The following is a 55,173-nucleotide window of genomic DNA, read 5'->3' on the forward strand; positions in this document are numbered from 1 at the left end:
TGATGCCGGAGGCGTTCGCCGCCGTCCGTGAGGCCGCCAAGCGCACGCTCGGCCAGCGCCCGTACGACGTGCAGATCATGGGCGGCGCCGCCCTGCACCTCGGCAACATCGCCGAGATGAAGACCGGTGAGGGCAAGACCCTGACGGCGACCTTCGCGGTGTACCTCAACGCGATCGCCGGCGAGGGCGTGCACGTCATCACCGTCAACGACTTCCTCGCCTCCTACCAGTCCGAGCTGATGGGCCGCGTCTACCGCGCCCTGGGCATGACGACCGGCACGATCGTGTCGGGGCAGACGCCCGAGGTGCGCCGCGAGCAGTACGAGGCCGACATCACCTACGGCACGAACAACGAGTTCGGCTTCGACTACCTGCGCGACAACATGGCCTGGCGCAAGGAAGACCTCGTGCAGCGCGGACACTTCTTCGCGATCGTCGACGAGGTCGACTCGATCCTCATCGACGAGGCCCGCACGCCGCTGATCATCTCGGGCCCGTCGTCGGGCGAGGCCAACCGGTGGTTCATGGAGTTCGCCAAGATCGCGCGCACCCTCGAGGCGGGCGTCGACTACGAGGTCGATGAGAAGAAGCGCACCATCGGCGTGCTCGAGCCCGGCATCGAGAAGGTCGAGGACTACCTCGGCATCGACAACCTCTACGAGTCGGCCAACACCCCGCTGATCTCGTTCCTGAACAACTCCATCAAGGCGCTCGCGCTGTTCAAGCGCGACACCGACTACGTCGTGATGAACGACGAGGTCATGATCGTCGACGAGCACACCGGCCGCATCCTGGTCGGCCGCCGCTACAACGAAGGCATCCACCAGGCCATCGAGGCGAAGGAGAACGTGCCGGTCAAGGCCGAGAACCAGACCCTCGCCACCGTCACGCTGCAGAACTACTTCCGCCTCTACGACAAGCTCGCCGGCATGACCGGTACCGCCGAGACCGAGGCGGCCGAGTTCATGTCGACCTACAAGCTGGGCGTCGTGCCGATCCCGACGAACAAGCCGATGATCCGCAAAGACCAGCCCGACCTGGTCTACAAGAACGAGCAGGCGAAGTTCGCCCAGGTCGTCGAAGACATCGCGGCCCGTCACGAGACCGGCCAGCCGGTGCTGGTGGGCACGGTCAGCGTCGAGAAGAGCGAGTACCTCTCTCGGCTCCTGGCGAAGAAGGGCGTCCGCCACGAGGTGCTCAACGCCAAGAACCACGCGCGCGAGGCCGAGATCGTCGCCCGCGCGGGGCGCCTGGGCGCCGTCACCGTCGCGACGAACATGGCAGGTCGTGGCACCGACATCATGCTCGGCGGCAACGCCGAGTTCCTCGCGGTGCAGGACATGAAGGCCAAGGGGCTCGACCCGGAGGAGACCCCGGAGGAGTACGAGGCCGAGTGGGACACCGTGTACACCTCGAAGCGCGACACCGTCGCCGAGGAGGCCACGAAGGTCGTCGAGGCGGGCGGCCTCTATGTGCTCGGCACCGAGCGCCACGAGTCGCGTCGCATCGACAATCAGCTGCGCGGTCGGTCTGGCCGTCAGGGCGACCCCGGTGAGAGCCGCTTCTACCTGTCGCTGACCGACGACCTCATGCGCCTGTTCCAGTCGGGTGCCGCGGAGGCCATCCTCGCGCGCACCAACTTCCCCGACGACGTCGCCATCGAGTCGGGCATGGTCACGCGCGCCATCAAGAGCGCGCAGTCGCAGGTCGAGGCGCGCAATGCCGAGATCCGCAAGAACGTGCTCAAGTACGACGATGTGCTCAACCGTCAGCGCGAGGCGATCTACTCGGATCGACGTCACATCCTGCAGGGCGACGACATCGCCGACCGCGTGCAGCACTTCATCGAGGATGCCGTCTCGACCGTCATCGACGACCACACCGGCAGCGGGCACACCGAGAGCTGGGACTTCGACGCGCTGTGGACCGAGCTGAAGACGCTCTACCCGGTCAGCGTCACGATCGACGAGGTGGTCGCCGAGGCCGGCGGAAACAAGGGTCGCATCACCCCGGAGGGGCTCAAGCGCGAACTGCTCTCCGACGCGAAGATCGCCTACGGCAGCCGCGAGCAGACCCTCGGCACGCCCGCGACACGCGAGCTCGAGCGCCGCGTCGTGCTGCAGGTGCTCGACCGCCGCTGGCGCGACCACCTCTACGAGATGGACTATCTCAAAGACGGCATCGGCCTGCGCGCGATGGCCCAGCGCGATCCGCTGATCGAGTATCAGCGCGAGGGCTACCAGATGTTCCAGTCGATGATGGGGCAGATCAAGGAGGAGTCGGTCGGCTACCTCTACAACCTCGACGTCGAGGTGCGCCGCGCCGAAGGCGGTGAGGAGGTCACCGAGGTGCAGGCCAAGGGCCTGACGGCGCCCGAGGTGGAGGCTCAGCGCCTGCAGTACACGGCGTCCAACGATGCCGGCGAGGTCGAAGTGCGCAACGACCGCGGTCAGGTGCAGAAGGCCGCCACCGGCAAGGCGCGGCAGGCCGCCGCTGCGGCGTCGGCTCCCGCATCCGGCCCCGCCCCCGAGGCGCCCCGCGGCGCCTTCGGACAGCGCACGGATGCTGCCGACGCCCCCGCACCGCAGAACCGCGCGCAGCGCCGTGCGGCCGACAAGAAGCGCGGCTGACCCGACCTCGTCGGACATTCCGTCGCGCCGACGCGCAGGATCCGGACATACATCTGGATCCATGTGAAATTTGTGTTTCGGTGTGCGAATCCGTCGCGCGGCGCACCTCGGATCTGACAGGATCGGTCTCACCTGTCGCCTGCGGGGCTCCCGATCCCCGCCGATTCGAGGAGCGTCCATGCCCAGAGGACCCCTGCCAGAAGACCCCGCCCTGCGTGCGCTGATCCAGCAGGCCCGGCGTGCACAGCTGACGCGCCGCGGCTTCGTCGGCGGCGCGACCCTGTCGATGGCGGCGTTCCTCGCCGCCTGCTCGGGCAAAGTCGGCGGGTCGGGCGGCGGCGCCGCGACGACCGCGCCGACGGCGGCGGCCGACCTCTCCGACAGCGTCAAGGCGCTCACGTGGGCCAACTGGTCGTTCTACCTCGATGAGGACGACGACGGCAACTACCCGAGCCTGGATGCGTTCATCGAGCGCACCGGCATCGACGTCACCTACGACGTCGCGGTCGACGACAACAACACCTACTTCGCGAAGGTGCGCGACCAGCTCGCCCTCGGCAAGGACATCGGGGCCGACGTCGTGTGCCTCACCGACTGGATGGCCTCGATCTGGATCCAGTCCGGCTACACGCAGGCCTTCGACAAGGCGAATCTGCCCAACGCCACCGCCAACCTCACCGCGAGCCTGCAGAATCCCGACTTCGACAAGGGCCGCGCGAACTCGCTGCCGTGGCAGTCGGGCTTCGCCGGCCTGGCCTGGAACAAAGAGAAGCTGCCGCAGGGCCTCAAGAGCGTCGAGGATCTCTGGGCGCCCGACCTCAAGGGACGCGTGGGCGTGCTCAGCGAGATGCGCGACACGATGGGCGTCATCATGCTCAGTCAGGGTGTCGACATCTCGGGCTCGTGGGGCGACACCGAGTTCGACAACGCGCTGGCCGTGTTCGAGGAGCAGGTCTCCAGCGGCCAGATCCGCAACATCAAGGGCAACTCGTACGCCGACGACCTCAAGAACGAAGACACGCTCGCCGCGATCGTGTGGTCGGGCGACATCACCGCGATCAACGCCGAGGTCGGCGACAAGTTCGGGTTCGCGCTGCCCGACTCGGGCGGAACCCTCTGGAGCGACAACTTCATGATCCCGGTGGGGTCGTCGCAGAAGGCCAACGCCGAGAAGCTCATCGACTACTACTACGAGCCCGAGGTGGCCGCCACCGTCGCCGCATGGGTGAACTACATCACCCCCGTCGAGGGCGCCAGAGAGGCGATGGAGCAGATCGACCCCAGCATGGTCGACAACCAGCTCATCTTCCCCGACGAAGACACCCTCTCGCAGGCCCACATCTTCCGCGCACTCAGCAACGCCGAGCAGCAGAAGTACAGCGCCGCCTTCGAGGGCGTGGGACTCGGCGCGTGAGCGCGACGACGTCGTTCGGCGAGGCCGGAGCAGACCTCGAGCTGCAGGGGATCCGCAAGGAGTTCCCCGGCTTCACCGCGATCGAAGAGCTCGACCTCGTCATTCCGGCGGGCTCGTTCTTCGCGCTGCTGGGGCCCTCCGGCTGTGGCAAGACCACGACGCTGCGCCTCGTGGCGGGGCTCGAGGACCCGACCGCCGGTCGCATCCTCATCGGCGGCGCCGACGTGACCGACGTGCGCCCGCACAAGCGCCCCGTCAACACGGTGTTCCAGAGCTACGCGCTCTTCCCGCACATGACGGTGCTCGAGAACGTCGAGTTCGGGCTGAAGCGCCGTGGTGTGAAGGATGCCGTCGCGCGCGCTCACGAGGCGCTCGCCCTCGTCGAACTCGACCACGTGGCATCCCGCAGACCCAGCCAGCTCTCCGGCGGCCAGCAGCAGCGCGTCGCGCTCGCGCGCGCCGTCGTCAACCGGCCCGCGCTGCTGCTGCTCGACGAGCCGCTGGGCGCGCTCGACCTGAAGCTGCGCCGCCAGATGCAGCTCGAGCTCAAATCGATCCAGGACGAAGTGGGGCTGACCTTCCTGCACGTGACGCACGACCAGGAGGAGGCCATGACCATGGCCGACACTGTGGCCGTCATGAACCAGGGTCGCATCGAGCAGCTGGGCACGCCGGAAGAGCTCTACGAACTGCCCCGCACCGGCTTCGTCGCCGGCTTCCTCGGGCAGTCGAACCTCGTGCCGGCCACCGTCGAGTCGGTCGCAGGCGGCATCGTCACCGCCCGCACCGCCGGAGGCGTGCTCGCCCTGCCGGCCGAACGCGCCGTCAGCACGGCGGGCCAGATCACGGTGGGCGTGCGGCCGGAGAAGCTCATGCTGCGCACCGAGGAGCCCGCCCGCGACGGCCTCGAGAACGTGCTCGGCCCCGGCCGTGTCGTCGACGTGTCGTTCACCGGTGTGAGCACGCAGTACGCGCTCGAGGTGCCGGGCATCGGCCGCCTGTCGGTGTTCGCGCAGAACATGGTGTTCGGCTCCGGGGCCCCGGTGGGGGCGGAGGTGTGGGTGTCGTGGCGCCGCGAGTACACGTTCGGACTCGACGCGCAGGCCATCGCATCCGCTGCCGAGGCCGAAGAGCTCGCCGAGGACGGCTCCTGACATGGCGATGACGGCCCTCGCGGCCCCCGCCGCCGCCACTGCGCACTCTCCGAGCCGGCGCGGCGGCTGGGTCGCGATCGCCCTGCTCGCACCGGGCCTCGCCTATCTGGCACTGTTCTTCCTGGTGCCGTTCGTCTCGCTGACGATCACGTCGTTCGGAGTCAACGACCCCAACGAGTACGGCGCTTTCAGCTACGGCTTCTACTGGCAGAACTACGTCGACGTCATCGTCGAGTACTGGCCGCACTTCCTGCGGTCGTTCTGGTACGCGCTGCTGGCGACGGTGTTCGCGCTGCTGATCGGCTACCCGATCGCGTACTACATCGGCGTGCGGGCGCGGAACCGCCCGATGCTGCGGAACCTGCTGCTGGTGCTCGTGATCGCGCCGTTCTTCATCTCGTTTCTGCTCCGCACGCTCGCGTGGAAGCAGATCCTCTCCGACGAGGGTCCGGTCGTCGGGTTCCTGCAGGTCGTGGGGCTGATGGGTCCGCAGGACCACATCACGGGAACCGCTGCCGCCGTGGTGTTCGGCCTCACCTACAACTTCATCCCGTTCATGACGCTGCCGCTGTTCACCTCGCTCGACCGGCTCGACACCCGGCTGCTCGAAGCGGGCGGAGACCTCTACGCGAGCCCCGCGCAGACCTTCTGGCGGGTGACGCTGCCGCTGTCGCTGCCCGGCATCGTGTCGGGCACGCTCCTGACCTTCATCCCCGCCGCCGGCGACTACGTCAACGCCAGTCAGTCGTTCCTCGGCGGCCCGTCGACCGCGATGATCGGCAACGTCATCCAGTCCAAGTTCCTCATCACCGTCAACTACCCGCAGGCGGCGGCCCTGTCGATCCTGCTGATGGCCGTGATCCTCATCATCGTCGGCTCCTACGTGCGCCGCGCGGGAACGGATGACCTGCTGTGACCGTCAACACCACGACGCTGCGCGCCGCCACACGCACCGCTCCTCGGGGCCGCGTCGGCACCTGGCTGCTGCCGCTGTACGTCGCCGCCGCCTTCGTGCTGCTGCTGATCCCGATCGTGTACACGTTCGTGTTCTCGTTCAACGACGCCGAGCGCTCCAACATCTCGTGGAACGGCTTCACGCTGGAGAACTGGCTGAACGTGTGCGCGCAGCCCGACGTCTGCGTCGCGTTCGGCAACAGCATCATCGTGGGGCTCGTCTCGACCGCCCTCGCGACGACGCTCGGCACCGCGATCGCGATCGCGCTCGTGCGGTACCGGTTCCGCGCCCGTTCGGCGATCAGCCTGCTGCTGTTCCTGCCGATGGCCACGCCCGAGGTCGTGATGGGTGCGGGGCTCGCCGCCCAGTTCCTCACGATGGGCGTCAACAAGGGCCTGGGCACGATCATCGTCGCCCACACGATGTTCTGCCTGAGCTTCGTGGTGGTCACGGTGCGCGCGCGTGTGCTCTCGCTCGACCCTGCGCTGGAAGAAGCCGGTCGCGACCTCTACGGGTCGCCCAGAGCGGTCTTCTGGCGGATCACCTTCCCGCTGCTGCTCCCAGGGATCATCGCCGCCGCGCTGCTGTCGTTCAGCCTCAGCTTCGACGACTTCATCATCACGTACTTCAACTCCGGCACGGTGCAGACCTTCCCGGTGTACATCTACGTGGCAGCCCAGCGCGGCATTCCGCCGCAGGCCAACGTCATCGCCTCGGCGGTCTTCCTCGTGGCGATCATCGCGACGCTGATCTTCCAGATCACGGCCGCGCGGCGGGCGAAGCGCCTGCGCTGAACGGGCCACGCGGTGGCGATCGGCCTGCCGGAGCCGGGGATATTCTGATCCGATGAGCCCCCTGCGATCCCTCGACCAGTCGAGCAAGCTGAAGAACGTCCTCTACGAGATCCGCGGGCAGGCCCTCGTCGCAGCCGACCAGCTGGAGGCCGACGGGCACACGATCCTCAAGCTCAACACCGGCAACCCCGCGATCTTCGGGTTCGAGGCGCCGTACCAGATCGTCCGGGACATGATCGAGTCGGTGCCGCACGCCCACGGCTACAGCGACAGCCGCGGCATCCTCTCCGCGCGCCGCGCCATCGTCTCTCGCTACGAGCAGATCGCCGACTTCCCGCACTTCGACCCCGACGACGTCTACCTCGGCAACGGCGTGTCGGAGCTCATCACCATGACGATGCAGGCCCTGCTCGACGAGGGCGACGAAGTGCTGATCCCGGCGCCCGACTATCCGCTGTGGACGGCGATGACGAGTCTGGCCGGCGGCACGCCGGTGCACTACCTGTGCGACAACGAGAACGGCTGGGAGCCGTCGCTCGACGACATCCGTGCGAAGATCACGCCGCGCACCAAGGCGATCGTCGTGATCAACCCCAACAACCCGACCGGGGCCGTCTACAGCCGTCAGGTGCTGGAGGGGATCGTCGAGATCGCGCGGGAGCACTCGCTCCTGCTGCTGTCGGACGAGATCTACGACCGCATCCTGTTCGACGACGCCGTGCACATCCCGCTGGCCACCCTCGCCCCCGACCTTCTCTGCCTCACCTTCAACGGGCTGTCCAAGACCTACCGCGTGGCCGGCTACCGGTCCGGCTGGATGGTGATCACCGGCCCCAAGAAGCACGCGGGCGGCTTCCTCGAGGGCATCCAGCTGCTCGCGTCGACGCGGCTGTGCCCGAACGTCCCTGCCCAGCACGCGGTGCAGGCGGCGCTGTCGGGAGTGCAGTCGATCGACGCCCTCATCGCCCCGAGCGGGCGCCTGCACGAGCAGCGGGATGCCGCATGGGAGAGCCTCGAGAGGATCCCCGGCGTCTCGTGCCTGCGCCCACAGGGCGCGCTGTACGCGTTTCCGAGGCTCGATCCCGACGTGCACGAGATCCGCGACGACGCCAAGCTCGTCTACGACTTCCTCGTCGCCGAGCACGTGCTGCTGGTGCAGGGCACGGGCTTCAACTGGCCGACGCCCGATCACCTGCGCATCGTGACCCTGCCGGAGGCGCGCGTGCTCACCGAGGCGATCGAGCGGCTCGGCAACTTCCTGTCGAGCTATCGGCAGTAGTGCTGCCCGGTCTCACAGGAGAGCAAGGGACGTCGCCCGCCAGCGACCATCGAGCCCCTCCAGTCGCATCGCGACGGCACGGGTGCGAGTGGGGCCGCGAACGATGACGGTCGCCTCGACGATGCCGTCGGCCGGCGAGGACTGGTGCACCGAGAGGATCGTGTAGGCGACGCGGATGGCGGGGGCGCCGCGCGCGCTGCGCGCGCGTGCGGCGAGGTTCGCCCGCACGACCAGCCGGTGATAGGGCTCCTCTGCGAGCCAGCGGGCGAGCTGATCGACCTCGCGCGTGCCGGCGAAGACCTCGAGCACCCCGCGCGTGAGGTTGCGCAGCAGCGGCTCGGGGTCGGGCAGGGCGGCGGTGGGCGTCGGCTGCGGGGCGAAATACTCCGAGACGGCGGAGGCGGAGGTGTGTCCGTGGGTGGTGCGCTCATTCTCAGCGGTCATCAGAAGCCGATCTCGACGGGCGATGTCGTGACTCCGGGTCTACCATCCGGCTGATCAACAGATAGTGCCTCCACCGGCCGATGTGGATAACTTCTCATCGACACCTCATCGATCACCTAGCCTCATCGCGTGCGCTGGGACCGCTTTTTCGACGATCTCGAGGATCAGCTCGCCTCGGAGTGGGAGGCCGAGCGTGCCGTGCTCGACACCGAGGCCGAGCGGCTGCGCCTGTCGCGGGTGAGTCTGCGCGAACGACTGCAGATGCTCGCGCACCAGGGCGAGACGGCCGGGAGCATCTCGGTCGAGTTCACCGACGGCACCGTGCTGACCGCGGGGATCACGGGGGTCGGGTGCGACTGGGTCGCCCTCCAGCCGGTGGAACGGCGATCCTCGGCCGTGCTGGCGCCGCTGGGCGGCATCGGCGCCGTGGGCCTGCCGCACGCCGAGCTGCTGCGCAGCGCCAGGCCCGCGGCCGCGGCAGGGGGTCTCAGTGACCGCATCACCTTCGGCTTCGTGCTGCGCGATCTCGTGCGGCGCCGTGCGGGTGTCAGCGTGCATCTGACGCAGGGGCGGATGCTGACAGGCACGGTCGATCGCGCCGGAGTCGACCACCTCGACCTCGCCCTGCACGAGCCTGGCGCGGTCAGGCGCAGCGACGCGGTCACCGGCTTTCGCATCGTCCCCTTCGCCGGCGTCTCGTGGATCAGGCTCGACGGGGCGTCGGTGCACGGCTGAGCGTCGCTGCTACTCGGGCTTGGCTCTGCGGCCGCTGCCCCACAGCTCGGGAAAGCTCGCGGCATTGGACTGCCGCCACAGCGCCATGCGCCGAGCCTCCTCGGCCTGGTCGTCGAGGTAGTCGGCGACGCTGAGCTCTTCGATGCGCCACTGGGCGGGCGATCCCAGGCGCTGGCCGCGCAGGCGTCGCTGGCGCACGAGCTCCATCACCTCGTCCACCTCGATTCCGAGCAGTTCTGCGACCTGCGCCGGTGCCAGGCGACGGTCGTCGCCGCTGGGGTCCTCTGGCATGCGCCCATTATCGCTCCGGGTACCCGAACCCGGCCGCCCCGCGCCGGTGCTGTGGATAACCTCCGACCCGGATTCTCGGTGTGCGCCACCATGGGGGCATGATCGCCGTCCCTTTCGTCGTCGCACGCCCACGGGCGTTCTGGGGCGACATCCGGTTCGTGCTGGGCCTCGTGCTCATCGCCGTCTCGATCGCGGGGGTGTGGTTCGTGGTCACGGCGGCGCGCCAGACCGTCCCGGTGTTCGCGGCGGCGCGCACGATCGTGCCGGGCGAGGCCCTCACGTCGGCGGACTTCGACGTGGTCGAGGTCGCACTCGGCCAGCTGTCCGGCGCCTACCTCGACCCGGTGTCGTTCGAAGACGGTGCCGTGGCGGTGCGCACGATCTCGCGCGGCGAACTCGTTCCGACCAGCGCCGTCGGGGCGACCGACGCCGCCGCCACGACGCGGGTCGTGGTGCGCACCTCGGTGGATGTCCCCGTCTCGGTCGCGACCGGCTCGACGGTCGAGGTCTGGTCGGCGCCCCCGGCCGACGATGGCGGGTTCGACGCCCCGAGGATCCTCGTGCCCGACGCGACCGTGGTGCAGGTCACGCGAGACGACTCGATGCTCGGCGGCGGTGAGACGGCGCTCGAGCTCGTCGTGCCGCGCGCCGACGTCGCCGCGGTGCTCGCCGCGATCGCCGACGGCGCGGCGCTGTCGGCGGTGCCGGCGGTGGGGAGCGAGCAGTGACCTCCGTCGTGGTCGCCGTCGATGCGCCGGTGGGCCAGGGCATCGCGGCTGGGCTGACCCGCGCGGGGGTCGTGGTTCTCGCCGTCGTGCCGTCGACGGCGATCGCGGCGATGGCCGACGACGAGCTGCGCGGCGATGAGGCCGACCTCGTCGCCGATGCACTCGCACAGGCCGATGCCGTCGTGCTGCAGGTGGGTCGCGCGGCGCTCACCGCCGGCGCGGTGCGGCTGTGCGATCGGCGGGGCGTGCGCATCGTCCCTGTCGGCGCGGACGGGAGCGATCGGCTGACCGAGCTCTATGCCCTGCCGCCCGCACTCGCGTACGACATCGAGCCGCACAGGCTCGCCGAGGCGGTGCGTGCCCCGGTGGTGGCGCCGCCGGCGGCAGGCGCCGCGCGCCCGCCGGGCACGGTGATCGCCGTCTGGGGTGCCGCTGGGTCGCCGGGGCGCACGACGGTCGCGATCGAGCTGGCGGTCGAACTCGCCCGTGGCCGACGCCATGTCGCCTTGGCGGATGCCGACTCCCATGCCCCGTCGCTCGCCCTGGCGCTCGGACTCGCCGACGAGGGTCCAGGCTTCGCGGCGGCGTGCCGGCAGGCCGAGCGCGGCGAACTCGACGCGCGGGAGCTCAGCCGCATCGCCCTGTCGCCGGAGGGCTCGACCCTCGACGTGCTCACCGGCATCAATCGGCCGGCTCGCTGGCCCGAGCTCACGTCGGACCGTGTCGGGGCGGTGCTCGCGGCGTGCCGCGAATGGGCCGCCTTCACCGTCGTCGACGTCGCGGCCTCGCTGGAGCGCGACGAAGAGATCGTCAGCGACTTCGGCAACGTGCGGCGGAATGCGGCGACGCTGGCGGCCCTCGCCGCGGCCGACATCGTGATCGCGGTGGTCGGTGCCGACCCGGTCGGCGTGTCGAGGTTCTTGCGGGCCTATCCGGAGCTGCGCGCGACGGTGGGTGCCACGCCGGTCGCGGTGGTCGCCAATCGCCTGCGCCCCGGCACCCTCGGCATCGACGCCCGCGGCCAGGTGCGGCGCACGCTCGAGCGGTTCGGCGGGGTCTCGGAGGTCTGGTTTCTTCCGACCGACCCACGGTCGGCAGACGCCGCTCTGCTGCAGGCACGGCCCATCGCCGAGGTCGCACCGAAGTCGGCGCTGACCGCGGCGATCCGTCGGTTCGTGGGCGAGGTGCTCGTGCCGACGACCGCCCCAGACGCCGTCGATCTGCGCCGGCGGGCCATCGGGCGCCGCCGCCGCACGGCAGAACCCGCGTTCGCGCGCTGAGTGACGGCATCCTCCCGCCCTAAGCTGGGGATGTGTCGACGCTCAGCGATCTCGTCAATGCCCAGGGGCGGTCTTCGCAGGCCGACATCGAGTGGCTCCACCGCCTCGCCGGCGACGGCCAGCTGCTGGCCGACCTGGCCTTCGCCGACATCGTGATCTGGGTGCCGACGGCCGACGACTCGTTCGTCGCCGTCGCGCACACCCGCCCGTCGGGGGCGGCGACCCTGTTCTACCGCGACATCGTCGGCGACCTCGTGCGCCCGCAGTGGCGCACGCAGGTGCGGGACGCGTTCACGACGGGCCGCATCGTCGACTCCGCGTCGCCGGACTGGTTCGAAGAGACCCCGACGCGCGTGCGGGCCGTGCCGATCGCGCGCGTGGTCGTGCCGGGCCAGGTGCCACAGCCGATCGGCGTGCTCACGCGCCACACCAACCTGGGCGAGGCGCGCACGCCCTCGCGTCAGCAGATCACGTTCAACGACTGCGCCGACGAACTGTTCGGCATGGTCACCGCGGGATCGTTCCCCGACCTCTCGGCGCCCACCTCGCCTCGGCGAGGCGCTCCGCGCGCCTCCGACGGGCTCATCAGGCTCGACGTCGACGGCATCACGACCTTCGCGAGCCCCAACGCGCTCTCGGCGTTCAACCGCCTCGGCTTCGACGACGAGCTGGAGGGGGAGTCGCTGGTCGAGGTGGTGACCAGGATCCTCCCCGACAAGCGGCAGTTCGACGAGTCGCTCCCCGTCGTCGTCACCGGGCGGGCGCCCTGGCGCGCCGACCTCGAGGCGCGAGGGGTCACGGTGTCGCTGCGCACGATTCCGCTGCGCGACAACGGCACCCGCGTCGGTGCGATCGTGCTGTGCCGCGATGTCACCGAGATCCGCCACCAGGAGCAGGAGCTCATCACCAAGGACGCGACGATCCGCGAGATCCACCACCGGGTCAAGAACAACCTGCAGACCGTCGCGTCGCTGCTTCGCATCCAGGCGCGCCGTTCGCACACCGACGAGGCGCGCGAGGCGCTCACCCAGGCGATGCGCCGGGTCTCGTCGATCGCCGTGGTGCACGACACCCTGTCGGAGGGGCTCGCGCAGAAGGTCGACTTCGACGAGGTGTTCGACCGCGTGCTCAAGCTCGTCGCCGAGGTCGCCTCCGCGCCCAGCACCCGCGCGCGCACGCACACGAGCGGCAGGTTCGGCACGCTGCCCAGCGAATACGCGACGCCGCTCGCGCTGGCGCTGACCGAGCTGGTCACCAACGCCGTCGAGCACGGCCTCGCCGGTCAGGAGGGCGACGTGGAGATCATCGCCGAGCGCAGCGACGAGCGTCTCGAGGTGAGGGTCAGGGACACCGGCTCGGGCCTGCCCGAGGGTCAGGTCGGACGCGGGCTGGGCACCCAGATCGTGCGCACCCTCATCCAGGGAGAGCTGGGCGGCACGATCGACTGGCACACCATCATGGGCTCGGGCACCGAGGTCACGATCGACATCCCGCTGCGATACATCGCGCAGCGGCCGACGACCGAGCAGATCCCGATCGTGCCGTGAGCAGCGTCAGCTCGCGCGGCGGGCGCGGGCGGCGCGGCGCTTGAGCGCGCGACGCTCGTCTTCGGAGAGGCCGCCCCACACGCCCGAGTCCTGACCGGTCTCGAGGGCGTACTGCAGGCAGATCTCGGTGACCGTGCACCGGGCGCAGACCGACTTGGCCTTCTCGATCTGGTCGACCGCGGGGCCGGTGTTTCCGACCGGGAAGAAAAGCTCGGGGTCGACGGTGAGGCAGGCGGCCTTGTCGCGCCAGTCCATGGGGGTGCTCCTTGTTGCGTGGAAGTTGGGGTGTGAGGGGGTTCGGTTCGGGTCCGATACCCTGGTGTGGAGTGCGAGCCGATGGCTCGCCCCACGCCGCTGTGGGAGCACACTGCCTATCCATGCTCCCATAGGGCGCCGAGGTGAATCAAGGGTGAACCGGGCGTTTTGTGCGCCGGTTGCTGAGTGTTCCCCCTGTGAGCTGGAGGGTTCCGACAAAGGGAATCCGGGAGAACGAGGAGATCGGCAGCGGTGCGGACAAACGCGTGGTCACGGCTCGGAGCGGTGCTCCTCGGGCTGGAAGCGGTCGGGCTCGCCGTGCTGGTGGTCTGGCAGCTGATGGCACTGCTCGCGGGCGACACCGAGTCGATCGACAGCGCGATCGCGCTGGTCGTGCTCTCGATCGCCGGCGTCGCGGGCGTCGCCGCGTTCGCCGGGGCGGCCTGGCGCGGCGCCTCGTGGGGCCGATCGGGCGGCATCGTGACGCAGCTGCTCATCCTCGCCGTCGCCGGTGGCGCGGCCACCGGCGCCTATGCGCACCCGAGCACGGGCCTGATCCTCGCGGTGCCGGCGATCATCGTGCTGGTAGTTCTGGTGCTCGCCGTCGCGGCCGGCGGCAAGGATGCCGCATCCGCCGACCCGGAGTAGGTCAGACCTCGAGGAGCCGGCGCAGCCGCGCGACGTGCCCGGTCGCCTTGACGTTGTAGAGGGCGTGCGAGATGCGGCCCTTCTCATCGAGCACGAAGGTCGAGCGGGTGACGCCCTGGACGACCTTGCCGTAGTTGAGCTTGTCGCCCCACACGCCGTAGCGGGTGTGCACGCGGTGGTCGGGGTCGCTGAGAAGCTCGTAGTCCAGGCCGTCGCGCTCACGGAACTCCCGCAGCTTCGCGGTGTCGTCGCGCGAGATGCCCAGCACGGTGTAGCCGGCCGCCTGCAGCGGGGCGAGGCTGTCGCGGAAATCGCAGGCCTGCGTCGTACACCCGGGCGTCATCGCCGCGGGGTAGAAGAAGAGGATCACCTTGCCGCCGCGCAGGTCTTTCAGGGCGACGGGGCGGTCGTCCTGGTCTGCGAGCGTGAAGGCGGGCGCGAGGGAACCGGGTTCGAGACGGGGGGACGTCATGCCTCCAGTCTACTTTCGGGTGTCGTCGGCTTTGTCGGCGAAGGTCTGCAGCAGTCGCTGCAGGGAGTCCAGTCGCGCGGCGCCGCGGGGGCCCAGCCTGCCCTCGTCGACGGCCTCGACGATCGCGCAATCGGGGGCGTCCGGCAGGTGCGTGCATCCCCGAGGGCACTCCTCGGCGACGACGGCGAGATCGGTGAAGGCGGCGAGGATGCTGGCCGGATCGATGTGGCCGAGGCCGAAAGAGCGCACACCGGGGGTGTCGATGACCCAGCCGTTGCCACCCTGCCCGTGATAGCGCAGCGAGACCGTCGAGCTCGACGTGTGCCGCCCGCGCCCCGTGACCTCGTTGACGTGTCCCGTCGCCCGCTGCGCCGAAGGCACCAGGGCGTTCACGAGGGTCGACTTGCCGACACCGGAGTGGCCCACGAACACCGTCGAATGGCCCTCCAGCGCCGCACCGATGCGCCGCAGCGGCATGTCGAGGCGCGCCGAGGTGAACACCTCCAGGTCGATGCCGTCGAAGTGCGCGAGGAACTCGGCCGGGTCGGCCAGATCGGTCTTGGTGACCACCAGGAGGGGACGGATGCCGGCATCCAGCGCGGCGATGAGGTAACGGTCGACCAGCCGCGCCCTGGGCTCGGGGTCGGCCGCGGCGACCACGACGAGCATCTGATCGGCGTTGGCGACGACGACCCGCTCGACCTGGTCGGTGTCGTCGGCGCTGCGACGCAGCAGAGACGTGCGCTCCTCGATGCCGACGATGCGGGCGAGGGTGCCCTCTTCGCCGGTGGTGTCTCCGACCACGCGCGCGCGGTCTCCCGTCACGATCGCCTGCTTGCGCAGCTCGCGCGCCCGCATGGCGATCGCCTCGTGCTCGTCGGGGCCGTCTTCGTCGATCAGCACGCTGTAGCGGCCGCGGTCGACGCCGAGGATGCGCCCGATCTGCGCGTCGGCGTGCGCGGGGCGGCGCTTGGTCCTGGGGCGGTTCGCCTTGGGGTTGGGCCGCACCCGGATGTCGCTCTCGTCGAAGCCGAGATCGTCGTCGTCTTCGTCGGGGTCGAGCCAGCTCATGACGCCGCCCTCGTCGTCACGGCACCAGGCTGCGGGTCGCGTCGACGCCGTCGAGCATCTGCTGCCACAGCTGCGGGAACTGCGGCATGGTCTTGGCGGTCGTGCCGATGTCGTCGATGACGACGCCGGGCACGGCGAGTCCGACGAGAGCACCGGTGGTCGCGAGGCGGTGGTCGTGGTGCGCGTGCCAGGTGCCTCCGTGCAGCGGCGTCGGAACGATGCGGATGCCGTCGTCGAGTTCGTGGGCCTCGCCGCCGAGCCTGCGCAGCTCGCCGACGAGGGCCGCGATGCGGTCGGTCTCGTGCCCGCGGATGTGCCCGATGCCGTGGAACTCGCTGGGCGCGTCGGCGAAGGCCGCCAGCGCCACGAGGGTCGGAGTCAGCTCGCCGACGGCCGACAGGTCGAGGTCGACGCCGCTGATCCGGGGGCCGGCGGCCACGGTGAGGGCGCCGCCGCGGCGCGAGACGCGCGCGCCCATGACGGCGAGGATGTCGGAGAGCAGGTGGCCGGGCTGCGTCGAATGCGCCGGCCAGCCCGTGATCGTCACCGAGCCGCCCGCGATCATCGCCGCGGCCAGGAAGGGAGCGGCGTTCGACAGGTCGGGCTCGATCGCGACCTCTTTGCCGCGCAGAGCGCCGGCGGGGACGACCCATTCGCCCTGGCGCGGCCGCTCGACGTGCACGCCGCGGTGTCCGAGCGCCTCGACTGTCATGTCGATGTGCGGGATCGAGGGCAGGCGCTCGCCGGAGTGGATGAGGCGCAGCCCGACATCGAACCGCGCCGCCGCCAGCAGCAGCCCGGAGACGAACTGGCTCGAGGCGCTCGCATCGATGACGACCTCGCCGCCGCGCACGTGACCGTGACCGCGCACGCTGAATGGCAGCATCCATCGTCCGCCGTCGTCGATGTCGACGCCGGCGTCGCGCAGCCCCTTGATCATGGCGCCCATGGGGCGATGCAGCGCGCTCTCGTGCGCGGTCAGGGTGACCTCGCCCTGTGCGAAGCCCGCGAGCGGGGCGACGAAGCGCATGACGGTTCCGGCCTGCCCGCAGTCGACGAGCGCATCGCCGCGCAGGGGCCAGACCGGGGTGATCACGAGGTCGTCGCCGAACGTGCCGCGGCCGGGCTCGGCGGCGATGCCGACGCCCAGGGTGCGCAGTGCCTCGATCATGCGCTGCGAATCGTCGGAGTGCAGCGGCGCGATGAGCCGGCTGGGGCCGTCGGCGAGGGCGGCGAGGATCAGCTCGCGGTTGGTGAGCGACTTGGAGCCGGGCACCGTGAGCGTCGAGTGGAGCGGGCCGCCTGCGACGGGCGCATCCCAGCGTCCCCGTGTGCTCGGACCGGGGGAGTGGGAATACAGTCCTGCCGTCATCGGGTTCTACCCTACTGAACCCGAAAGGCGAGGAGCCGGATGATCGCGACCTTGATGCCGCCGGAGTTGAGTGAACCCGGATGGGAGCACGCCCCCGACGTAGACTGGCGCGTGATGACCGACGAGGCACTCGCGCAGGATCCGCGCGTCCAGTTCGAAGAGCAGGCTCTGCCCTTCATGGATCAGCTCTATGCCGCCGCGATGCGCATGACGCGCAATCCGGCAGACGCCGCTGATCTCGTGCAGGAGACGTTCGTCAAGGCGTTCGCGTCGTGGGCGACCTTCACGCAGGGCACGAACCTCAAGGCGTGGCTGTACCGCATTCTCACCAACACCTACATCAACACCTACCGCAAGAAGCAGCGCGAGCCCTACCAGGGCACGATCGACGAGCTCGAGGACTGGCAGCTCGGCGGCGCCGAATCGACGACGGCGACCTCCAGCCGGTCGGCAGAGGCCGAGGCCATCGACCACATGCCGGCCTCGGTGGTCAAAGACGCGCTGCAGTCCATTCCGGAGGACTTCCGGCTGGCGGTGTACCTCGCCGACGTCGAGGGCTTCGCCTACCAGGAGATCGCCGACATCATGAAGACCCCCATCGGCACGGTCATGAGCCGCCTGCACCGTGGCAGGCGGATGCTGCGTGACCTGCTCGCCGATTACGCGAAGGAGCGCGGCATCACCGCCGCGACAAGGAGCACGAAATGAGCGACTGCGGCTGCGACAAAGCGCGACGCGACCTGGAGGAGTACCTGCGTCATGAGGTGTGCAAGACCCAGCACGCCGACATCCGGGAGCATCTGGCGAACTGCCCGGACTGCCAGAACGAGGCGCTCGTCGCGCGCACGCTGACCGAGGTGGTCGCGCGGGCGTGCAAGGAGGCGGCGCCAGAAGAGCTGCGCGACCAGGTGCTCAGTCGGCTGCGGGAGATCCAGCAGACCCACTGACGGGCGCGAAGACCCGCACGGCGGCCGGCACGCACTCCACGGCGACCGGCAGCGCCCCGAGCGGGTCGCCGTCTGCCCACGCGGTCAGCCCCGCCGCGGCGATGCCGACGCGGCGTGCGCGGAAGGTCAGCACGTCGGGCAGCGCCGTGTGCGTGCCGCGGTAGACCGTCGGCAGCAGACGCAGCAGCCGCAGGCGTCCCGTGTGGCGCACGACGGTGACATCGAGCATCCCGTCGCCGAGGTCCGCGTACGGGCAGATCGGCACGCCGCCGCCGTAGCGTCCGCCGTTGCCGATCGCGGCGACCACGAAGTGGCCGGTGACCCGCTCGCCGTCGATGTCGAGGGTGTAGTCGGCGCCTCGGAGCACGAGGAACTCGAGCAGCAGCGCGACCTTGTAGCGCAGGCGACCGCGGGGGAAGCGCATGCGGTTCGCCCGCTCGTTGACGGCCGAATCGAAGCCGCTGGCCAGCACCGTGCCGAACACCACGGAGGTGCCGTCGGTGCGGTGCACGCGGCCGAGATCGATGCGACGGGTGTGGCCGGCCGTGATGAGAGCGGCCGCCGCGTCTGGGTCGAGTTCGGGGATGCCGAGGGTCTCGGCCATGTCGTTGCCCGTGCCCACCGGCAGCAGTCCCAGCGGCACATCGGTGCCGGCGAGCACCTGCAGCGCGAGGTGCATCGTGCCGTCGCCGCCGGCGGCGACCACCGCGTCGGTGCCGTCGGCGACGGCGGCGGCGACCAGCCGGGTGGTCTCGGCGGCGCTGCCGCCGCTGACGGTCGTGATCGTGTGGCCGTCGGCGCGCAGCCGGGCGATCGCCGAGGTGACGGTCGCCGACGGCGCCGCGCCCCGAGCCGCCGGATTGTGGACGACGGTGATGTTCACCGGGGTGCGCCGGTCAGAGCGTCAGCGCCTTCTGCATGATCGCGGCCTGCTCGACGGCGTGCACCTTCGACGACCCGGTCGCCGTCGAGGCTGCGGACGGACGCGAGACCCGGCGGATCGTGCGCCCGTGCAGGTGCTTGACGATCTCGAGCGCGATGAAGGGCCAGGCACCCTGGTTCTCCGGCTCGTCCTGCACCCAGACCAGCTCGGCGTTCGGGTAGCTGTCGATCACGCCGTTGAGCTCGGCGACGGGCGACGGATAGAACTGCTCGAGGCGCACGAGGGCGATCTCGGGGTTCGGGTTCTTCTCGAGCTCGGCCTTGAGGTCCCAGTGGATCTTGCCCGAGTGCAGCAGCACGCGCTTGACGGCCGACTTGTCGATGGAGCGGTCGTCGTCGAGCACCGGCTCGAACCGGCCCTTCGTGAAGTCCTCCACGGGGCTGGTGGCACCTCGCAGCCGCAGCATCGCCTTCGGCGTGAACACGACCATGGGGCGGCGGGGACGCGCGTAGGCCTGCCGACGAAGCAGGTGGAAGTACGACGCGGGAGTCGACGGACGCGCGACGGTCATGTTGTCCTGCGCGCACAGCTGCAGATAGCGCTCGATGCGCGCCGACGAGTGGTCGGGTCCCTGACCCTCGTAGCCGTGGGGGAGAAGAAGCACGACGCTCGACTGCTGGCCCCACTTCTGGTCGGCCGCCGACAGGTACGTGTCGATGACGGTCTGCGCGCCGTCGGCGAAGTCGCCGAACTGCGCCTCCCACAGCACGAGGGCGTCGGCCCGCTCGACCGAGTAGCCGTATTCGAAGCCCATCGCGGCGTATTCGCTCAGGAGCGAGTCGTAGGCCCAGAACCGTCCCTGGTTCTCGGAGAGGTTGGTCAGCGGCAGCCACTCCTGGCCGTTCGCGCGGTCGTGCAGCACCGAGTGGCGCTGGACGAACGTGCCGCGGCGGGAGTCCTGCCCGGCAAGGCGCACCGAGGTTCCCTCCACCAGGAGCGAGCCGAACGCCATCAGCTCGCCGAAAGCCCAGTCGAAGCCGCCGTTGCGGCTCATGTCGAGGCGCTTGTCGAGCAGCTGCTGCAGCTTGTTGTGCACCGTGAAGCCCTCGGGCTTGTTGACGAACGCGTCGCCGATCAGGTGCACGACCTCGAGCGGGATGCCGGTGGTCTCGGGCTCGCCGACGACCTGCTCGGCAGCATCCGCCGCGACGATGACCGACGTGCCCGTCTCGGCCGCGTGCGTCTGGGTGAAGGCGACCTCCAGGCGTGACTGGAAGTCGGCCTTGGCCTGCTCGTATTCCTCTTCGGTGATGTCACCGCGGCCGACGAGCGACTCGGTGTACAGGCGGCGCACCGAGCGCTTGGCCTCGACCAGGTTGGTCATCAGCGGCTGGGTCATCGACGGGTCGTCGCCCTCGTTGTGACCGCGGCGGCGGTAGCAGACGAGATCGACGACGACGTCGCGGTGGAAGCGCTCGCGGTAGGCGAACGCGAGCTGCGCGACGCGCACGACGGCCTCGGGGTCGTCGCCGTTGACGTGGAAGATCGGCGCCTGGATCGTCTTGGCGACGTCGGTCGCGTAGACGGAGCTGCGCCCGTCCTGGGGGAGGGTCGTGAACCCGACCTGGTTGTTGACGACGATGTGCACGGTGCCGCCGGTGCGGTAGCCGCGCAGCTGCGACATCTGCAGCGTCTCGACAACGACCCCCTGGCCGGCGAAGGCGGCGTCGCCGTGGACGATGACGGGCAGCCACGAGAACGTGCCGATGGGCTTGCGGTCCTGCTTGGCGCGGACGATGCCCTCGAGCACGCCGTCGACGGTCTCGAGGTGCGAGGGGTTGGCGGCGAGATAGACGGGAAGCTCGGTGCCGTTCTCGTCGACGAACGTGCCCTCGGTGCCGAGGTGGTACTTCACATCGCCCGAGCCGCTCTTGCTGCCGACGGCGACGGAGCCCTCGAACTCACGGAACACCTGGCCGTAGGTCTTGCCGGCGATATTGGTGAGCACGTTCAGTCGGCCGCGGTGGGCCATGCCGATCGCGGCCCCGTCGAGACCCGACTGTGCGGCCCCTCGGAGCACCTCGTCGAGAAGCGGGATGAGCGATTCGCCGCCCTCGAGGCTGAAGCGCTTCTGGCCGACGTACTTGGTCTGCAGGAACGTCTCGAACGCCTCGGCCTGGTTGAGCTTGTCGAGGATGCGCATCTGCTCGTCGTGGCCGGGCTTCTGGTACTTGACCTCGACGTGCTCCTGGAACCACGCGCGCTGCTCGGGATCCTGGATGTGCATGTATTCGATGCCGAGCGTGCGGCAGTACGAGTCGCGGAGCACACCGAGGATGTCGCGCAGCTTCATCTGGCGGCGGCCGCCGAAGCCGTTCGTGACGAATTCGCGGTCGAGGTCCCAGAAGGTCAGGCCGTGGTTCTCGATCTCGAGGTCGGGGTGCGTGCGCTGCACGTACTCGAGCGGATCGATGTCGGCCATGAGGTGCCCGCGCACGCGGAACGAGTTGATGAGCTCCTGCACACGCGCGGTCTTGTCGACCCGCTCGGCGAGGTCGACGTTGATGTCGCTGGCCCAGTGGATCGGAGCGTAGGGGATGCGCAGCGACGAGTAGATGCCCTCGTAGAAGCCGCGCTGGCCGATGAGCAGCTCGTGCACCTTCTTGAGGAATTCGCCCGAGCCCGCGCCCTGGATGACGCGGTGGTCGTAGGTGCTGGTGAGGGTGATCGTCTTGCCGATGCCGAGCTCGACGAGGGTCTTCTCGCTCGAGCCCTGGAACTCGGCGGGGTACTCGAGGGCGCCGGCGCCGACGATGCAGCCCTGGCCCTTCATGAGGCGGGGCACGGAGTGCACCGTGCCGATGCCGCCGGGATTGGTCAGCGAGATCGTCGTGCCCTGGAAGTCGGCGGCGGTGAGCTTGTTGTTGCGGGCGCGGCCGACGAGGTCTTCGTAGGTGGCCAGGAACTCGCCGAAGGTCAGGGTGTCGGCCCGCTTGATGCTCGGCACCATAAGGGCGCGGGTGCCGTCGGGCTTGGGCAGGTCGATCGCGATGCCGAGGTTGACGTGGGCGGGGGCGACGACGGCGGGCTTGCCGTCGACCTCCGCATAGAACACGTTCTGGCTCGGGAACTCCTTGAGCGCCTGGATGATGGCCCAGCCGATGAGGTGCGTGAAGCTCACCTTGCCGCCGCGGGTGCGCGACATGTGGTTGTTGATCACGATGCGGCTGTCGATCATGAGCTTGGCCGGCACGGTGCGCACGCTCGTGGCGGTGGGCACGGTGAGCGACTCGTCCATGTTGGCCGCGAGCGTCTTGGTCATGCCGCGCAGCACGCTGACCTTGTCTTCTTCGCCACTCTGCTCGCCGACCGAGGGCTCGGCCTTCGGGGCCTGGGCGGGGATCGGCTGCGGCGAGGCGGGGCGCGCCGTCGTGCGGGCGACCGGCTGGGCGCCGATCACGGCGATGGGCGCCGTCATCGGACGGGATGCGGGCGGCTGCGCGGCCGGCGCGGCGGGGGCGGGGGCTGCCGCGGTCGCGGTCTCGGGTGCCGTGTTCTCGGTGTCGACCGGTCGGTAGGCCTCGAGGACGGGCCACCATGCCTTGTCCACCGAGTTCTTGTCGACCTTGTACTGCTCGTAGAGTTCGTCCACGAGCCATTCGTTGGCCCCGAACTCCCCTTCGCTCGATACCCCGACGCCCGTCAGCTGACTCGACACGCTGGATCGCCTGCTTTCCTGAAGACTGTGGGAACGTGCGGGCGTGAGCGCCACACGCACGACTGATAAGCCTAACCCAGTCTGCCTGGCCGATCCGTGGGAGCAGGAACTGCTCAGGGGACACAAATCCGCATCATTTTCCGTACAGGAAAGATCGCTAACCTTGACGGAATGGAGTTCTACGGCGATCAGCCCACCGTCGACCTGACCTATTCCGACGTCTTCCTCGTGCCGCGGCGCTCGGAGGTGACGAGTCGGCTCGACGTGGACCTCGCCCCCGGCGACGGAACGGGAGCCACCCTTCCGCTGGTCTCGGCCAACATGAACTCGGTGACCGGTCCGCGACTCGCGGCCACCCTCGCCCGCCGCGGAGGGCTGGGCGTGCTGCCGCAGGACATGCCGCTGCAGGAGCTGGATGCCGCGATCCGCTGGGTCAAGGACCAGCCCGTGCCGTGGGACACCCCGCTCGTGCTGCCGCCCGACGCGACGGTCGCCGAGGCGGCGCGGCTGCTGCCGGCCACCGAAGGCCACGGGATCGTGGTGGGCACCGCATCCGACGGGCGTCTGAAGATCGACGATGTGCTGGGGATCGTGCCGGCGACGCGCCTGGGCACGGCGCTGTCGGACGCGCGGCTGGGCGACCTCGCCCGCGGACGCACCGCCTCGATCGACGCCGACGACGTCGAGAGCGCACGGCACGCGTTCGACCTCATCGTGGCGACCGAGGCCGAGACGGTGTGCGTGCTGCATCACGGCTTCGTCGTGGGCACCCTCTCGCGGCGCAGCGCCCTGCGCTCGACGCTCTACCGCCCCGCCGTCGACGCCGACGGCCGGCTCATCGTCGCCGCCGCGGTCGGCATCAACGGCGACGTGGCGGCCAAGGCGCAGGCTCTCGCCGCCGCCGGCGTCGACGTGCTGGTCGTCGACACCGCGCACGGTCACCAGGAGGGGATGCTGCGGGCGCTCGCGACGGTGAGCGCGCTCGACCTGGGCATCCCGATCGCGGCGGGCAACATCGTCACCGCCGACGGCGTGGGCGACCTGGTGGGCGCGGGCGCCACGATCCTCAAGGTCGGCGTCGGCCCCGGCGCGATGTGCACGACCCGCATGATGACCGCCGTCGGCAGGCCGCAGTTCTCGGCCGTGCTCGAGACAGCCGAGGCTGCGCGAGCCGTCGGAGCCCACGTGTGGGCGGACGGCGGCGTGCGCTACCCCCGCGACGTCGCGCTGGCGCTGGCGGCGGGTGCGGCATCCGTCATGATCGGCTCGTGGTTCGCCGGCACGATCGAGGCACCGGGACAGCTGCAGGTCGACGGTGCGGGGCGGGCCTACAAGGAGTCGTGGGGCATGGCCTCCACCAAGGCCGTGCACGAGCGCTTCGGTCGGCTCGACCCGTATGAGCTGGCCCGCAAGGAGCTGTTCGCCGAGGGGATCTCGTCGTCGAAGATCTACCTCGACCCGCTGCGCCCCGGCGTCGAGGACCTGCTCGACATGATCACCTCGGGCGTGCGCTCGTCGTTCACCTATGCCGGCGCGGGCACCGTGGCGCAGTTCCACGAGCAGGCGCTCGTGGGCCTGCAGTCGGCCGCGGGCTACGAAGAGGGCAAGGCGCTCCCAGTCAGCTGGTAGCCGGCGCTGCGCGGTCGAGAGGTTCTCAGGGATGCGGCGGCCCGGCATCCCGTAGACTTGCCGGACAATGGACGACCCTCCCAGTAGACCCTCGCCCCACCGACCCGCCTCCCGTGAAGGGGGTGTTGCGTGATGGATTACGTCATGTTGGGCGTGGGGCTTCTGCTCACAGTCGGAACAGGACTGTTCGTCGCGAGTGAGTTCGCACTCGTCAACCTCGATCGCGCGGATCTCGAGGCGCGTCAGCAGGCAGGCGAGTCCCGCCTGTCGCTGACCATCAGCGCACTGCGGATCACCTCGACCCACCTCAGCAGCGCGCAGCTGGGCATCACGCTCACGACGCTGCTCACCGGCTACACGATGGAGCCGGCGATCTCGAACCTGCTGCGGCCCGTGTTCACGCAGTGGGGGTGGCCCGAGGCGGTCACCGTCACGCTCGCCTCGATCATCGGCGTGGCGATCGCCACGATCTTCTCGATGATCATCGGCGAGCTCGTGCCCAAGAATTTCGCCCTCGCGATCCCGCGGCAGACGGCCAAGCTCGTGATGCCCTTCCAGGTGGCGTTCACGACGGTGTTCAAGCCGGCGATCGTCGTGCTCAACGGCAGCGCCAACGCGGTGCTGCGCGCCATGGGCATCGAGCCGAAGGAAGAGCTGTCGGGCGCCCGCACCGCCGAAGAGCTCTCGAGCCTCGTGCGACGCTCGGCCAGCGCCGGCGTGCTCGAGGAGGACACCGCGACCCTGCTCGACCGCAGCCTCACCTTCGCCAGGCTCACCGCGGCCGACGTCATGACGCCGCGCCCCAGCATCCACGCCCTCTCGTCCGATGACACGGCAGAAGACGTCGTGCAACTCGCCCGTCGCACCGGCCACAGCCGCTTCCCCGTCTACGGCGAGTCGATGGACGACATCACCGGCGTCGTGCACCTCAAGGCAGCCATCGGCGTGCCGCGCGATCGCCGCGCCGAGGTTCCTGCCGGGGCGCTGGCCACCGAACCGCTGCGTGTGCCCGAGGCCGTTCACCTCGACGCGCTCGTGGCGGAGCTGCGAGGGCGCGGCTACCAGGCCGCCATCGTCGTCGACGAGTACGGCGGCACCGCCGGCATCGTGACGCTGGAAGACCTCGTCGAAGAGATCGTCGGCGAGGTGCTCGACGAGCACGATCGCCGCCAGGCCGGCATCGTGCGCACGGCCGACTCCCTCGTGCTGCCCGGCGAGCTGCGGCCAGACGAGCTGCGCGATCGCACCGGCATCCGCGTGCCGGAGGGCGATGTCTACGACACCGTCGGCGGGTTCATCATGAGCGAGCTGGAGCGCATCCCGGTCGTGGGCGACACCGTCGCGATCGACGACGGGATGCTGGAGGTCGTGCGCATGGACGCCCGCCGCGTCGACCGCATCCGGTTCGTTCCCACTCCCGTGCCGGCCGATGCCGCCGAGGGGGGTGAGCTGCGATGAGCGATTGGGCAGGACTCGCGTGGCTGGTCGTACTGCTGCTTGGCAACGCCTTCTTCGTCGGGGCGGAGTTCGCCGTCATCTCGGCACGCCGCTCGCAGATCGAGCCGCTCGTGGAGAAGGGCGTGCGGTCGGCCAAGACGGCCCTGTACGCCATGGAGCACGCCACCCTCATGCTGGCGACCAGCCAGCTCGGCATCACGATCTGCTCGCTGCTGATCCTGAACGTCTCTGAGCCGGCGATCCACCACCTGCTGGCGGTGCCGCTGGGTCTCACGGCGCTCAGCGAGGGTGTCGTCGACACCGTCGCGTTCGTCATCACGCTGCTGCTGGTGTCGTATCTGCACGTCGTGTTCGGCGAGATGGTGCCCAAGAACCTCGCGTTCTCGCTTCCCGACCGCGCCGTGCTCATGCTCGCGACGCCGCTTGTGTGGGTCTCGAAGCTCTTCCATCCCGTGATCGTCACGCTCAACTGGATCGCCAACCACATCGTGCGGCTGTTCCGGGTCGAGCCGAAGGACGAGGCCGCCTCGACCTTCACGCTCGAGGAGGTCGCCACGATCGTGAACCAGTCGCGCATCGAGGGCGTCCTCGACGACGCGGCAGGCACGGTCGCCGCAGCGGTCGAGTTCACCGACAAGAAGGCCGCCGACATCGCGGTGCCGCTCGCCTCGCTCGTGACGCTGCCGACCTCGACGACCCCCGACGAGATCGAACGCGCCGTCGCCCAGCACGGGTTCTCGCGCTATGTGATCGTGGATGCCGCCGCCACCCCGGTCGGCTACGTGCACTTGAAGGACGTGCTGCGCGCGGCCGAAGGCCCGACGGCGTCGGCCGACGTCGCCCGGCCGATCCCGCCCAAGCGCATCCACCACATGGTGCCGGTCACCGAGGGGACCGACCTCGAGGATGCGCTCGCGCTCATGCGTCGCACGGGGCGACACCTCGCCCAGGTCCGCGATCCGCAGGGCCGGGTCACCGGCGTGCTCTTCCTCGAGGACATCATCGAGGAGCTCATCGGCGAGATCGAAGACGCCACGCGGCGCGCGCGCTGACCGCGCCGCGGGCGACAGCATCCGCCGTCGTCGCCGATTCAGGTGACTCGGCTGAGGCAGGACGTTTCGGATGCCGAACGTCCTGCCTCGGCGAGAGCTCCTGAATCGGCGCCGGGGCTCGGCCGTGCCGGCCCAGGGCTCGGCGCCGCCGGGGCTCAGCCGCGACGGCGGGCGCGCACGTACTGCGGCGGCCAGTAGTCGAGCTCGACTCCGAGCTCGACCGAGGCGCGCAGGGCGTAGTGCGGGTCGCGCAGCCACTCGCGGCCTGACATGACGGCATCCGCGTCGCCGGCCTGCAGCACCTGCTCGGCCTGCGCGCCCGTGTCGATGAGGCCGACGGCGTTGACCGGCACCCCGGCCTCGCGGCGCACGCGGGCCGCCAGCCCCACCTGGTAGCCGGGCTCGGGCACGATGTGCTGATGGGCGACCAGGCCGCCGCTGGAGATGTCGAAGAAGTCGGCGCCGTGCTCTGCGGCCCAGCGGGCCACCTCGATCGTGTCGTCGACGCTCCAGCCGCCGTCTGCCCAATCGGTGCCGGAGAACCGCACGAACAGCGGCGCGGAGGGCGCGACCTCTCGGACTGCGTCGATCACGCGCAGCAGCAGCCGCGCGCGGTTCTCGAGGGATCCGCCGTACGCGTCGGTGCGCAGATTCGACAGCGGCGAGAGGAACTCGTGCAGCAGGTAGCCGTGCGCCGCGTGCACCTCGAGCACGACGAAGCCGGCCTCCAGCGCCCGTCGCGCGGCGGCGGCGAAGTCGGCGACGACCTTGTCGATGCCCTCGAGATCGAGCTCGTGCGGCACCGCGTAGCCCTCGTACGCGACCGCGGAGGGGCCGACGGCCTCCCAGCCGCCCTCCGCGGCGGGCACCGAGCCCCGGCCCGCCGCGAACGGCGAGTAGGTCGACGCCTTTCGACCCGCGTGCGCGAGCTGCACCGCGGGCACGGCACCGCGCGAGGCGATCGCCGCGACGATCGGGGCCCACGCGTCGCGGTGCGCGTCGGTGTAGAGGCCGACGTCGTCGGGCGAGATGCGGCCCTCGGCCGACACGGCGGCAGCCTCGGCCATCACGAGTCCCGCACCGCCGTTCGCGAACTGCGCGAGGTGGGTGTGGTGCCACTCGTTCGGCACGCCGTCGACGGCGCTGTACTGGCACATGGGCGAGACCCACAGCCGGTTGCGCATCGTGACGTCGCGGACGGTGAAGGGCGAGAACAGCAGGCTCATCAAGGCCTTTCCGAGGGGTCGAAGGTATCGTGGCGCCCATGGATGCGGGCCCGTGGAGCGACACCGACACGGCCGCGCTCCTGCGGGTGCCAACGGCATCGGATGACAAGTATTCCCGAGGCGTCGTCGGCATGCGCACCGGCTCGGTGCGCTACCCGGGCGCCGCGGTGCTCGGAGTCGAGGCCGCCTGGCGCGCCGGTGCGGGCATGGTGCGCTACCTCGGCCCCGCCCGCGCGGCCGATCTCGTGCTGCAGCGCCGCCCCGAGACGGTGGCCGCCGACGGCCGGGTGCAGGCGTGGGTCATCGGCTCGGGCACCGACCAGGAAGACCGCGCCGACGCCGAGGCCGAAACGCTGAGGCGCATTCTCGACGGCGACGTCCCCGTCGTCGTCGATGCGGGCGCCCTCGACCTCGCCATCGGGGCCCGCGCCCCGTTGATCGTGACGCCCCATGCGGGCGAGCACGCCCGGCTGCGTGCGTCGCTGGGGCTGGATGCATCCGCATCCGCCTCCGACGACGCCCGAGAGCGGGCGGCACTCGAGACGGCGGCGGCGCTCGGTGCGACCGTGCTGCTCAAGGGCTTCACCACGATCGTGGCCGACGCCTCGGGCTGGGCGGTGCGGGTGCGCGCCGCGACTCCGTGGCTGGCGACGGCGGGCGCGGGTGACGTGCTCGCCGGCATCGTCGGAGCCCTCGTGGCCGGACGACGCGATGCCGACGCGCCGCTCGGGCCGTCGGCTGCCGCCGCGGCGTGGCTGCACGGTCAGGCGGCGGTGGTGGCGGCATCCGCTCGTGGGCCGCTGGGCGGACCGATCGCCGCCCTCGAGGTGGCCGAGGCGCTGCCCACCGTGATCGCGCGGACCGTGGCCGGCGACCTGCGAGGATAGGGACGTGTCGAGGCGGGGTGCTCTGTGGGTCGCGTTCGCGATCGTGCACGTCGTCGTCGCGGTGCTGGGCTTCGTCGGCCCGAATCTCCCGATGGGCGACGTCACGAACGTCTACGACCCCTGGTCGCAGTGGGCCGTCGACGGCATCGCGATCGTCGGCATCGACCAGCCCTGGGTGTATCCGCAGCTCGCGTTGATCCCGATGGTGCTCGCTCGCGCTCTCGACGGGATCGCGGGATACGAGCTGGCCTGGGCGATCCTCGTGACGGCATGCAACGCACTCGGCTTCTGGATGCTGCTGGGCAGAGCCCGCTCGCGCGGACGCGTGACGGCGGCCTGGTTCTGGCTGGCCTACACGCTGCTGCTGGGCTCGATCGCGATGTACCGGATCGATGCGATCACGATCCCGCTGGCGATCGCCGGATGCCTGTGGCTGGCGGGGCGCCCGATGGTCGGCTCGGCGCTGCTGGCCGTCGCGACCTGGATCAAGGTGTGGCCCGCGGCGCTGCTGGCGGCCGCGTTCATCGCGCTGCGGCGGCGGTGGAGGGTGGCACTCGGCGCCGTGCTGGTGTCGGCGGTGACCCTCGGGGCGATCGTCGCCGCCGGCGGCGCGGCCAACGCCTTCGGATTCGTCGGCGATCAGACCGGGCGCGGGCTGCAGCTGGAGGCGCCCGTCAGCATGCTCTACGTGTGGCAGGCGGCCGCCGGGGTGCCCGGCTCGTTCGTCTACTACGACCAGGACATGCTCACCTACCAGGTGGCCGGCCCCCAGGTCGACGTCGTCATCGCGGTGATGACCCCACTGCTGGCGATCGCGATGCTCGCCGTCGCCGCCCTCGGCGCCTACCGCTCCTGGCAGGGGGCGAGCTACGCGCGGCTGTTTCCCTCGCTCGCGCTGGCGTTCGTGCTCACCTTCATCGTCTTCAACAAGGTCGGCTCGCCGCAGTACATGACCTGGATCGTCGTGCCGCTGGTGATGGGGCTGGTCATCGATCGCCGACGCTGGCGGCGCCCCGCCCTGTTCGCGCTCGCGATCGCGGCGACGACGCAGGTCGTCTACCCGTTCCTGTACCTCGAGCTGCTGATGGTGCGGCCGCTCGCCGTCGCCGCGCTCACGCTGCGCAACGCGCTCGTGGTCGCCTTCCTCGTGCTCGTGATCGTGGATCTCGTGCGGATGCCGGTGCGTCGCCGCATCCCCGCCGTCGCTCCGTCCGTCTGACCCAGGGAGGTCACCATGCTCATCGCCTTCTCCGTCGCCCCGAGCGGCACCGGCCGCTCCGACGGCTCGGTGCACGACGCCGTCGCCGCGGCCGTGCGCATCGTGCGCGAATCGGGGCTGCCGCACCGCACGAGCTCGATGTTCACCGAACTCGAGGGGGAGTGGGACGAGGTCTTCGACGTCGTCAAGCGCGCCACCGAGGCGGTGCTGCCGTTCGGGTCGCGCGTGTCGCTCGTGCTCAAGGCCGACATCCGTCCAGGACACGTCGGCGAGCTCGACGGCAAGATCGAGCGCCTCGAGCGCGCACTCGCCGAGACCGACGACGAAGACTGAGGCCGAAACGATTCGACAGGGCCCCGCGTCTGCCGGTACTCTGACGCGATGACCTCCTCGAACCTCTCGAGGGGTGCGGCGATGTGGGCGCTCCTCTCGCTCGCCGTCGGCAGCTTCGGCATCGGCATGACCGAGTTCGTCGTGATGGGGCTGCTGCCCCAGATCGCCGCCGACCTCGCCCCGTCGGCGTGGGCCGCGAACCCCGAAGACGCCATCGCCCAGGCCGGCTGGCTGATCAGCCTCTACGCGCTCGGCGTCGTCATCGGCGCGCCGACGATCGCCGGGTCGGTCGCGCGGTTCCCGCGGCACCGCGTGATGGTCTGCCTCGCCGCAGCCCTCACCCTCTTCAACGCGCTCACGGTGCTGGCCCCCACCTTCGAGCTGGTCGCGGTGTCGCGGCTGCTGGCCGGGCTGCCGCACGGCGCCTACTTCGGCATCGGCGCGCTCGTGGCCGCCGATGTGCTCGGCCCTGGGAAGCGCGCCAAGGGTGTCGCCTTCGTGCTCATGGGCCTCACGATCGCGAACGTCGTCGGGGTGCCGCTGGGCACCTACCTCGGTCAGCAGGCGGGGTGGCGCGTGGCGTTCGGCGTCGTGGCGGCGATCTTCGCGCTGGCCACGGTCATGATCGCGGTGTTCGTGCCCGATCATCCAGGCCAGCCCGGCCGCACGCTGCGTGCCGAGCTGGGCGTCTTCCGCGTCGGCCAGGTGTGGTTCGCCCTCGGCATCGGCGCGATCGGCTTCGGCGGGTTCTTCGCGGTCTACAGCTACGTCGCGCCCATGATCACCGAGGTCGCCGGCTCTCCCGAGTGGGCGGTGCCCATCGTGCTCGTCGTCATGGGGCTGGGCATGACCTTCGGCAACCTCGCCGGCGGCCACTTCGCCGACCGCGACGTGCCGCGCACGCTCGTGTTCGGCCACCTCGCGCTCGCGGCGGTGCTGGTGGCGCTCGCCCTCACCGCCCAGGCGATCGTCGCGATCGCCGTGTTCGCCTTCGCGGTCGGGTTCGTCTCGGCGATGCTCAGCCCCACCATCCAGACCCGCCTCATGGACGTGGCCGGCGACAACCAGTCGATCGCCGCCGCCCTCAACCACTCGGCGCTGAACCTCGGCAACTCGCTCGGCGCGTTCCTGGGCGGCGTCGTCATCGCGGCGGGCTTCGGTTTCGTCGCTCCGGTCTGGGTGGGCGTCTGCCTCGCGCTCGGCGGCCTCGCGCTGACGCTTGCGAGCCTCGGCGTCCAGCGGCGCAGCGAGCGGGGCGCGGTCGAGCAGCGGTCGACCGTCGCGGTTTCGCGCTAGCATCCGTCGGATTCTTCGGCCTCGGCGGCCCGCCGGTCACAGAAGGTGCGGGTGGGCGCCGGCTGGGGTGCAGGTTCTGCGACCCGCGCGGCCTGCCGGTCGCACTACGTGCGGGTGGGGGACGGCTGGGGTGCAGGTTCTGCGACCCGCGCGGCCCGCCGGTCGCACTACGTGCGCGTGGGGGACGGCTGTGGTGCACCTTCTGCGACCGACTACGCCCGTTGGTCGCAGAATCTGCGGATGCTGACCACCGCAGTCGCCCTATAGTGCGACCAGGGGGGGCCACCGACCGTGGACCGCGGCGCACCGCGGCGGCGGATTCATCAGCTCTCCAGCAGACGCCGGAGGTGTCGGCCGACGGCGGGGGTCTCGATGAGGAAGCCGTCGTGGCCGAAGTCGCTCACGAGCACGACGGCCTCGTCGCCGTCGAGGGTCGTCGCGATGCCGCGGGCGATGCGGTGCTGGCCGTCGATCGGGAAGAGCCGGTCGCTGTCGATGCCGAGCACGAGGGCGCGCGCCGTGACGCGCGCGAGGGCGTCCTCGACGCCGCCGCGGTCGCGGCCGACGTCGTGCGAGTTCATCGCCTCGACGAGGGTCAGGTAGGTGTTGGCGTCGAACCGGCGCGTGAACTTGTTGCCGTGGAAGTCGAGGTACGACTCCACCGCGAACCGCCCGCCGTGTCCGAGAGGGCTCACGCCCGACTGCCACGAGCGCTGGAAGCGCTGGTTCAGCTCGGTGGGCGAGCGGTAGTTCAGAAGCGCCATGCGGCGCGCGAGGGCGAGTCCCCGGTGGGGCCCGTCGCCGTCGCCGGCGTCGTAGTACTCGCCGCCGGCGAACCGCGGGTCGATGCGGATGGCCTCCAGCTGCACCGAGTTCAGCGCGATCTGGTCGGCCGTGTTGACCGGGGGAGCCGACAGCACGGCGACCCGTTCGAGCCGGTCGGGGTGGCCGACCGCCCACTCCAGCGCGTGCATGCCGCCCATCGAGCCGCCGATGACGGCCGCCCACACATCGACGCCGAGCGCGTCGGCCAGCTGCACCTGGGCGGCGACCTGGTCGCGGATCGTGAGGTAGGGGAACCGCGAGGCCCACTCGTAGCCGTCGGGGCCGACGCTGGCGGGGCCGGTCGAGCCCTGGCATCCGCCCAGCATGTTGGGAGCCACGACGAACCAGCGGTCGGTGTCGATGGGCGCCCCAGGGCCGACGATGTCGTCCCACCAGCCGGCGGTGGGGTGCCCTGGCCCGGCAGGACCGCGCACGTGGCTGTCGCCGGTGAGCGCGTGCAGCACCAGCACGGCGTTGTCACGGGCGGTGTTGAGCTCACCCCACGTCTCGAACGCGAGGCGATAGGCGGGCAGTTCGCGCCCGCCCTCGGTGCGGAACGCGCCGAACGCGGCGAACTGGCGGTCTCCGCGGGGGTCGCCGTCGCGCCACGCCCCCGTGACCGGGGGGCGCCCCAGCAGCAGGCGCGCGTCGGCCTCCGTCACGGGGGCGCTGGGCACCGTGTCTTCGGAGGTCTGCCAGTCCATGGCATCCATTCTCACGGTCGCGGGGCGCCGCCCGTGAATTGTGACGCGTCCTCGCCCGAGGCGAGGAGATCTCGCGGGGCGAGGGCCGCGTCGGTGCATCGGGTCCTCGCCTGCCGCGATCTCCTCGCTCGACGCGAGGGCGGGCTGTCGCGGTGTCGGGGCCCGGTCGTACCCTCACGACATGGACCCCGTCATCGAGTACCTGCTGCAGGGCGACCCCTCGATCCGCTGGCAGGTGATGCGCGACCTGCTCGATGCGCCGCCGGCCGAGGTCGCCGCCGAGCGCGCGCGGGTGGCGACCGAGGGCTGGGGCGGGCGGATGCTGGCGGAACAGGCCGACGACGGCCGCTGGGACGGCGGCACCTACCGCCCCGGCTGGGCCGACGAGACGAGGCCGTTCTTCGACGCGTGGTCGGCGACGCACTTCTCGCTGCAGGCGCTGTGGGAGTACGGGCTCGATCCGCACAGCCCCGAGGCGCGGCGCGCGATCGGGCTCGTGCGCGACAACGTGCGCTGGGAGCACGACGGCGAGCCCTACTTCGACGGCGAGGTCGAGCCGTGCATCAACGGCATCGCGATGGCGGTAGGCGCGTACTTCGGCGAGCCGGTCGAGAAGATCGTCGAGACGACGCTCGCCCAGCAGCTGTCGGACGGCGGCTGGAACTGCTGGGCGCCCGAGAGCGAGGTCGGCTCGTTCCACTCCACGATCTGCGTGCTGGAGGGACTGCGCGAACAGGAGGCGGCCACCGGCGGCGCCGATGCGTCGCGTGCTGCGCGTGCGGCCGGCGAGGAGTATCTGCTCGAACGTCGGCTCTTCCGCCGCAGGAGCACGGGCGAGGTCGCCGATCCCCGCATGACGATGCTCTCGTTCCCGGTGCGCTGGTTCTACGACATCCTCCGAGGCCTCGACCACTTCCGGGTCGTCGACCGCCGCGACGAGCGCCTCGAAGAGGCGATCGGGATGCTGCGGGCCAAGGCCGACGGCACCGGGATGTTCGCCTACGAGAACTGCCACGAGGGCCCTCGGCTGTTCGCGATGGAGCAGGAGGGCGAGGGCTTCCCGAGCCGCTGGGTGACCCTTCGCGCGCTGCGGGTGCTGCGCTGGTGGGACGGCGCCTGAGCGGTGAAGACGCCGGATGCCCCGGGCCGCTGGGCCCGGGGCATCCGCTGCGTCCCCCTTGCGCTGGGACTTCTCAGGCGCGCGCGGCCTCCGAGACGCGGCGCGCGGCGGCCAGGGCCTGCTCGAGGTCGGCCTTGAGGTCGTCGATGTTCTCGAGGCCCACCGACAGACGCACGAGACCGGGCGTGACGCCGGTCGTGAGCTGCTGCTCGGGCGTGAGCTGCGAATGGGTCGTCGAGGCCGGGTGGATCACGAGCGAGCGCACGTCGCCGATGTTGGCGAGGTGGCTGAAGAGGGTCAGCGAGTTGACGAACTCGCGGCCCGCCTCGACACCGCCCTTGAGCTCGAACGACAGCACCGCGCCGACGCCCTTGGGCGCGTAGGTGTTGGCGGCGGCGTACCAGGGCGAGGTGGGCAGGCCCGAGTAGTTCACCGAGGCGATGTCGTCGTGGTTCTCGAGCCACTCGGCGATCTCCTGCGCGTTCTGCACGTGGCGCTCGATGCGCAGCGACAGCGTCTCGATGCCCTGGATGAGCAGCCACGCGCTCTGCGGCGAGATCGCGGCGCCGAGGTCGCGCAGCAGCTGCACGCGGGCCTTGATGATGTAGGCGAGGCCGTCGCCGACCGCCGCCGTGTACGAGGCCCCGTGGTACGAGGGGTCGGGCACCGTGAGGCCGGGGAACTTCTCGACGTTCTTCGACCACTCGAACTTTCCGCCGTCGACGATGACGCCGCCGATGACGGTGCCGTGGCCGCCGAGGAACTTGGTCGCCGAGTGCACGACGATGTCGGCGCCGTGCTCGAACGGGCGGATGAGGTAGGGGGTGGCGATCGTGTTGTCGACGATCAGCGGCACACCCGCCTCGTGGGCGATGTCGGCGACGGTGCGGATGTCGAGCACGTTGATCTTCGGGTTGCCGATCGTCTCGGCGAAGAACAGCTTCGTGTTCGGCCGAACCGCACGGCGCCACTCCTCGGGGTCGTCCTGGTTCTCGACGAAGGTCGTCTCGATGCCGAGCTTGGCGAGGGTGTACTTGAAGAGGTTGTAGGTGCCGCCGTAGATCGAGCTCGACGAGACGATGTGGTCGCCGGCTTCGGCGATGTTGAGCACCGCGAAGGTCTCTGCCGCCTGCCCGGAGGCGACCAGCAGCGCGCCGGTGCCGCCCTCGAGCGCCGCGATGCGCTGCTCGACGACATCCTGTGTGGGGTTCTGGATGCGGGTGTAGATGTTGCCGAACTCCGCGAGCGCGAACAGGTTCGCCGCGTGGTCGGTGTTGTCGAAGACGTACGAGGTCGTCTGGTAGATCGGGGTGGCGCGGGCCTTCGTCACCGGATCGGGCTGGGCGCCGGTGTGGATCTGCTTGGTCTCGAAACGCCAGTTCTCGGGTGCCGACATGGCTTGCTCCTGCGGGTGTGATCGGCCGCGCCCACTGCGGCGGCCACGACCGAGCGTAGGCACCTACCACCGAGGCGACAACGCCGCGGAAATGTGACGTAACCTCGCGGACCCTGATGTGGTCGGACTCACAGCCGCGGATCGGTAGCGTTGAGGCATGACACGACGCGCGGTGGTGACCGGAGCCAGTTCAGGGATCGGAGAGGCCGCCGCCAGAGCGCTGCGCGCGAGCGGATGGGACGTCGTGGCCGTGGCCCGCCGGGCCGAGCGGCTCGCCGCCCTCGAAGCCGAGATCGGCGCCGCAGCCTTCGCCGCGGACCTCACGGTGCAGGCTGATGTCGATGCGCTCGCCGAGTGGCTCGCCTCGACCGGCGAGGTGCACGCCCTCGTGCACGTGGCCGGCGGCGCGCGAGGCACGGATCGCATCGAAGACGGCAGGCCCGACGACTGGCAGTGGATGTTCGAGGTCAACGTGCTGTCGAGCCAGCGCGTGGTCGCCGCCCTCCTTCCCCTGCTGCGGCAGGCGGCGGCATCGTCCGGCCACGCCGACACCCTCTTCCTCACCTCGACCGCCGCGCAGAACGCCTACGTCGGCGGCGCGGGCTACAACGCCGCCAAGGCGGGCGAGTCGATGGTCGCCGGTGCGCTGCGCCTCGAGCTCAACGGCGAGCCCATCCGCGTGATGGAGGTCGCCCCCGGCATGGTCCACACCCCGGAGTTCACCCTCAACCGCCTCGGCGGGAATGCGGATGCGGCTGCCGCCGTCTACGACGGGGTGCAGGCCCCGCTCGTGGCGGAAGACGTCGCCGACGTCATCGCGTACGCGCTGAACGCCCCCGGCCACGTCAACCTCGACCTCATCACGATGCGCCCCGTCGCCCAGTCGGCCCAGTGGCTGCTGGCCCGCGGCGCACTTGCCCCGAAGGGATACGCACAATGACCGACGAACGCGAGAAGCTCACCTGGGAGCAGTTCGGTGAGGCCTCGCGCGACATCGCGCGCGACATCATCGCGACAGGGTTCGAGCCCGAGGTCGTGGTCGCGATCGCCCGCGGCGGTCTGCTGCCGGCCGGTGCGATCGCCTATGCGCTGGGCGTGAAGAGCTGCGGCGCCCTCAACGTCGAGTTCTACACCGGCGTCGGCACCGTGCTGGAGGCCCCCGAGGTGCTGCCGCCCGCCCTCGACATCGACTTCCTCTCCGGCAAGCGCGTGCTGCTGGTCGACGACGTCGCCGACAGCGGGCGCACGCTGGCCCTGGCCGTGCAGCTGCTGCGCGACCGCGGCGCCGACATGCGCTCGGTGACGATCTACACCAAGCCCGGCTCGATCGCCCGGCCCGACTTCGCGTGGAAGGAGACCGATCTGTGGATCGACTTCCCGTGGTCGTGGCAGGGCACCGTCACGACGGGTGCCGAGGCGTCCTGACGTGGCGAAGTCGCTGGCCGAGCTCGCCGCCGACGGCCTGATCGACGAGGGGTGGGCGCAAGCCCTCTCGCCCGTCGCAGGCGACATCACGGCGCTCGGCGAGCGGCTGCGGGCAGAGCTCGCCGCCGGTCGGCACTACCTGCCGGCCGGCGACCGCGTGCTGCGGGCCTTCCAGCGCCCCCTCGACGGCGTCAAGGTGCTGATCGTCGGGCAGGACCCCTACCCGACCCCCGGCCACCCCATCGGGCTCTCCTTCGCGGTCGACAAGCACGTGCGGCCGCTGCCGCGGAGCCTGTCGAACATCTACCGCGAGCTCTCCGACGATCTCGGCATCGCCCCGGCGGCCCACGGCGATCTCTCGGCGTGGAGCGACCAGGGCGTCATGCTGCTGAACAGGGTGCTCACCGTCGCCCCCGGCGCCCCCGCATCGCATCGCGGCTGGGGCTGGGAGAAGGTCACCGAGCACGCCATCCGCACGCTCGTCGCGCGCGAGAAGCCGCTCGTGGCGATCCTGTGGGGGAGGGATGCGGCGAACCTCCGACCCCTGCTGGGTGCCGTGCCGATCGTCGAGTCGCCGCATCCGTCGCCGCTGTCGGCCTCGCGCGGGTTCTTCGGATCGCGGCCCTTCTCGCGGGCGAACGCGCTGCTCGAGCAGCAGGGGGCGACGGCGGTCGACTGGGCCGTCCCCGCGTAGGCTGTCGCCATGCTCGAGGAGGAATACGAGAAGACCCGGCGGCGGCTGCCGCTGCATCTGCGTCGGCAGAGCGAGCCCGAGGCGCCGTTCTCGTACGAGATCCGTCCTGCCACCGAGCAGGACCTGCCCGACATCCGCGAGATCTACAACTATTACGTCACCAACTCCGTGGTCACCTTCGACGAGAAGAAGTGGTCGCACGCGCAGTGGCGCGAGAAGTTCGCCTATCTGCACAAGCTCGACATGCCGTTCCTGGTCGCACAGTCGCCGTCGGGCAACATCATCGGCTACGCGCTGGTGCAGCCGATGTCGCAGAAGTCGGCCTACCGCTACAGCGTCGAGAACTCGATCTACCTCGGCCAGGCCGCCGCCGGCAAGGGGCTGGGGCGGGCGCTGCTGGAGGCGCTGATCGCCGCATGCGAAGAGGCCGGCATCCGCGAGATGGTGGCGATCATCAGCGACAAGGGCGCCGAGGCCTCGGTGGCGCTGCACAGCAAGCTCGGCTTCGAAGAGGTCGGGCGCATGGGCAGGGTCGGCTTCAAGTTCGGCCGGTGGCTCGGGGTCATCCACATGCAGAAGCACCTCAAGCCCGTCCGCAAGAAAGGCCTGTTCGGCCGGCTACGCTGACGCGGCGGCCCGCACGGCGTCGACGAGGTCGCGCCACGGGCCGGTGAGCTCGGCGTCCCCCAGGAGCGCCGTGCGGACGCCCTGCGGCTCGGCCGCCTCGATGCGCCACTGGAAGCGGTCGGCATCCGTCGGGGGAGCGACCGCCGGAGTCTCGTCCCACGGGCACAGCGTGATCATCGCGATCCAGTGCGGCGCCTCGGCCTCCGGCGGCGACGCCGTCCACTCGCGGCTCAGCCCCGCGAACCCGCCCGAGCGCACGACGGTCACCGTCAGCTGCCGGTCGGTGCGGGGATCGGGGTCCACGCTGACGGATGCTACGCGGTCGGGCCCTCGGCTGCGAGCACCCCGACCTGCCGCCACGCCGTGGCCACGGCATCCGCCTCGACGCTGCTCTCGCCGAACTCCGCCGCTGCCGCCTCGACGGTGGCCTGTGCGAACTGCGCGAACGTCGCCGTCGACGACAGTGTGCCGCCGGTGAGCGTGCGGTACCAGACCAGGCCGGCCCGCTCCCAGGCGCGGCCGCCGAGCGCGGTGGCGGCGAGATAGAAGGCGTGGTTGGGGATGCCGGAGTTGATGTGCACGCCGCCGTTGTCGTCGATCGTGTCGACGTAGTCGTCCACGTGCGCCGGCTGCGGGTCTCGGCCCAGCACGTCGTCGTCGTAGGCCGTGCCGGGGGCCTTCATCGAGCGCAGGGCCACGCCCTGCACGGCCTCGGTGAAGATGCCCACCCCGATCAGCCACGAGGCGGCATCGGCGGTCTGCCCGAGGCTGTGCTGCTCGACCAGTGCTCCGAACACGTCCGAGACCGACTCGTTGAGCGCCCCCGACTGCCCGCTGTAGACGAGGGCCGCGGTGTGCTCGGTGACGGCGTGGGCGAGTTCGTGCGCGATGACCGTGAGCGAGCCGGTGAAGCCCGTGAACACCTCGCCGTCGCCGTCGCCGAAGACCATGCGCTCGCCGTTCCAGAACGCGTTGTCGTAGTCGGTGCCGTAGTGCACCGTCGCGAGGAGCGCCTCGCCCGCCGCGTCGACGGAGTTGCGGCGGTACGCGTCCCACCAGAACGCGAACGTGGCCCCGAGGCCGTCGAAGGCTTGGTCTGCGGCCTCGTCTCCTGTTGCCGGAGCGTCCTCCGTGCGCACCGTGAGCCCCGGCAGCGTCTCGGTGTTCTGTGCGTCGCTGATCGTGCGGTCGGGCGACGGCGCGGTCTCGGCGACCAGCGCCCCCGTCTCGTCGATCGACAGCACGAGCCGAGAGCGCACGGGGTGGAAGCCCCGAGGCACGGCCAGGGTCGCCCTGGCGGCCTCGGCGGCCTTGGGATACTGCGCCGAGGCGGCGACACGGGCCAGCAGGTAGGGAGGGACGATCGCGTGCATGCAGGGAGAGTACTCCCCGCCTCCGACGCGTCAGTCGGCGTGGATGACCGGGATGCTGGCGAGCAGGCGCCTCGTGTAGGCCACCTGGGGCTGCAGCAGCACCTTCTCGGTGGGTCCTTCTTCGACGATGCGGCCGTCCTTCATGACGATCACCTCGTCGCACAGGTTCTGCACGACGCCGATGTCGTGCGAGACCATCAGCAGGGTGAGCCCGTCGCGGGCGCGCAGGTCGGAGATGAGCTCGAGGATCTGCGCGCGCACCGTGACATCGAGGGCCGACAGCGGCTCGTCGCCGACGAGCAGGCGAGGCCGGTGCACGAGGGCGCGGGCCAGTGCGATGCGCTGGCGCTGCCCGCCAGAGAACTCGTGCGGGTAGCGCTCGGCCATGTCGGCCTCGAGTCCCACGTCTTCGAGCACCTCCCGCACGCGGGCGCGGCGGTCGCCGTCGATTCCGAGCGCCCACAGCGGCTCGCCGACGATGCGGCCGATGCTCATGCGGGGGTCGAGCGACGCGTACGGGTCTTGGAAGACGATGCCGGTCTGCCGGCGCAGCCAGTGCAGGCTTCGCGCGGAGGCGGCGGCATCCACATCCTTGCCGTCGAAGGTCACGGTGCCCGCGGTGGGGGAGTCGAGCCCGAGCAGCAGCCTGACGAGGGTCGACTTGCCCGACCCCGACTCGCCGATGACGCCGACCGCCGTGCCCTCGCGCACGTCGATGTCGGCGTCGTCGAGCGCCGTCGTGAAGGTCTTGGGCGCGAACGGCGCCCTCCCGGGATTCGTGTAGCGGCGGGTCAGCCCGCGGCCGGTGAGAAGGGGTCCCTGAGCCTGTCGCGGTCCCTGAGCCTGTCGAAGGGTCATCGCCGCCCCTCCGGTCGCCACAGGGTCGCCGTCGCGTCGCGCAGGAGCCCCTGCGTGATCGGAGAGGCCGGTGCCGACAGGAGCGTCGCCACCGGCGCCTCCTCGACGACGCGGCCGTGCTCGAGCACGACGCCGTGCGTCGCGATCTGCGACAGCACCGCGAGGTCGTGCGTGATGAATACGAGCGACATCTCGGTCTCGTCGACGAGCGCCCGCAGGAGGGCCAGGATCTCTGCCTGGATCGTGACGTCGAGGGCCGTCGTGGGCTCGTCGGCGATCAGCAGCCGCGGGCGGCAGGCCAGAGCCATCGCGATCGCGACGCGCTGGCGCTGCCCGCCGGAGAGCTGGTGCGGGTAGCGAGAGACGATGCGCTCGGGGTCGGGAAGGGCGACGCGCCGGGCTTCGGCGATCGCGCGGGCGGCGGCATCCTTCTTCGACGCCTTCTCGTGGATGCGGATCGACTCGCCGATCTGCCTGCCGACCGTGCGGATGGGGTTGAGGGCGGTTCGGGGCTCCTGGAAGACGATGCCGATCTCGTCGCCGCGGAGCTGAGCGAGCTCGCGATCGGGAAGCCCGAGGATCTCCCGGCCGTTCCAGCGGATGCTGCCGCTCGCGGTCGCGCCGTCGGGGAGGAGCCCGAGCACGGCCAGCGCCGTCATCGACTTGCCGGAGCCGGATTCGCCGATGAGCCCCACCCGCGCGCCGTCGGGCACGGCGAACGAAACGCCGTCGACGACGCGGTGGCCGTCGATCTCGACGACGAGGTCGCGCACCTCGAGGCTCATGCGACCACCCCTGGCTGGTGGGCGCGGGCCGTGGCCGCGGAGCGGCTCGTGCGGCGCGCGAGCGTGGGGTCGGTGGCCTCGCGCACGCCGTCGCCGAGGAGATTGAGTCCCAGCACCGTGATCGTGATCGCCAGACCCGGCCACACCACCGACAGCGGGTGCACCGCGATGTACTTCTGCACTTCAGCCAGCAGCACCCCCCAGCTCGGGGCCGTTACGGGGGCGCCGAAGCCGAGGTAGCTCAGGCCCGCCTCGGCGAGCACCGCGACGGCCATGCCCCACGACAGCTGCACGATGAACACCGGCGCGACGTTGGGCAGGAGGTGGCGGTAGAGGTTCTGCGCGGGAGTGAGCCCCGACGCGCGCCCGGCCAGCACGAAGTCGCTGTGCAGCACACGGCGCAGCTCGGGCCGGGTGACGCGGGCGACGTTGACGCCGAAGCCGATGCCGACCGCCCACACGACGACCCACAGCGACCCGCCCCACACCGACGAGATCATCATGGCGATCAGCAGCACGGGGAAGGCGATGAGGATGTCGACGAGCACCGCGACCGATTCGCGCACCCAGCGGGTGGTCAGAGCCCCGAGCGCGGCGAGCACGATGCCGACGACGGTTGCGACGATGCCGGCTCCGGCGGCGACGAACACCGTGGTCCGGGCGCCGGCCATGATGAGGCTCAGGATGTCTCTCCCCGAACCGTCGGTGCCGAGCAGGTGCGGCCACCCAGGGCTCGCCCACCGGTCGGCCAGGTCGACCCGCTGCGGATCGAACGGCGTCCACCACAGCGACACGAGCGCCGTCAGCCCGACGATCCCGACGACGATGAGCCCGAAGCGTCCCGTCGACAGCGACCACAGGCGGCTCAACCAGCGCAAGCCCCTCATGCCGCCTCCCGCTGCCTCGGGTCGAGCACGCGGTGCACGAGGTCGACGACGAACCCGACGATCAGCACGAACCCGGTGAGCACGAGCAGCTCGCCCTGCACCATCGGCAGATCCCGCGATCCGACGTCGGAGACCAGCATCCGCCCGATGCCGGGGAGCGTGAACAGCTGCTCGATCACGACGGCGCCCACGATGATGCCGGCGATCTGCAGCCCCAGCACCGTGATGATCGACAGGCCGACGGTGGGAAGCCCGTGGCGGATCAGTGCCGTGTTGCGGGTGAGGCCCTTGGCGGCCGCGGTGCGGACGAAGTCCTGCCCGACCGCCCCCAGGGTCGCGCTGCGCACGAACCGCATGAGCATGGCGCCCTCGACGATGCCGATCGTGAGGGCCGGCAGCAGCAGCGAGCGGAACGCGAGCCACGGCGTCTCCCACCCCGTCCGAGGGAATCCGGTCGCCGGCAGCCATCCGAGCCACACCGCGAAGACGACGACGAGCATCATGCCCGCCCACACCACCGGCACGGCGGCCAGCGCCTGCGCACCGACGCTCAGCGCCGTGCCGTCGGCGTGTCCGCGGCGCATGGCCGAGAGCACGCCGAACGGGATGCTGATCACGAGCGCGATCGTCAGCGCCATGATGCCGAGCGGCACCGTGATCTGCGCCTTCTGCGCCAGCTGCTCGGTGACGCTCGATCCGGTGATCAGCGACGTGCCGAGGTCTCCTCGGAGCACGCCGCCGATCCAGGTCAGATACTGCACGAGCAGCGGTTCGTTCAGGCCCAGCTCTTCGCGGATCGCGGCCACCTGCTCGGGGGTGCCGTTGGTGCCGGCGATCAGCTGCGCGACGTCGCCCGGCAGTACCCGCAGCGTGAAGAAGATCAGCAGGCTGGCGACGAGGAGCCCCACCGCCAGCAGGGCGATCCTCGTAGCCGCATATCTGATCACTCCGAAGAGACTGTCACATCCGCGAGGTTCAGGCGCGAGTTGATCGAGTCCTGCGGGAACCCGGCGATGCCCGCCTCGACGGCGGTGATCGTCTGGCCGGTGTAGAGCCAGTCGGCCGCGTCGTCGTCTGCGACGATGCGCGCGGCCTCGGCCAGCAGCGACGCCGACTCGTCGGGGTCGACCGTCGCCATGGCCTGGGCGTAGAGCGACTGCACCTGGGCATTGTCGTAGCCGAAGTAGTAGTCGGGGTTGGCGAAGTTGCCGAAGTCGCGCGGCTCGACGTGCAGCACGTAGCTGAGGTCGTAGTCGTGGTTCGTGTAGACGTCCTGCAGCCAGGTGGCGAACTCCACCGACTCCACCGTGAGGGTGACGCCGATCTCGTTGTAGGCCGACACGAGCACGGTCGGGATCGTCGTTCCGTAGAACGAGGGGATCGTGAGGGTGAGCTCGAGGTTCTCGACGCCCGCCTCGGCGAGCAGCTCCTTGGCCTTGGCGGGGTCGTAGGGCGCCGTGTCGGAGAGGTCTTCGTAGCCGGGGTCGAGCTCGGGGATCGGGCCGTACATCGTGGTGCCCGCGCCCACCGTCTCGACGAGGGCCTGGTGGTCGACCGCCAGGCGCAGCGCCTCGCGCACGCGCGCGTCGTCGAGCGGCGCCTTCTGGTTGTTGAACGCGAGGGTCGCCTTGTCGGTGGTCTTGCCCGTCGTCAGAGTGAACGCGCCCGACTGCTCGAGCTGGGGCGCGAGGGTCGGATCGACCGCGGTGAGCACGTCCAGCGTGCCGTCGAGGGCCGCGTTGACGCCCGCCGTGAAGTCGGGGATGTACTGCAGCACGACCGAGGCGACGCCGGCGGCGGTGCCCCAGTAGTCGTCGTAGCGGGCGAGCTCGATGCTGTCGCCCTGGGTCCAGTTGACCAGGGTGAAGGGGCCGGTGCCGTTGGCGTCGGTCTGGAAGTCGGTCTTGTCGCCCGACGAGAAGACGAGCCCGGCCGGGCCGGTGAGGTTGAACAGGAAGTTCTGGTCGGGCGCGGCGAGGGTGATGACGACCGTGTCGTCTCCGTCGGCTGCGATCGAGTCGACGCCGGCGAACACGGCGTGCCCGTTGATCGTCTCGTCGTCCTTCGCTGCGGTGAAGCTGTCGATCACATCGTCGACGGTCAGCTCTTCGCCGTGGTGGAAGGTGACGCCGCTGTTCAGCGTGAAGGTGTAGGTGAGGCCGTCGTCCGAGATCGTGTAGTCGCTCGCGAGCGCCGTGACGATCTCGTTGTCCTGCGTGCGGGTGACCAGGCCCTGGTAGACGTTGTCGATCAGCACCTGCTCGAGGGCAGCCCCCGAGGTGTGGCGGATGTCGAGGTTGGTCGGCTCGAGCACGAGGCCGACGGTGATCTCGGCGTTCGGGTCGGGCGTGCCGGTGCTGGTCGGGGTGGTCGAGGTGTCGGCGGTGCAGCCGGCGAGAGCGAGGGCGCCGGCGGCGAGCAGCGCTGCTGCGGCAAGGGCGGGGCGGCGGAACATGGTGGTCCTTTCGGGGGACATCCGCGGGGTTCGGGGTGCTGTGTGACGGCGGTCGGGCAACGGATGGGGCGCGCGACAGCCTAGAGAAGGGTACCCGGCGTGTGCAGGGCCCTCCTACTCGCAACGAAATACGGCGCTCAGGCCTTCCCAGCGATCTCGCGCACGAGGGCGGCCAAGTGCACAGGGATCTCCTCCTGCACGTTGTGGCCGCTCGGCACCTCGACGACGGATGCCGCCGGCACGCGCTCCCGGTAGACCGTGATGTCGTGGGCGCTCACGTAGCCGCGGTCGCCGCGGATGAGGGTGATCGGCGAGGTGACGGCCGCGAGGTCTTCCCACCCCGCCTCGCCGAGCACGGCGGTCACGGCATCCGTCTCGTGCGCCGCGCTCTCGGGCGCGGACGCCGCCGCGTTCGCGAGCCGCGCGAAGTGATGCTTCCACTCCACCCGGCCGTCGTCGCGCACGCGCGAATTGTGGAACACGCCGCGCTCGGCCGCCGAGCGCTCGCCGCCGAGCCCGAACGCGAGGGCGCGGTCGACGAGCTCGTCGCGGCTCGCCCAGTCGGTGGGTCCCGCGAAGAACTGCCGCAGCTGCGAGGGGCCGCCCGAGAAGTCGATGCCCGGGGTGATGTCGACGACGACGAGCTCGCGCACGAGGTCGGGGCGGGTCGCTGCCACGGCCGCCGCGGTCAGCCCCCCGAGGGATTGGCCGACCAGCACCTGCGGACCGTCGGTCCACGCCTCGATGCCGGCGATGACGTCGGGGGCGAGCACGCGTGCGACATAGGCGGCGTCTTCGCGCCACGACGAGTCGCCGTGGCCGGCCAGGTCGATCGCGAGGGCCGGCAGGCCCATGGCCAGGATCGTCGTGTCCCACGTGTGGGCGTTCAGGCCCGCGCCGTGGAGGAACGTGACGACCGGCGTCGCGGTCCCCGAGCCTGTCGAGGGGGCGTAGCGCAGCGCGCTCAGCATCCGCCCGTCGGAAAGGGGGATCGACACGCGCTCGCCGCGGGGGAGAGGGCCGTCGATGCCGGCGTCGGCGGCCTGGGCCGCGAGGAACGAGAACTCGTCGATGGGGTCGCTCACCCGCCCATTCTGGCCGACCCGGCACCGCCGGCGAAGCCGTCGGTAGTGTGGGGTCATGAGTGCAGAACGCCGCGTTCACCTCGCCCGCTCGGCCCGCCCGGCCTACGACGCGCTCGCCGCCTTCTCGTCGACCGTCAAGCAGGTGGCGACCGAGGCGGGCATCGACGCCCGGCTCACCGAGATCGTGCAGATCCACGCGTCGCAGCTCAACGGCTGCGCCTATTGCGTGCGGGTGCACGTCGACCGCGCCGTCGCGGCGGGCCTCGACGCCGACACGATCACGCAGATCGCGGTGTGGCGCGAGTCCGGGGTCTTCAGCGAGAGGGAGCGCGCGGCGCTCGAGCTCGCCGAGGCGTTCACGTTCATCCATGAAGACGGCGTGCCCGACGACGTTTACGACCAGGTCGGCGGCATCCTCACCGAGGCGGAGTACGTGGCGCTGAGCTGGATCCTCGTGTCGATCAACGCCTTCAACCGCATCGCGATCGCCGGGCGCTACCCGGTGCCGCCGCGCACGGCTCCCGCCGTGCCCGTCGCATGACGCAGGCGCTCGTTCCGGGGGCGGTCAACTTCCGCGACGTCGGCGGGCTGCCGGCCGGCGCGGGCGCGACCCGACCCGGCGTGTTGTTCCGTTCGGGCAATCTCGCCCGGCTGGGCGACGACGGGGTGGCGGCGCTGGGCGGTCTCGGCATCCGCCGCGTCGTCGATCTGCGCGACGACGATGAGGTCGCCCACGCGCCCAGCCCGCTCGACGGTCTCGACGTGCGGATGCAGCGCGTGCCGCTCTTCCTCGGCTCGGTCGCGTCGTTCTTCGCCGACGACCTCTCGCTCGACGAGCTGTACCGCCGGCTCGTCGACGATTCCGCCGCGGGGCTGGTGTCGGTGGTGCGCGGCATCATCGAGCAGCAGCCGGTGCTCGTGCACTGCACGGTCGGCAAGGATCGCACCGGTGTCGCCGTCGCGCTCACGCTCGCGGCGGCGGGCGTCGACCTCGACGCGATCGTCGCCGACTACGAGCGCACCGAGGCGCTGCTGCCGCAGTGGCGCAACGAGCGCGTCGTCGCGTACCTGAGGGCACAGCATCCCGGCGCCGTGCACCTGGAAGACCTCGCGATGCGCTCGCCGGCAGATGTGATGCGCAGGCTCCTTGCCGACGTCGCGGGGCGCTTCGGGTCGGCGGCCGACTACCTGCGGGCGCAGGGGATGACGGATGCCGAGCTCGGCGAGCTGACGCGGATTCTCATTCAGCGGGACTAGACAGCGTTCCGCGTGTCGGGACATGAGGTTAGGCATGCCTACATCGGGCGTATAGTGGGCAGTGCCATGACCGCCACCGAGCACAACGACGCCGCCTGCCGCACGCCGCGGCACTCGCGCGTTCAGCACCTCATCACCGCCGACGAGACGTCGCTGGTCGATCTCGAGGCGCTGCTGGCGACGCTGCCGATCTGCTCGACCGGTCGCGTGTTCGTCGAGGTGCCCGACGAGTCGTGGATCTGCGATCTCGATGTGCCCGCGCGCATGGTGCTCACGTGGCTCGACCGCTCGCGCCGCAGCGGCGACCCCGGAACCGGCAGGGCGTGTGCGCCCGGTCAGGCGCTGGCACGGGCCGTGACCGCCTGGGCCGACGAGATGCTGTGCACCGAAGACGACCACACCCTGGTGTTCCTCCTGGGCGGGTTCCTCGGCACCGCCGACATCCACGACCACCTCACGGGACGGTTGGGCATCGCGAGCGACGCGATCCACACCCCCGAGCGCTTCGGCCTCACCGCTTCCCGCTGACTCTCCCGCCTTCCCTTCCCGCGAGTTGGCAGGTTCGGTCGCTCGCACGGCGTCGCAGCGGCAACAGCTGCCAAGTTGCGGGAGGGGGCGGTGAGCACTCCTACCCGCGAGTTGGCAGGTTCGGTCGCTGCGACGCCGTGCGGGCGGCAACAGCTGCCATATTGCGGGGGAGGTAGTTGCCGTCTTCCAGGCCGGCCTCGATCTCGAAGCGGTTGCGCAGAGGGTCGCGGCCCGCGAGGGCGTAGAGCACGGGCATGAGCAGGCCGTAGCGCTCCCACTGGCGCTTGTGCACCGCCTCGTGGCGCAGCACCCTGTCGGTCACCCGCGCGTCGCCGGTGAGATAGCAGCCGCCCACGCACACGCCGCCGCGGCGGAACGCCCACGCCGGCAGTCCGCGGAACACCCACAGGCCCTCGCGGCGCTCGACGCGCCCCGTGCTCCACAGTCCGCCCCACGCGAAGCCGACCGCGGTGCCGTAGAGGTACCCGAGGCGGCTGACCGCCGAGTCGAGCAGGAATGCCGGTATCAGCCGGTCGAGCGCGCGCCCTCGGGCGACGGCGCGGTCGGCGCGCTGCCGCCAGCCGGTGGGCGGGGCCGCGATCGGGCTCATCGGGCGCTCACGCGACGGCTCCGACCAGGCGCAGGATCGCCCCGAGGTCGTCGACCGCCGCGGCAGGGGAGGAGGGGGCGAAGCCGGCGATCGTGGCTCCGACCAGCGGCACCCGCGCGCGCAGGCGGGCGAGCGCCGCGACCAGCTGTGCCGGGTCGGCGCCGAAGGGCACCGCAGAGGTGATGCCGCCCATCGCGGACGGGTCGAGCACGTCGAGATCGAGATGCACGTAGACGGCAGACGCGCCGGTCGCCGCCACGGCTTCGGCGAGCACCTCGGCGTCGTCGAGGGCCTCGGCCGGCAGCATCCGCAGCCCCGCCTCGGCGGCGAAGTCGCTCTCGGCGTCTTCGAGGTCGCGCGCGCCCACCACGACGATGCGCTCGACCGGCACCGCCGGCGAGAGCGCGAGCTGAGCCTCGCCGTGCCCGATCGCCGCGCGCAGCGCCATGCCGCCCGCCGCGCCAGACGGCGAGGTCTCCGGCGTGTGCAGGTCGCCGTGGGCGTCGCACCAGACCACGGCGAGATCCGGATGCTGCGCCAACGCCGCCGCGATTCCCGCGAGGCCGACCGAGCAGTCGCCCCCGACGAGCACGACCTGCTCGTCGGCATGCTGCTCGAGGGCGGCCCGGGTGGCCTCGGCGGTACTCAGCACGGCGCTCAGCCGCCGCACCCCCGTGCCGAGGGCGTCGCCGGCCTCCTGCGGCACCTCCACCGACGTGCAGGCGCTCCGAGGCAGGTCGCCGGCGATCGCCTCGGCGCCGTCGACGAGCAGCATGGCCCGCGCGGCGGGCGAACCCTGCCACTGCGGCACGACGATGAACCGGGTCATGCTGTCATCCTCCTCCTGCGCGCACACCGCCGAGAAACCGCATCGGGCGTGAGAAACCGCACGAGACGGTGTCTCCCACGCCCGATCGGTTCGTCACCGCGAGCGGCGGTGCGTCACTGCTCGATGGCGCTCTGCGACGGTCCGCCCGACTTGAGGGCCGCCAGCCGCGCCTCGACCTCGGTCAGCTCGCCGACGTCTTCGAGGGCCTCGAACTGCGCGTCGATCGTCGAGGCGGCGAGTTCCGCCTTGCCGGCGGCCAGTGCCTCCTGGCGGCGCACCTTGTCTTCGAAGCGGCCCAGCTCACTGGTCGGGTCGAGCACGTCGATCGACTTGACCGCGTCGTGCACCTTGTTCTGCGCCTCGGCGGTCTTGGCCCGCGCCAGCAGTTCGGACCGCTTCGAGCGCAGCTGCTCGAGCTTCTGCTTCATGCCGTTGAGGCCGTCTTTGAGCTTGTCGACGACCTCGGTCTGTGCCGCGATCGACGGGGCGAGGGCCTTGGCCTCGTTCTCTTCGCTGATCTGACGCTGCAGGGCGATCTTGGCGAGGTTGTCGAACTTGTCGGCGTCGGTCGTGTTTCCGGTGCCGCGGAGCTCGTCGGCCTTCTTGCTCGCGGCGAGGGCCTTGCTGCCCCATTCGGCGGCGGCCTGCACGTCTTCCTGGTGGTCGCGCTCGAGCAGGCGCAGGTTGCCGATCGTCTCGGCGATGGCCGCCTCGGCGTCGGCGATGGAGTTGGTGTAGTCGCGCACCAGCTGGTCGAGCATCTTCTGCGGGTCTTCGGCGGAGTCGAGGAGCGCGTTGATGTTCGCCTTCACCAGCGTGGAGATGCGACCGAAGATGGACTGCTTTGCCATCGGATTTCCTTCCTGTCGGATGAGTGATTCAGGTCTGTGTTCAGGGGCGGATGCGGTGGCCGCCTGCTCAGAAGCGCACTCCGCCGCGGCGCCCCCTGGTGCCGCCGCCGCCGAAGCTGCCGGGGCTGAAGCCGCCGCCTCGCCCGCCGCTGGAGCGTCCGCCGCCGCCGAGCATGCCGCCCCTGCCGCCGCCCCGCCCGCCGCCGGAGAGCATGGAGTTGATGACGATGCCGCCGAGCACGGCGCCCATCATGCCGCCGCCGCCCGACGATCCACCGGCAGAGCCGCCGAACATGCCGCCGCCGTCGAAGGCGCCGACGTCGTTCTGCGCGGCCTGGATGGCCTGGCCCGCGAGCTGATCGGCGCGCTGGGCGTACTGCAGCGCCTGCTGCGGATCGGTGGACTGCAGCTGCTGGGCCTTGACCAGCGAGGCGCCTGCCTCGGCGAGGCGCGTGCGCGCCGTGGCGCCGATCGCGCCGCGGCGCGAGGTGATGTAGTCCTCGGCGGTCGAGACCTGCGCCTGCGCCTGCATCATGACCTGGCCCAGCATCTGCTGACTGCGCTGGGCCTGCGCCTGTGCGTCGCGCACGCCCTGCACGAGGGTGTCGATCTGCGTGTTGGCCGACTGCAGCGCCTGCAGGGTCAGAAGCGGGCGCTTCTGCGTGCCCGAGAGGTTCGCCGTGGCGGCGTCGACCTGCTGGCGGGTCGAGGCGATGACCGCCGCGAGGCGCCCGTCGGGGTCGGGGAGGGCTGAGGCCGCGGCGATGTCTCCCTGCAGATCGGCGATGAGGGCTCGGGCGTTCTGCTCGCCCTCGGCGAGGTCCGATGCCAGTTTGTCGACGGCCTTCTCGAGCAGCACGGCCTGGTCGACCGCCTCTTCGGCGGCGCGGATCGCGACGGCCGCCTCGCCCGTCTGCGTCGCGCCGATCGCCGTCTGCGCCGCCGCCAGCTGCTCGTCGGCGAACGCGATGCGCGCCTGGGCCTGCGCGGGGTTGTCGGCGACGGTCGACAGCGCCTCGGGGGCGTACGAGCCGGAGAGGGCGGCCAGGCGCGCGGTCGCGGCCTGGATGCCGTCGGCGGCGGCCTGGCGCAGCCCCTGCACGCGCGTCAGCGCCGCGGGGGCGTCGTGCTCGAGCTTGCGCAGCTCGTCGAAGTCGGCCGCCTTCTCGTCGAGCATCCGATTGGCGGTCTCGAGCAGCTGGATGATCTGCACGTTCCACGCCCGCGTCTGCTGTTCGCTGTCGGGCGTGCCGTCGTCGAGCTGCTGCTGGATCGAGAACGCCTGGTCGAGGCCGGTCTTGGCGTCGGCGAGCGCCTTCTCGAAATCGGCGGTCGCGGCGTCGCCGAACTGCGCCTTGGCGAATCCCAGCTCCTCCTCGCTGGTCTTGACGGCGTCGTCGGTCTGAACGAGGGCGGATGCTGCGCGCCTCGCGAGCTCCTTCGTGCCGAGGGCCTCGAGCCCCGTCGCAGGTGTCGAGCCTGCGACCTGCCCCTGGCCGCGCTTGCGGCGCCGCGCGCGCACGATGAGCCAGATGACGACGACGGCGATCGCGGCCAGCACGACGAAGATCAGGAAGCCGCCGATGCTGCTCCCGGAGCCGGGGTCGTCGAGGTGGGAGCCGCCCGAGGAGGTCTCGAACGAGTCGGCCGCGGTCTCGATCATTCCCGCCCAGTCGCCGGCGGTGGCCAGCGGCTTGATCTCGGCCTCGATCGCGTTCAGCTGGTCGTCGGTGAGGGGCCCTGTGCTGTCGGCCGAGATGTAGAGCTGGCGCCCCGTGGTGGCGACGGCGAGCAGGTACTGCGTCACGCCGAGCCCGTTGTCGAGGGCGACCTGGTCTGCCCACTCCTGGCTGCTGGTGGGGTCGGTGAACTCGTCGACGAAGACGACGAACAGGTCGTTGCCGGTGCTCTCGAACAGGTCTGTCAGACGCGTCTGCGCGGCGGAGGCCTCGGAGGCGGTCAGCGCGCCGACCTCGTCGGTGACGTACCCGGAGCCCAGCGCGACCGGAGCGGTGGCCCACGCGGCGGGGGAGGTGAAGGCGAGTGCGGCCACGATGATCGCCGCGAGCGCCCCTGCCCATCGCGCGCGCATCGGAACCCCTTCCACAGGGCCCGCTGGCCCGGATCTCGGCGGAGCACGACGGCTCCCGTGCCGAGTCTATGCAGGGGGCGGCATGCGGCGACAGGGGAAGTGCTGTGTGAATCCGATGGGCGCGGGTCGCTCCCGCGATCGGGCGCCGGGCGAGGTTAGGGTGGCTGACTCGGAGGAGTGATGGACGACCGCTACGGCACCGATGTGCTGGCCGCAGGCTGGCGCGAACGCGCGCGCCGCGAGGTGCCGAAGGTGCCCGCATCCGCCGATCTCGTCGTCGAGGTCGCGGCCGACGGCTACTGCGGTGCGGTGGTCGGCGTGGCGTCGGGGCTCGTCGAGCTCGAGGACCGCGGCGGCAGGCGGCGGCTGTTCCCGCTCGGCGCCGGCTTTCTCATCGACGGACGCGACGTCGTGCTCACCGCCCCCATCGCGGCCCCCGCCGCCCCGCAGCGCACGGCATCCGGCTCGTTCGCGGCCCCCGATGCGCGTGCTCGCGTCGCCCGTGCGAGCCGCATCTTCGTCGAGGGGCGCCACGACGCCGAGCTCGTCGAGAAGGTGTGGGGAGACGACCTGCGCGCCGAGGGCGTCGTCGTCGAATACCTGCAGGGCATCGATCTGCTCGAGGCCGCCCTCGACGAGGAGCCGCCCAGCGCGCAGCGCCGCTACGGCGTGCTCGTCGACCACCTCGTGCCGGGGTCAAAGGAGACCCGGATCGCCCAGCGCATCCTGGCCGGACGCCACGGCGCGCACCTGAAGATCGTCGGGCACCCCTACGTCGACGTGTGGCAGTGCGTCACTCCGCAGGCGATGGGCATCGCCCGGTGGCCCGAGGTGCCCCGCGGCACCGACATCAAGGTCGGCACGTGCCGCGCCTTCGGCTGGCCAGCCGAGACCCAGGCCGACCTCGCCCGGGCCTGGCAGCGCATCCTCGCCCGCGTGCACAGCTACCGCGATCTCGAGCCTGCTCTGCTCGGTCGCGTCGAAGAGCTCATCGACTTCACGACGGCCGACACCGGTCGTTGAGCGAGGCCGCGAAGCGGCCGAGACGAAACGCCCCGTACCCTGGATCCGTGCCCGATTCCGCCACTCCCGAGCGCCGCTTCCGCGATCGCCCCGTCTCGTTCGTCCGGCGCAGCGGCCGCATGTCGGAGGGGCAGGAGCGTGCATGGAGCGAGCTCGCGCCCTCCTACGTCATCGACGTGCAGCGGGATGCCGCCTCCACCAGCATCCGCCCGGGGTCGGTGATCGAGCCCGCCGCCGTCTTCGGTCGATCCGCGCCGCTCATCGCCGAGATCGGCTCTGGGCAGGGGCACGCGATCGTGCACGCGGCCTCGTCGCGGCCCGAGGCGGACTTCGTCGCGATCGAGGTGTTCAAGGCCGGGCTTGCCCGCACGATGCTCGACGCCGACCGTGTCGGCGTGCGCAATCTGCGCCTCGTGGAGGCCAACGCCCCCGAGGTGCTGCAGCACCTGCTGCCGGCGGCCTCGCTCGACGAGCTGTGGGTGTTCTTCCCCGATCCGTGGCACAAGAAGAAGCACACCAAGCGGCGCCTGGTCGCCCCCGAGTTCCCGCCGCAGGCGGCCGCCGCGCTGCGCGCCGACGGTGTGCTGCGTCTGGCCACCGACTGGGAGGACTACGCCCTGCAGATGCGCGATGTGCTCGACGCGGCCGATGACTTCGAGCGCGCCTTCGAGGGGGAGTGGGCGCCCCGCTTCGACGGGCGCACGATGACCGCCTTCGAGCGCAAGGGCATCGCCAAGGGCCGCGAGATCCGCGATCTGGCCTACCGTCGCGTCTCATGACGCCCCCGCAGAGCGGCCGCTGACGTGCCCGCCCTCACGCCCGCCGTCTCCCGCCCGCTGTGGTCTGGATCCGTCGTGCCGGCACTGCTCGTGTGTCTGGCCGCGCCCGCCTTCTTCGTCGCGCGGATCCCGTGGCTGGGCTGGGTGCTGCTGGCGGGCGGGATGCTGGGGGCCTGGCTCGTCGAGCGGCGTGCCGCGGAGCCGGTGGCGGCCGCATCCGCTCGTCGCCCGAGTCTCGTGCGCGACCTCTCGCTGATCGCGCTGGGGCTGCTCGTCGTCAGCGCGATCCCGCTGAAAGCCGAGCTCGACAACGCGGCGATGGTGCGGTTCGCGCTCGCCCTCGGCGGCGCGGTCGCCGTGCCCTACGGGCTCTCGCGGTGGGTCTACCGAGACCACGCCATCCGCTTCCCGTGGCGCGGCGGCGGGCGCTGGTCGCTGTTCCAGTGGACGTGGCTGGCCGCGGTGCTGGTGCTCGGCTGGCTGATCCTGCCGTTCTACTTCATCACCTCGGGCGTGTATCTGAACTGGCCGACGGTCGACACGCCCGAACTCATCGCGCGGCTGTTCGTGGGAGTCGGGGCGGTCGGCATCTGGGACGAGCTGTTCTTCATCTGCACGGTGTTCGCGCTGCTGCGCCGGCACTTCCGCGACGGTGTCGCGAACGTGCTGCAGGCGGTCGTGTTCGTCTCGTTCCTGTGGGAGCTGGGGTACCAGGCCTGGGGCCCGCTGCTCACGATCCCGTTCGCGCTGCTGCAGGGGTTCATCTTCTTGCGCACACGGTCGCTGGCCTACGTCGTGACGGTGCATCTGCTGTTCGACGCCGTGGTCTTCGCGGTGCTCGTGCACGCGCACAACCCCGGACTGCTCGACGGCCTGTTCCTGGTGCCGGCGCCCTGAGCGCCCGCGAAGATTCATGTTCAACATGACGTCGAGGTGACTTGCCGCTGAACTCTTGACGCGGGTCGGGCCGCGGTGGGATCTTCGTTCTCGCAAGGGGAGAACGGAAACGAAAGAACCCGCAAGGGAACCGACACAGAGACCGATCTTGCACCTGATGATCGCCCCCGGGCGTGGGCTTCGGCCCCGTTTCCCGGGGGCGATCTTCGTGCGTGCGGCGGGGCGCCTGGCCCGCGTTACGACGCCTTCTTCGACGTGATCGTGAGTGCCGGCGAGGTGGGTGCCGAGGTCGCCGCCACCTGCAGACCCACGTTCACGGTCTGGCCCTTGGCCAATGTCGCGGCCCAGTCCGAGCC

Annotated in this window: 55 protein-coding genes (2 of these 55 cut by a window edge); 31 read left to right on the forward strand and 24 right to left on the reverse strand. The window is 70.8% G+C overall.

The window, feature by feature from the left end:
- From secA to OAW74_RS02540, 6 genes are all read left to right on the forward strand, one after another.
- Window positions 1–2,630 carry the 3' portion of a preprotein translocase subunit SecA gene (secA, locus tag OAW74_RS02515; RefSeq protein ID WP_262872759.1) on the forward strand. Its footprint begins 184 nt before the window's first position, so 2,630 of the gene's 2,814 nt are visible here — the last part of the coding sequence; its start codon lies beyond the left edge, outside the window; its stop codon occupies window positions 2,628–2,630.
- A gap of 178 nt (window positions 2,631–2,808) precedes the next feature.
- Window positions 2,809–4,044: an ABC transporter substrate-binding protein gene (locus OAW74_RS02520; RefSeq protein ID WP_262872760.1), complete on the forward strand. Its 1,236-nt coding sequence runs from the start codon at window positions 2,809–2,811 to the stop codon at window positions 4,042–4,044.
- Window positions 4,041–5,198: an ABC transporter ATP-binding protein gene (locus OAW74_RS02525; RefSeq protein ID WP_262872761.1), complete on the forward strand. Its 1,158-nt coding sequence runs from the start codon at window positions 4,041–4,043 to the stop codon at window positions 5,196–5,198. The genes OAW74_RS02520 and OAW74_RS02525 overlap by 4 nt, the downstream gene beginning before the upstream one ends.
- 1 nt (window position 5,199) lies before the next feature.
- Complete coding sequence (locus tag OAW74_RS02530) at window positions 5,200–6,114, forward strand: ABC transporter permease (RefSeq protein WP_262872762.1); 915 nt, start codon at window positions 5,200–5,202, stop codon at window positions 6,112–6,114.
- Complete coding sequence (locus OAW74_RS02535) at window positions 6,111–6,947, forward strand: ABC transporter permease (RefSeq protein WP_378733221.1); 837 nt, start codon at window positions 6,111–6,113, stop codon at window positions 6,945–6,947. Before OAW74_RS02530 ends, OAW74_RS02535 begins: the two co-directional genes overlap by 4 nt.
- 52 nt (window positions 6,948–6,999) lie before the next feature.
- Window positions 7,000–8,226 (forward strand): pyridoxal phosphate-dependent aminotransferase, encoded by a 1,227-nt coding sequence (locus tag OAW74_RS02540; protein ID WP_262872763.1) that lies wholly within the window; start codon window positions 7,000–7,002, stop codon window positions 8,224–8,226.
- Between the two features lie 12 nt (window positions 8,227–8,238).
- Here the strand turns inward: OAW74_RS02540 and OAW74_RS02545 are convergent, their stop codons facing one another.
- Window positions 8,239–8,670 (reverse strand): Rv3235 family protein, encoded by a 432-nt coding sequence (locus OAW74_RS02545; protein WP_262872764.1) that lies wholly within the window; start codon window positions 8,668–8,670, stop codon window positions 8,239–8,241.
- A gap of 129 nt (window positions 8,671–8,799) precedes the next feature.
- Between OAW74_RS02545 and OAW74_RS02550 the strand changes: the two genes are divergently transcribed.
- Entirely contained in the window at window positions 8,800–9,405 is a 606-nt protein-coding gene (locus OAW74_RS02550; RefSeq protein ID WP_262872765.1) for a hypothetical protein, read from the forward strand.
- A 9-nt stretch (window positions 9,406–9,414) separates the two neighbouring features.
- Here OAW74_RS02550 and OAW74_RS02555 read toward each other — a convergent pair whose 3' ends face one another.
- A complete protein-coding gene (locus OAW74_RS02555; protein ID WP_262872766.1) occupies window positions 9,415–9,696 on the reverse strand; it encodes a helix-turn-helix domain-containing protein in 282 nt (93 codons plus the stop codon).
- 98 nt (window positions 9,697–9,794) lie between these two features.
- Here OAW74_RS02555 and OAW74_RS02560 point away from each other — a divergent pair, with 98 nt between their 5' ends.
- From OAW74_RS02560 to OAW74_RS02570, 3 genes are read left to right on the forward strand one after another with little or no spacing between them, the layout of a single operon-like run.
- Entirely contained in the window at window positions 9,795–10,424 is a 630-nt protein-coding gene (locus OAW74_RS02560) for an SAF domain-containing protein (protein WP_262872767.1), read from the forward strand.
- Window positions 10,421–11,704, forward strand: a complete 1,284-nt coding sequence (locus tag OAW74_RS02565) for an AAA family ATPase (protein ID WP_262872768.1) — start codon at window positions 10,421–10,423, stop codon at window positions 11,702–11,704. Before OAW74_RS02560 ends, OAW74_RS02565 begins: the two co-directional genes overlap by 4 nt.
- 32 nt (window positions 11,705–11,736) lie before the next feature.
- Entirely contained in the window at window positions 11,737–13,251 is a 1,515-nt protein-coding gene (locus OAW74_RS02570) for a sensor histidine kinase (RefSeq protein WP_262872769.1), read from the forward strand.
- A 6-nt stretch (window positions 13,252–13,257) separates the two neighbouring features.
- On the opposite strand, the gene OAW74_RS02575 is transcribed toward OAW74_RS02570, so the two are convergent.
- Entirely contained in the window at window positions 13,258–13,506 is a 249-nt protein-coding gene (locus OAW74_RS02575) for a WhiB family transcriptional regulator (protein ID WP_018171995.1), read from the reverse strand.
- A gap of 285 nt (window positions 13,507–13,791) precedes the next feature.
- Here OAW74_RS02575 and OAW74_RS02580 point away from each other — a divergent pair, with 285 nt between their 5' ends.
- The gene (locus OAW74_RS02580; RefSeq protein WP_262872770.1) at window positions 13,792–14,154 is read left to right on the forward strand and encodes a histidine kinase; all 363 of its coding nucleotides are present in this window, start codon (window positions 13,792–13,794) and stop codon (window positions 14,152–14,154) included.
- A gap of 1 nt (window position 14,155) precedes the next feature.
- On the opposite strand, the gene bcp is transcribed toward OAW74_RS02580, so the two are convergent.
- Genes bcp through aroA form a run of 3 tightly spaced genes read right to left on the reverse strand, consistent with a single transcriptional unit; the run spans window position 14,156 to window position 17,069 of the window.
- Window positions 14,156–14,626, reverse strand: a complete 471-nt coding sequence (gene bcp / locus OAW74_RS02585) for a thioredoxin-dependent thiol peroxidase (RefSeq protein WP_262872771.1) — start codon at window positions 14,624–14,626, stop codon at window positions 14,156–14,158.
- A gap of 9 nt (window positions 14,627–14,635) precedes the next feature.
- Window positions 14,636–15,697, reverse strand: a complete 1,062-nt coding sequence (gene rsgA / locus OAW74_RS02590) for a ribosome small subunit-dependent GTPase A (RefSeq protein WP_262872772.1) — start codon at window positions 15,695–15,697, stop codon at window positions 14,636–14,638.
- A 16-nt stretch (window positions 15,698–15,713) separates the two neighbouring features.
- Window positions 15,714–17,069 (reverse strand): 3-phosphoshikimate 1-carboxyvinyltransferase, encoded by a 1,356-nt coding sequence (gene aroA, locus OAW74_RS02595; RefSeq protein WP_262872773.1) that lies wholly within the window; start codon window positions 17,067–17,069, stop codon window positions 15,714–15,716.
- A 39-nt stretch (window positions 17,070–17,108) separates the two neighbouring features.
- Here aroA and OAW74_RS02600 point away from each other — a divergent pair, with 39 nt between their 5' ends.
- Complete coding sequence (locus OAW74_RS02600; RefSeq protein WP_316250201.1) at window positions 17,109–17,777, forward strand: sigma-70 family RNA polymerase sigma factor; 669 nt, start codon at window positions 17,109–17,111, stop codon at window positions 17,775–17,777.
- Window positions 17,774–18,016 carry a zf-HC2 domain-containing protein gene (locus OAW74_RS02605; protein ID WP_262872775.1) on the forward strand — a complete coding sequence of 81 codons (243 nt, stop codon included), beginning with the start codon at window positions 17,774–17,776 and terminating at the stop codon, window positions 18,014–18,016. Before OAW74_RS02600 ends, OAW74_RS02605 begins: the two co-directional genes overlap by 4 nt.
- On the opposite strand, the gene OAW74_RS02610 is transcribed toward OAW74_RS02605, so the two are convergent.
- Both OAW74_RS02610 and OAW74_RS02615 read right to left on the reverse strand, forming a co-directional pair.
- Window positions 17,982–18,899, reverse strand: a complete 918-nt coding sequence (locus tag OAW74_RS02610) for a diacylglycerol kinase (protein ID WP_262872776.1) — start codon at window positions 18,897–18,899, stop codon at window positions 17,982–17,984. The two genes, OAW74_RS02605 and OAW74_RS02610, sit on opposite strands and share 35 nt — an antisense overlap.
- A 13-nt stretch (window positions 18,900–18,912) precedes the next feature.
- A complete protein-coding gene (locus OAW74_RS02615) occupies window positions 18,913–22,617 on the reverse strand; it encodes a multifunctional oxoglutarate decarboxylase/oxoglutarate dehydrogenase thiamine pyrophosphate-binding subunit/dihydrolipoyllysine-residue succinyltransferase subunit (RefSeq protein ID WP_262872777.1) in 3,705 nt (1,234 codons plus the stop codon).
- Window positions 22,618–22,788: 171 nt separating this feature from the next.
- Here OAW74_RS02615 and guaB1 point away from each other — a divergent pair, with 171 nt between their 5' ends.
- The 3 genes from guaB1 (at window position 22,789) to OAW74_RS02630 (ending at window position 26,756) form a co-directional block, all read left to right on the forward strand.
- Window positions 22,789–24,246: a GMP reductase gene (gene guaB1 / locus OAW74_RS02620; protein ID WP_262872778.1), complete on the forward strand. Its 1,458-nt coding sequence runs from the start codon at window positions 22,789–22,791 to the stop codon at window positions 24,244–24,246.
- 132 nt (window positions 24,247–24,378) lie between these two features.
- Window positions 24,379–25,704, forward strand: a complete 1,326-nt coding sequence (locus OAW74_RS02625; RefSeq protein WP_262873905.1) for a hemolysin family protein — start codon at window positions 24,379–24,381, stop codon at window positions 25,702–25,704.
- The gene (locus OAW74_RS02630; RefSeq protein ID WP_262872779.1) at window positions 25,701–26,756 is read left to right on the forward strand and encodes a hemolysin family protein; all 1,056 of its coding nucleotides are present in this window, start codon (window positions 25,701–25,703) and stop codon (window positions 26,754–26,756) included. Before OAW74_RS02625 ends, OAW74_RS02630 begins: the two co-directional genes overlap by 4 nt.
- A gap of 155 nt (window positions 26,757–26,911) precedes the next feature.
- Here the strand turns inward: OAW74_RS02630 and OAW74_RS02635 are convergent, their stop codons facing one another.
- A complete protein-coding gene (locus OAW74_RS02635; RefSeq protein WP_262872780.1) occupies window positions 26,912–27,982 on the reverse strand; it encodes an NADH:flavin oxidoreductase/NADH oxidase in 1,071 nt (356 codons plus the stop codon).
- Window positions 27,983–28,011: 29 nt separating this feature from the next.
- Between OAW74_RS02635 and OAW74_RS02640 the strand changes: the two genes are divergently transcribed.
- The 4 genes from OAW74_RS02640 to OAW74_RS02655 are packed head-to-tail and all read left to right on the forward strand — an operon-like array spanning window position 28,012 to window position 31,717.
- On the forward strand, window positions 28,012–28,869 hold the full coding sequence (locus tag OAW74_RS02640) for an ADP-dependent NAD(P)H-hydrate dehydratase (protein WP_378733229.1): 858 nt from the start codon (window positions 28,012–28,014) through the stop codon (window positions 28,867–28,869).
- A gap of 4 nt (window positions 28,870–28,873) precedes the next feature.
- Window positions 28,874–30,088: a glycosyltransferase 87 family protein gene (locus OAW74_RS02645; protein ID WP_262872782.1), complete on the forward strand. Its 1,215-nt coding sequence runs from the start codon at window positions 28,874–28,876 to the stop codon at window positions 30,086–30,088.
- Window positions 30,089–30,103: 15 nt separating this feature from the next.
- Window positions 30,104–30,421 carry a thiamine-binding protein gene (locus tag OAW74_RS02650; protein ID WP_262872783.1) on the forward strand — a complete coding sequence of 106 codons (318 nt, stop codon included), beginning with the start codon at window positions 30,104–30,106 and terminating at the stop codon, window positions 30,419–30,421.
- A 48-nt stretch (window positions 30,422–30,469) separates the two neighbouring features.
- Window positions 30,470–31,717, forward strand: coding sequence for an MFS transporter (locus OAW74_RS02655; RefSeq protein ID WP_262872784.1), 1,248 nt, complete (start codon window positions 30,470–30,472; stop codon window positions 31,715–31,717).
- A 323-nt stretch (window positions 31,718–32,040) separates the two neighbouring features.
- On the opposite strand, the gene metX is transcribed toward OAW74_RS02655, so the two are convergent.
- Complete coding sequence (gene metX / locus OAW74_RS02660; RefSeq protein ID WP_262872785.1) at window positions 32,041–33,246, reverse strand: homoserine O-acetyltransferase MetX; 1,206 nt, start codon at window positions 33,244–33,246, stop codon at window positions 32,041–32,043.
- 181 nt (window positions 33,247–33,427) lie between these two features.
- Between metX and OAW74_RS02665 the strand changes: the two genes are divergently transcribed.
- Window positions 33,428–34,366: a hypothetical protein gene (locus tag OAW74_RS02665; RefSeq protein ID WP_262872786.1), complete on the forward strand. Its 939-nt coding sequence runs from the start codon at window positions 33,428–33,430 to the stop codon at window positions 34,364–34,366.
- A gap of 73 nt (window positions 34,367–34,439) precedes the next feature.
- On the opposite strand, the gene OAW74_RS02670 is transcribed toward OAW74_RS02665, so the two are convergent.
- Complete coding sequence (locus OAW74_RS02670; RefSeq protein WP_262872787.1) at window positions 34,440–35,762, reverse strand: bifunctional o-acetylhomoserine/o-acetylserine sulfhydrylase; 1,323 nt, start codon at window positions 35,760–35,762, stop codon at window positions 34,440–34,442.
- A gap of 157 nt (window positions 35,763–35,919) precedes the next feature.
- Here OAW74_RS02670 and OAW74_RS02675 point away from each other — a divergent pair, with 157 nt between their 5' ends.
- Genes OAW74_RS02675 through OAW74_RS02690 form a run of 4 tightly spaced genes read left to right on the forward strand, consistent with a single transcriptional unit; the run spans window position 35,920 to window position 38,508 of the window.
- The gene (locus OAW74_RS02675; RefSeq protein ID WP_262872788.1) at window positions 35,920–36,702 is read left to right on the forward strand and encodes an SDR family oxidoreductase; all 783 of its coding nucleotides are present in this window, start codon (window positions 35,920–35,922) and stop codon (window positions 36,700–36,702) included.
- Complete coding sequence (locus OAW74_RS02680; protein ID WP_262872789.1) at window positions 36,699–37,187, forward strand: phosphoribosyltransferase; 489 nt, start codon at window positions 36,699–36,701, stop codon at window positions 37,185–37,187. Before OAW74_RS02675 ends, OAW74_RS02680 begins: the two co-directional genes overlap by 4 nt.
- A gap of 1 nt (window position 37,188) precedes the next feature.
- Window positions 37,189–37,881: a uracil-DNA glycosylase gene (locus tag OAW74_RS02685; protein WP_262872790.1), complete on the forward strand. Its 693-nt coding sequence runs from the start codon at window positions 37,189–37,191 to the stop codon at window positions 37,879–37,881.
- A 9-nt stretch (window positions 37,882–37,890) separates the two neighbouring features.
- A complete protein-coding gene (locus OAW74_RS02690; protein ID WP_262872791.1) occupies window positions 37,891–38,508 on the forward strand; it encodes a GNAT family N-acetyltransferase in 618 nt (205 codons plus the stop codon).
- On the opposite strand, the gene OAW74_RS02695 is transcribed toward OAW74_RS02690, so the two are convergent.
- The 8 genes from OAW74_RS02695 to OAW74_RS02730 all read right to left on the reverse strand — a co-directional run bounded on the left by OAW74_RS02695 (window position 38,500) and on the right by OAW74_RS02730 (window position 45,951).
- Entirely contained in the window at window positions 38,500–38,811 is a 312-nt protein-coding gene (locus tag OAW74_RS02695) for a protealysin inhibitor emfourin (protein WP_262872792.1), read from the reverse strand. The genes OAW74_RS02690 and OAW74_RS02695 overlap by 9 nt on opposite strands.
- Window positions 38,812–38,822: 11 nt before the next feature.
- A complete protein-coding gene (locus OAW74_RS02700; RefSeq protein WP_262872793.1) occupies window positions 38,823–39,881 on the reverse strand; it encodes a M4 family metallopeptidase in 1,059 nt (352 codons plus the stop codon).
- Window positions 39,882–39,911: 30 nt separating this feature from the next.
- Window positions 39,912–40,739 (reverse strand): ABC transporter ATP-binding protein, encoded by an 828-nt coding sequence (locus tag OAW74_RS02705; protein WP_262872794.1) that lies wholly within the window; start codon window positions 40,737–40,739, stop codon window positions 39,912–39,914.
- Complete coding sequence (locus tag OAW74_RS02710) at window positions 40,736–41,524, reverse strand: ABC transporter ATP-binding protein (RefSeq protein WP_262872795.1); 789 nt, start codon at window positions 41,522–41,524, stop codon at window positions 40,736–40,738. Before OAW74_RS02710 ends, OAW74_RS02705 begins: the two co-directional genes overlap by 4 nt.
- Window positions 41,521–42,411, reverse strand: coding sequence for an ABC transporter permease (locus OAW74_RS02715; RefSeq protein ID WP_262872796.1), 891 nt, complete (start codon window positions 42,409–42,411; stop codon window positions 41,521–41,523). The genes OAW74_RS02710 and OAW74_RS02715 overlap by 4 nt, the downstream gene beginning before the upstream one ends.
- Window positions 42,408–43,358 (reverse strand): ABC transporter permease, encoded by a 951-nt coding sequence (locus OAW74_RS02720; protein ID WP_262872797.1) that lies wholly within the window; start codon window positions 43,356–43,358, stop codon window positions 42,408–42,410. The genes OAW74_RS02715 and OAW74_RS02720 overlap by 4 nt, the downstream gene beginning before the upstream one ends.
- Window positions 43,355–44,866 (reverse strand): ABC transporter substrate-binding protein, encoded by a 1,512-nt coding sequence (locus tag OAW74_RS02725; RefSeq protein ID WP_262872798.1) that lies wholly within the window; start codon window positions 44,864–44,866, stop codon window positions 43,355–43,357. Before OAW74_RS02725 ends, OAW74_RS02720 begins: the two co-directional genes overlap by 4 nt.
- 137 nt (window positions 44,867–45,003) lie before the next feature.
- Window positions 45,004–45,951, reverse strand: coding sequence for an alpha/beta fold hydrolase (locus OAW74_RS02730; protein ID WP_262872799.1), 948 nt, complete (start codon window positions 45,949–45,951; stop codon window positions 45,004–45,006).
- Window positions 45,952–46,006: 55 nt separating this feature from the next.
- Between OAW74_RS02730 and OAW74_RS02735 the strand changes: the two genes are divergently transcribed.
- From OAW74_RS02735 to OAW74_RS02745, 3 genes are all read left to right on the forward strand, one after another.
- Entirely contained in the window at window positions 46,007–46,492 is a 486-nt protein-coding gene (locus tag OAW74_RS02735; RefSeq protein WP_262872800.1) for a carboxymuconolactone decarboxylase family protein, read from the forward strand.
- The gene (locus OAW74_RS02740) at window positions 46,489–47,208 is read left to right on the forward strand and encodes a tyrosine-protein phosphatase (RefSeq protein ID WP_262872801.1); all 720 of its coding nucleotides are present in this window, start codon (window positions 46,489–46,491) and stop codon (window positions 47,206–47,208) included. The genes OAW74_RS02735 and OAW74_RS02740 overlap by 4 nt, the downstream gene beginning before the upstream one ends.
- Window positions 47,209–47,274: 66 nt before the next feature.
- Window positions 47,275–47,736 (forward strand): SIP domain-containing protein, encoded by a 462-nt coding sequence (locus tag OAW74_RS02745; protein ID WP_262872802.1) that lies wholly within the window; start codon window positions 47,275–47,277, stop codon window positions 47,734–47,736.
- Window positions 47,737–47,836: 100 nt separating this feature from the next.
- Here the strand turns inward: OAW74_RS02745 and OAW74_RS02750 are convergent, their stop codons facing one another.
- From OAW74_RS02750 to OAW74_RS02765, 4 genes are all read right to left on the reverse strand, one after another.
- Window positions 47,837–48,346 carry a Fe-S oxidoreductase gene (locus OAW74_RS02750; protein WP_262872803.1) on the reverse strand — a complete coding sequence of 170 codons (510 nt, stop codon included), beginning with the start codon at window positions 48,344–48,346 and terminating at the stop codon, window positions 47,837–47,839.
- 7 nt (window positions 48,347–48,353) lie between these two features.
- Window positions 48,354–49,175 (reverse strand): arginase family protein, encoded by an 822-nt coding sequence (locus OAW74_RS02755; RefSeq protein ID WP_262872804.1) that lies wholly within the window; start codon window positions 49,173–49,175, stop codon window positions 48,354–48,356.
- Window positions 49,176–49,288: 113 nt separating this feature from the next.
- The gene (locus OAW74_RS02760; RefSeq protein ID WP_262872806.1) at window positions 49,289–50,026 is read right to left on the reverse strand and encodes a PspA/IM30 family protein; all 738 of its coding nucleotides are present in this window, start codon (window positions 50,024–50,026) and stop codon (window positions 49,289–49,291) included.
- 67 nt (window positions 50,027–50,093) lie between these two features.
- Window positions 50,094–52,118: a TPM domain-containing protein gene (locus tag OAW74_RS02765; RefSeq protein ID WP_262872807.1), complete on the reverse strand. Its 2,025-nt coding sequence runs from the start codon at window positions 52,116–52,118 to the stop codon at window positions 50,094–50,096.
- A 180-nt stretch (window positions 52,119–52,298) separates the two neighbouring features.
- Between OAW74_RS02765 and OAW74_RS02770 the strand changes: the two genes are divergently transcribed.
- The 3 genes from OAW74_RS02770 (at window position 52,299) to OAW74_RS02780 (ending at window position 54,817) form a co-directional block, all read left to right on the forward strand.
- A complete protein-coding gene (locus OAW74_RS02770) occupies window positions 52,299–53,141 on the forward strand; it encodes a DUF3097 domain-containing protein (RefSeq protein WP_262872808.1) in 843 nt (280 codons plus the stop codon).
- A 119-nt stretch (window positions 53,142–53,260) separates the two neighbouring features.
- The gene (trmB, locus tag OAW74_RS02775) at window positions 53,261–53,920 is read left to right on the forward strand and encodes a tRNA (guanosine(46)-N7)-methyltransferase TrmB (protein ID WP_262873906.1); all 660 of its coding nucleotides are present in this window, start codon (window positions 53,261–53,263) and stop codon (window positions 53,918–53,920) included.
- A 24-nt stretch (window positions 53,921–53,944) separates the two neighbouring features.
- On the forward strand, window positions 53,945–54,817 hold the full coding sequence (locus tag OAW74_RS02780) for a CPBP family intramembrane glutamic endopeptidase (RefSeq protein ID WP_262872809.1): 873 nt from the start codon (window positions 53,945–53,947) through the stop codon (window positions 54,815–54,817).
- 236 nt (window positions 54,818–55,053) lie between these two features.
- On the opposite strand, the gene OAW74_RS02785 is transcribed toward OAW74_RS02780, so the two are convergent.
- On the reverse strand, window positions 55,054–55,173 hold the 3' portion of the coding sequence (locus OAW74_RS02785) for a cellulase family glycosylhydrolase (RefSeq protein WP_262873907.1). Its footprint extends 1,395 nt past the window's final position; 120 of the gene's 1,515 nt are visible here — the last part of the coding sequence; its start codon lies beyond the right edge, outside the window — the gene reads right to left on this strand; it ends in the stop codon at window positions 55,054–55,056.

The organism is Microbacterium fluvii (genome assembly GCF_025515205.1).
Taxonomy (GTDB): domain Bacteria; phylum Actinomycetota; class Actinomycetes; order Actinomycetales; family Microbacteriaceae; genus Microbacterium; species Microbacterium fluvii.

What these genes read in the sequence shown, in the direction of transcription:
- metX (WP_262872785.1), bottom strand. Translation starts at nt 33,246, where the DNA reads ATGGACTGGCAGACCTCCGAAGACACGGTGCCCAGCGCCCCCGTGACG.
- OAW74_RS02670 (WP_262872787.1), bottom strand. Translation starts at nt 35,762, where the DNA reads ATGTCGGCACCCGAGAACTGGCGTTTCGAGACCAAGCAGATCCACACC.
- OAW74_RS02575 (WP_018171995.1), bottom strand. Translation starts at nt 13,506, where the DNA reads ATGGACTGGCGCGACAAGGCCGCCTGCCTCACCGTCGACCCCGAGCTT.
- OAW74_RS02605 (WP_262872775.1), top strand. Translation starts at nt 17,774, where the DNA reads ATGAGCGACTGCGGCTGCGACAAAGCGCGACGCGACCTGGAGGAGTAC.
- OAW74_RS02625 (WP_262873905.1), top strand. Translation starts at nt 24,379, where the DNA reads ATGGATTACGTCATGTTGGGCGTGGGGCTTCTGCTCACAGTCGGAACA.
- OAW74_RS02675 (WP_262872788.1), top strand. Translation starts at nt 35,920, where the DNA reads ATGACACGACGCGCGGTGGTGACCGGAGCCAGTTCAGGGATCGGAGAG.
- OAW74_RS02530 (WP_262872762.1), top strand. Translation starts at nt 5,200, where the DNA reads ATGGCGATGACGGCCCTCGCGGCCCCCGCCGCCGCCACTGCGCACTCT.
- OAW74_RS02765 (WP_262872807.1), bottom strand. Translation starts at nt 52,118, where the DNA reads ATGCGCGCGCGATGGGCAGGGGCGCTCGCGGCGATCATCGTGGCCGCA.
- OAW74_RS02740 (WP_262872801.1), top strand. Translation starts at nt 46,489, where the DNA reads ATGACGCAGGCGCTCGTTCCGGGGGCGGTCAACTTCCGCGACGTCGGC.
- guaB1 (WP_262872778.1), top strand. Translation starts at nt 22,789, where the DNA reads ATGGAGTTCTACGGCGATCAGCCCACCGTCGACCTGACCTATTCCGAC.
- OAW74_RS02555 (WP_262872766.1), bottom strand. Translation starts at nt 9,696, where the DNA reads ATGCCAGAGGACCCCAGCGGCGACGACCGTCGCCTGGCACCGGCGCAG.
- aroA (WP_262872773.1), bottom strand. Translation starts at nt 17,069, where the DNA reads ATGACGGCAGGACTGTATTCCCACTCCCCCGGTCCGAGCACACGGGGA.
- OAW74_RS02715 (WP_262872796.1), bottom strand. Translation starts at nt 42,411, where the DNA reads ATGAGGGGCTTGCGCTGGTTGAGCCGCCTGTGGTCGCTGTCGACGGGA.
- OAW74_RS02630 (WP_262872779.1), top strand. Translation starts at nt 25,701, where the DNA reads ATGAGCGATTGGGCAGGACTCGCGTGGCTGGTCGTACTGCTGCTTGGC.
- OAW74_RS02665 (WP_262872786.1), top strand. Translation starts at nt 33,428, where the DNA reads ATGGACCCCGTCATCGAGTACCTGCTGCAGGGCGACCCCTCGATCCGC.
- OAW74_RS02735 (WP_262872800.1), top strand. Translation starts at nt 46,007, where the DNA reads ATGAGTGCAGAACGCCGCGTTCACCTCGCCCGCTCGGCCCGCCCGGCC.
- OAW74_RS02770 (WP_262872808.1), top strand. Translation starts at nt 52,299, where the DNA reads ATGGACGACCGCTACGGCACCGATGTGCTGGCCGCAGGCTGGCGCGAA.
- bcp (WP_262872771.1), bottom strand. Translation starts at nt 14,626, where the DNA reads ATGACGTCCCCCCGTCTCGAACCCGGTTCCCTCGCGCCCGCCTTCACG.
- OAW74_RS02545 (WP_262872764.1), bottom strand. Translation starts at nt 8,670, where the DNA reads ATGACCGCTGAGAATGAGCGCACCACCCACGGACACACCTCCGCCTCC.
- OAW74_RS02745 (WP_262872802.1), top strand. Translation starts at nt 47,275, where the DNA reads ATGACCGCCACCGAGCACAACGACGCCGCCTGCCGCACGCCGCGGCAC.
- OAW74_RS02760 (WP_262872806.1), bottom strand. Translation starts at nt 50,026, where the DNA reads ATGGCAAAGCAGTCCATCTTCGGTCGCATCTCCACGCTGGTGAAGGCG.
- OAW74_RS02560 (WP_262872767.1), top strand. Translation starts at nt 9,795, where the DNA reads ATGATCGCCGTCCCTTTCGTCGTCGCACGCCCACGGGCGTTCTGGGGC.
- trmB (WP_262873906.1), top strand. Translation starts at nt 53,261, where the DNA reads ATGTCGGAGGGGCAGGAGCGTGCATGGAGCGAGCTCGCGCCCTCCTAC.
- OAW74_RS02725 (WP_262872798.1), bottom strand. Translation starts at nt 44,866, where the DNA reads ATGTTCCGCCGCCCCGCCCTTGCCGCAGCAGCGCTGCTCGCCGCCGGC.
- OAW74_RS02635 (WP_262872780.1), bottom strand. Translation starts at nt 27,982, where the DNA reads ATGAGCCTGCTGTTCTCGCCCTTCACCGTCCGCGACGTCACGATGCGC.
- OAW74_RS02750 (WP_262872803.1), bottom strand. Translation starts at nt 48,346, where the DNA reads ATGAGCCCGATCGCGGCCCCGCCCACCGGCTGGCGGCAGCGCGCCGAC.
- OAW74_RS02755 (WP_262872804.1), bottom strand. Translation starts at nt 49,175, where the DNA reads ATGACCCGGTTCATCGTCGTGCCGCAGTGGCAGGGTTCGCCCGCCGCG.
- OAW74_RS02680 (WP_262872789.1), top strand. Translation starts at nt 36,699, where the DNA reads ATGACCGACGAACGCGAGAAGCTCACCTGGGAGCAGTTCGGTGAGGCC.
- OAW74_RS02655 (WP_262872784.1), top strand. Translation starts at nt 30,470, where the DNA reads ATGACCTCCTCGAACCTCTCGAGGGGTGCGGCGATGTGGGCGCTCCTC.
- OAW74_RS02520 (WP_262872760.1), top strand. Translation starts at nt 2,809, where the DNA reads ATGCCCAGAGGACCCCTGCCAGAAGACCCCGCCCTGCGTGCGCTGATC.
- OAW74_RS02650 (WP_262872783.1), top strand. Translation starts at nt 30,104, where the DNA reads ATGCTCATCGCCTTCTCCGTCGCCCCGAGCGGCACCGGCCGCTCCGAC.
- OAW74_RS02690 (WP_262872791.1), top strand. Translation starts at nt 37,891, where the DNA reads ATGCTCGAGGAGGAATACGAGAAGACCCGGCGGCGGCTGCCGCTGCAT.
- OAW74_RS02700 (WP_262872793.1), bottom strand. Translation starts at nt 39,881, where the DNA reads ATGCACGCGATCGTCCCTCCCTACCTGCTGGCCCGTGTCGCCGCCTCG.
- OAW74_RS02710 (WP_262872795.1), bottom strand. Translation starts at nt 41,524, where the DNA reads ATGAGCCTCGAGGTGCGCGACCTCGTCGTCGAGATCGACGGCCACCGC.
- OAW74_RS02600 (WP_316250201.1), top strand. Translation starts at nt 17,109, where the DNA reads ATGATCGCGACCTTGATGCCGCCGGAGTTGAGTGAACCCGGATGGGAG.
- OAW74_RS02705 (WP_262872794.1), bottom strand. Translation starts at nt 40,739, where the DNA reads ATGACCCTTCGACAGGCTCAGGGACCGCGACAGGCTCAGGGACCCCTT.
- rsgA (WP_262872772.1), bottom strand. Translation starts at nt 15,697, where the DNA reads ATGAGCTGGCTCGACCCCGACGAAGACGACGACGATCTCGGCTTCGAC.
- OAW74_RS02540 (WP_262872763.1), top strand. Translation starts at nt 7,000, where the DNA reads ATGAGCCCCCTGCGATCCCTCGACCAGTCGAGCAAGCTGAAGAACGTC.